We start from the raw sequence: 57,671 nt of genomic DNA, 5'->3' as shown, positions 1-57,671 counted from the left end.
CGCAGTAAGCAGGAGATCCGCGAGCTTTTAAACGCGGTGGCGGGTAGTTTAACGGCGTTGCTGGCCCTGATCACCGCAATTGCGATGCTGTGCGCGCCTTGGCTGATCTGGGTATTTGCCCCAGGTTTTGGTAGCGACCCTGACAAGCACGCGCTGACGGCCGATATGCTGCGGCTGACGTTCCCGTATTTGCTGCTTATTTCGCTCACGGCATTTTCAGGCAGCGTACTCAATACCTGGAACCGCTTTGCGGTGCCTGCGTTTACCCCGGTTTTGCTCAATCTTTCACTGATTGGGGCGGCGCTATTTTTAATGCCGCTAATGGAAGAACCCGCCATGGCCCTGGCCTGGGGTGTGCTGATTGCCGGGGCTGCCCAGTTGGTTTTCCAGGTGCCGTTTTTAATGCGCTTAGGACTCATGCCCACGCCCTGGCCAAATTTTGCCCACGACGGCGTTAAGCGTATTTTAAAGCTGATGGCCCCCGCGCTGTTCGGGGTATCGGTATCGCAAATCAACTTATTGCTGGATACCGTATTGGCTTCGCTGCTTGCCGCGGGTAGCGTCTCCTGGCTTTATTACTCTGATCGCCTGGTCGAGCTGCCGTTGGGTGTGTTTGGCGTGGCGATTGGCACGGTCATTTTGCCTGCGCTTTCCAAGCGCCATGCCTCGCAGTCCAAGGAGCATTTTGCCGCCATGCTCGACTGGGCGATTCGTGTGGTGCTGCTGTTAGGCCTGCCCGCTGCGCTGGCGCTGGCCGTCTTGGCGGAACCTCTGTTGATTACGCTGTTTCACTATGGCGCAATGACCGATAACGATATTCAAATGGCGGCGATGAGCCTGCGCGCCTATGCCTTTGGCCTGGTAGCCTTTATGTTGATCAAGGTATTGGCGCCTGGTTTTTTTGCCCGCCAGGACACCAAAACGCCGGTGAAGGTGGGTATCATCGCCATGGTCGCTAATATGGTGTTCAACCTTATTTTGATCTGGCCGCTGGCCCATGCCGGCCTGGCGTTAGCCACCGCGCTTTCGGCATTTTTGAATGCTGGTCTGCTGGGGTACTTGTTGCACAAACAGGGTGTGTTGGTGTTTCAGCCGGGCTGGGGGCGTTATGCGGTGCAGCTGCTGGGGGGCAGCGCATTAATGGCGGTCGCCCTCTATGTAGTGTCGCCTGGGTGGCAGGAATGGCTTGGGTTTAGCCTGTGGCAGCGGGTTGCCTGGGTGAGTGGCCTGGTCGGATTGGGCGGTTCGCTTTACTTTGTCTGGCTGGCGGCGTTTGGTTTGCGGCCGCGGCATTTTAAGATGCAAAGCTAAATCGATACGTTGAAACGTAGAGAGTTAGACATATATTAGCGTAGGTTCGCTATAATCAGAGGTTTTTATGCCTCGCCTAAGCCTGATAAGGCCTGGGAGCGGCAAATTATTAACGGCTGAGGTGCCATGCGCGTCATTCGAGGACTGCACAATCTGGCGGCGGCACAACGTGGCTGCGTCGCTACCATTGGTAATTTTGACGGCGTGCATCGTGGCCATCAGGCGATTTTGCAGCAGTGCCGTGAACATGCCGCACGCCTGAACGTGCCGTTAACGGTGGTCGTGTTTGAGCCCCAGCCGCGTGAGTATTTTGCCGGCGACCAGGCCCCGCCACGCTTGACGCGCCTGCGTGAAAAGGTGCGTCTATTAGGCCAGTACGGCGCTGAGCAGGTATTGTGCCTGCCTTTCAATAACGCGCTTAGAAGTCTGACCGGGCGTGAATTTATTGATCAGGTGTTGATCAAAGGGCTGAATGTTAAGCATCTGGTGGTCGGCGATGACTTTCGTTTTGGCTGCGACCGGCAGGGCGATTTCGCGCTGTTGGCGGCGGTAGGCGAAGAGCGCGGCTTTGGAGTGGAGCATACCCGAACCTTTACGGTCGAGAATGAGCGTGTTTCAAGCTCCCGGGTGCGTACCTTGCTTGCCAGCGGTAACTTCGCCGTGGCGGCAAGCCTGCTGGGCCGGGCTTACTCGCTTGAAGGGCGTGTGGTGCGTGACCAACAGCTGGGCCGCACTATCGGCGTACCCACGGCGAATCTGCCCTTGTTGCCTCAGCCATTAACTCTGCGCGGCGTGTATGCCGTTGGGGTGACGCTTGAAAACGGCCAGCGCCATTATGGGGTCGCCAACGTAGGTTTTCGACCCACGGTGGGTTCCAAACGGCCCACTCTGGAAGTGCACCTATTTGATTTTGATGGTGATCTTTACGACAAGCGCATGACAGTATTTCCCTGTGCGCGGCTTCGTGGGGAAGTGAAATTCGACAACTTTGATGCGCTAAAAGCGCAAATTGAGCACGATCAGGGTCAAGCGCATCGCTACTTTGCGACGGCAGTCACTGACCGTACTACCGCGCTGCCGCTGGCCTCGGCCCCGCTTGGGCGTGAGGCCATGATTTCAAATACAGTGGTTTCCAAGACAACGGTTTCCAAGACAACGGTTTCCAAGACAACGGCTTCCAAGACAAATTCTTCTGATCCTTCTTCGGCGGATGACGCTGCCGATACTAACAACGGCTGACCGAACCATGGACTATAAGCACACGCTAAACTTGCCTGAAACCGACTTTCCCATGCGTGGCATGCTGCCCAAGCAGGAGCCGGGGCGTGTTTCACGCTGGCAGGATATGAATCTGTACCAGCGCCTGCGCGAAGCGCGTGCAGGTGCACCGCTGTTTGTACTGCACGATGGCCCTCCCTACGCCAACGGCAGTATCCATATTGGTCACGCCGTTAATAAAATTTTAAAAGATATTATCGTTAAGTCGAAAAACCTGGCGGGCTTTGACGCCCCTTACGTGCCGGGCTGGGACTGCCATGGTCTGCCGATCGAGCACAAGGTAGAAACCACGCACGGCAAACACCTGGCGCCTGAAAAAGCCCGTGAGCTGTGCCGTGAATACGCCGGTGCTCAGGTTGAAACGCAGCTAGCTGACTTCGTGCGCCTGGGGATCATTGGCGACTGGAATCATCCTTACCGCACCATGGACTACGCCAATGAAGCGGGGGAGATTCGCGCATTAGCCGACATGGTTGAAGCGGGCTACGTCTTCAAAGGCCTGAAGCCGGTCAACTGGTGCTTTGACTGCGGCTCGGCCCTGGCGGAGGCGGAAGTCGAGTATCAGGACAAGAAGTCAGATGCGATCGATGTTGCCTTCCCGGTGGAAGATGCCGACAAGCTTGCCGCTGCGTTTAGCCTGAGCGAGCTGCCCAAGCCGGCGGCAGTCGTGATCTGGACCACCACGCCTTGGACGATTCCTGCCAACCAGGCGCTCAACGTTCACCCCGAATTTACCTACGCGCTGGTGGATACCGGCGAGCGCCTGCTGCTGCTTGCCGAAGAGCTGGTGGAGAGCTGTCTTGAGCGCTTTGGTTTACAAGGCGAGGTCATTGCCACCACTCAAGGCGAGAAGCTTGATCTGATCAACTTCCGCCATCCGTTCTACGATCGCCTGTCACCTGTTTACCTGGCTGATTATGTCGAATCGGAAGTGGGCAGTACCGGTATCGTTCACTCTGCGCCTTCGTACGGCCTGGATGACTTCAATACCTGCCGCGCCCACGACATGAGCTTTGACGACATGCTCAACCCGGTACAGGGCAACGGCGTGTACGTTGATGATCTGCCGTTCTTTGGCGGCCAGATGATCTGGAAAGCCAACCCCAACATCGTCGCCAAGCTTGAAGAAGTGGGTGCGCTGATGGCCCACAAGCCCATCGTGCACAGCTACATGCACTGCTGGCGCCACAAAACGCCGGTCATCTACCGCGCGACGGCCCAGTGGTTCGTGGGCATGGATATTCAGGGGAAAGACGGTAAAACCCTGCGTGAGCGTGCGCTGGAAGGTATCGAAGCAACTCAGTTCACCCCCGCCTGGGGCCAGGCGCGTCTGCACAGCATGATCGCCAACCGCCCGGACTGGTGTATCTCGCGTCAGCGTAACTGGGGTGTGCCGATTCCGTTCTTCCTGCATAAGCAAACTGGCGAGCTGCATCCGCGCACCATCGAGCTGATGGAAGAAGTCGCCAAGCGTGTGCAGGAGCAGGGCATCGATGCCTGGTTCAGCCTGGACGCCGCCGAGCTGCTGGGTGCTGAAGCCGCCGAGTACGACAAGATCACCGATACGCTGGATGTCTGGTTTGACTCAGGCACCACGCACCGCCATGTGCTGCGCGGCTCTCACCCCCATGGCCATGAAAGCGGTCCGCGGGCTGATCTGTATCTGGAAGGTTCTGACCAGCACCGCGGCTGGTTCCACTCGTCGCTGCTGACCGGCTCGGCAATCGACGGCCATGCACCGTATCGTCAGCTGCTGACCCACGGTTTTACCGTTGATTCGCAAGGCCGTAAGCAGTCCAAGTCGCTGGGCAACGTCGTCGCGCCGCAGTCGGTGATGGACAAGCTGGGCGCGGATATTCTGCGTCTGTGGGTGGCCTCGACCGATTACTCCAATGAAATGGCCGTGTCGGATGAGATCCTCAAGCGTACGGCGGACGTGTATCGGCGTATTCGCAACACATCGCGCTTTCTGCTGGGTAACCTGACCGGTTTTGACCCGGCGCGCGATATGGTGGCCTTTGACGATATGATCGCTCTGGATCGCTGGGTCGTCGATCGTGCATTGCAGCTGCAGGAGCGCATTCAGAAAGCGTATGAAGAGTACCGCTTCCTGGACGTGTACCAGCAGGTGCACACTTTCTGTTCGCGCGATTTGGGCGGTTTTTACCTAGATATCATCAAGGATCGTCAGTACACCACTCAGCCCGATTCGCTGGCACGACGCAGCTGTCAGAGTGCGCTTTATCACGTCATCGAGGCGTTATCTCGCTGGGTTGCACCGATCCTCTCCTTCACCGCCGAAGAGATCTACGAGCATATCCCAGGCAAGCGTGGCGATAGCGTACTGCTGGAAACCTACTATACCGGCCTGACTCCCCTTGATGCCGACGCCGAGATGGGCCGCGAGTACTGGGAAGCTGTGCTTGAGGTCAAACAGGCGGTGAATAAGCGCTTGGAAGAAGCGCGCAGCGAGGGCGCCATCAAAGGCTCGCTGGATAGCGAAGTTACCCTGTATGTCAGCGATGAACTCAATGTATTGCTGTCACGCCTGGGCGATGAGCTGCGCTTTGTGCTGATTACTTCGGAAGCGACCCTCAAGCCGCTTGCGGATGCCGATGCATCCGCCTATAGCGAGCTTGACGGGCTCAAGGTAGCAGTTGTGGCCAGCACGTTTGATAAGTGCGAACGTAGCTGGGAGCGTCGCCCAGACGTGGGTACGCATCCTGAACACCCTACGCTCTGTGAGCGCTCGATCCTTAACCTGCCGGATGGCCCGGGTGAGGTGCGTCGCTATGCCTAAGCCTGAACCTGTCGCCTCCACAAGCACTCGGCCGCCCATGCGGCAGCCGTTGCGCTGGTTGTGGCTGGCCGTCGCTGTGATTGTGCTGGATCTGGCCACCAAGGCGATTGCCAGCAGTCAGCTGGGGTATCTGCAGCCGGTGGAAGTGCTGCCGTTTTTCAATCTGACGTTAATACATAACACCGGGGCGGCGTTCAGCTTTCTAGGCACTCACCCGGGCTGGCAGCGTTGGTTTTTCGCCATTATTGCCATAGGGGCAAGCGTGGGCCTGACCATCTGGCTTTCACGGGTCAGGGCGGATGAAAAGCTGCTGGCCATTTCACTGCCGCTGATCATTGGTGGGGCGCTGGGTAATCTGTATGACCGTCTGGTGCATGGCTACGTGGTCGACTTTCTATCGTTTCATGTGGCCGGCTGGTACTACCCAGCGTTCAACGTGGCGGATATTGGTATTGTCTTAGGCGCCATCGGATTAATCTGGGAATCAGTTATGGGTGAGCGACGTCGTAAGAAAGCTCATCAGACTGTGACCTGATCGAAGAGTGGTTTAATCAACCCGCGGTCTCACCCACGAGGTCTACGGCCGCGGTGTCACCCAATAGCGAGCAGAGTAATGAGCGATTACCTAATTGATGATGGGATGGAAGTGACGCTGCACTTCACCTTGAAGCTTGAAGACGGCACGGTGGTGGATTCAACGAAAGAGAAGGCACCGGCTGTCTGCCAGTTTGGCGATGGCAATCTGCCGCCAGGCTTTGAGCATCCCATTAAAGGCATGGCGGCGGGCCAAAGCGGGACGTTTCAAATAACTCCCGAGCATGCGTTTGGTCAGCACAATCCACAGAATATTCAGACGCTGAAGCGGGCCGATTTCGGTGATGAAGAGCCTGAACTGGGGATGGTCATGTCGTTTGCCGATAAAGCGGGAACGGAATTGCCTGGTGTGGTCAAAACCATTGAAGGTGATCGCGTAGAGGTGGACTTTAACCATCCGCTGGCAGGGCGTACATTAACGTTTGAAGTCGAGATTCTCGACGTTAAGCCCGTCACTACGCACTAGTTTATTATTCACTAGCGATGCGTTTACGCATCAAGGCGCTATTATGCAATCGACGCAAGCACAGCCCATACAGATCAAATTGGCCAATCCGCGTGGTTTTTGTGCCGGCGTGGATCGCGCGATCGATATCGTCAATCGAGCCCTCGACGTGTTCGGGCCGCCCATTTATGTCCGTCATGAAGTGGTGCATAACCGCTTTGTGGTGGAAACGCTGCGCGAGCGTGGGGCTGTCTTCGTGGAAGAACTCGACGAAGTGCCGGATGACGTGATCGTGATTTTTTCGGCCCACGGTGTTTCTCAGGCCGTTCAAACCGATGCCGACCGGCGTGGGCTGAAAGTATTTGATGCTACCTGTCCGTTAGTTACAAAGGTGCATTTGGAAGTGCTGCGCTACGCCAAGCGTGGCCATGAGTGCGTGCTGATCGGGCATGCGGGCCATCCGGAAGTAGAAGGCACCATGGGACGTTACGATACGGCTCACGGCGGGCATATCTATTTGGTGGAAGATGAACAGGACGTTGCCAATCTGGTCGTCAACGACCCTTCCAAGCTGGCCTTCGTGACGCAAACGACGCTTTCGATGGACGATACGGCCAAGGTCATCGACGCTTTGCGCGACAAGTTTCCCGAGATCAGCGGTCCGCGTAAGGACGATATTTGCTACGCCACGCAAAACCGCCAGGACGCAGTGCGCGAGCTTGCCGCCGACAGTGACTTGGTACTCGTTGTAGGAAGTCCCAATAGCTCAAACTCCAACCGCCTGCGTGAGCTTTCCGAGCGCATGGGGACTCCAGCATATCTGATCGATAATGCCGATCAGATTGATGCCGCCTGGCTTGAAAGCGTTGGTCGTATCGGCGTTACAGCTGGCGCAAGCGCTCCGGAAGTGCTGGTCAAAGGGGTTATCGCCAAGCTGCAATCCCTAGGCGCTGCCATGCCTGAAGAGCTGCTTGGCCGGGAAGAGAATATTACGTTCTCCATGCCTAAAGAGCTTCGTGAGCAGGTAATCGTCAGCAGCTAATGCACTGCGCATCGGTTTCCGACATACTGAAAGTGTATGCGGTGGCCTGAGCAGGAGCATTATTTGACGTTTTATCTCTATGCTTTACGCGCTGGTGGCAAGCCAAAGTGCCAGCGCGGTTTTACGCTTATTGAGCTTGTGGTGGTAATGGGCATTATCAGCCTCATTGCGGCCATGGCCTATCCTATCTATACCCGTCACCTCCAAGCCTCCCTGCGTACCGATGCGCATGCGGGGTTGATGCAGGCAGCCGCTGAGCTGGAACGCTGCAACTCCCGCACATATACCTATCATGAATGTGACATTCCCTCTCAATCTCCCGGCAAGCACTATACTCTGGCACTTTCAGCGGAGGCGGAGGATGGCTATCTGCTAAGCGCTTCTACGCTTCAAGACGATGGTTGCGAAACGGCTATTACGCTCAATAGCCGAGGAGAACGCTTCCCCAAGGATTGCTGGTAAATGCAGCGTCAACGCGGGTTCACGCTGGTTGAGGCACTGATTGCCTTGGCGCTTTTAGCGTTTGGGCTTATGGGAGTTGCGGCAATGCAATTAACCTCGCTGCAAAGTGCCTCGACCGGCTATCAATATTCGGCCGCGAGCCTGGCAGCTGTCGATATTCAGGAGAGCGCCTGGGGACGGCTTGCAACAATACAGAATTGCCGCCGCATTGATCTTGCTAGCCTGAGAAGCGCTTGGCGGGCCCAGTGGTTTGAAGGCCTGAATGCGCCACTTGAAGGTTCCACAGGTGACGTTGAGCGCACCGTGGTTGATGGAAGCTGTCACTTTACCGTCTCCATTGTGGTTAACGCCTGGCCTTCACAAGAGGCGCAAGAGCCCCTTGATTACGTATTTACACTACCGTTAAGTGAGGGGGCGTAGTGGTCTATAAACGCCAAGCGGGCTTTACGCTAGTTGAGGTCATGGTCGCCATGGTCATCGGGGCGATTATTATTCTAGGCGCTGGGCAGCTTTTATTAACCACGGTGACCACCTTTACTCGTGTGGAGACGATCAGTCGTCAACAGGAAGCCGTTATCTTTGCTGCCGAGGCACTAACGCGAGACGTTCGTCACGGAGCAGGAAGCCGCTATGAGATTAGCCAATCGTTAGTTAACGATAACACCTGTGCGCTACGCCGAAATGGCCAGCCATTGATTGAGGGACTTTATAAAGGCAGCCGTGATTGCCATGCCGTTAATCTTTTTGAACAAGATGTTCAGGGCGTAGCGGGGTTGTACCGTATAACCTTGCGGTTTGCAGATTCAGAACAAGCACCCTTTATATGGCACGTAATGCAGCGAAGCCAGGTAATTAACCCAGCCGGCATTAGCCTATGAAGCACCAACAAGGGGCTGCATTAGTCGTCGTAATGGCGATGCTTTCCGCGGCACTGTTACTCGGTGTCGCCAGCATGCAGTCAGCACTCATTGATGAGCGTTTGGCAGGTAATTTTCGTGCCTCAGTGCAGGCACAAATGGTCGATGAAGGCCTGCTGACTTCCTTGGCGGATAGTCAGCATGTAGACAAACGGGACGCTTTCTTAAACAGTATAACAACAGGCGCCCAAGCGCTGGGAACCGGCGAGATATATCGACTCCAGCCAGAAGAACAAGATGTGTTATTAGATAGGGGCGTGTTTAAGACATTTCTCAGCCATTTAGCGGTGGGTGGTGATACCGCCAAACATGACCTGCTGGCCGAAGATATCGCAATCGATATTAAAAAACTCAGCAATGATCGAGTGAGTATTACCGCCAGGCGCCGCGAGCAAGCGCCTTATGACTCAAGCGTCACGCAGCTTAGGTTTCATAAGACTGACGCTGAACCTCAATGGCAGTTGGCGGGCTTACGCTAATGCTATTCGCCACGCGTAAATCAGCGCGTTATGATAGGGCTATTTGCCCAAGAGCTTAAACACCATGAGTCAAACTGCCAAAACCCGTGTCCTAACCGGTATTACAACCTCCGGTACACCGCACTTAGGCAACTACGTTGGTGCGATTAAACCGGCTATCGAAGCAAGCCAGGACCCCAACGTGCAGTCGTTTTATTTTCTGGCGGATTATCACGCCCTGATTAAATGCCAGGACCCGAAACGCGTACAAGAGTCACGCCTGGAAATTGCCGCGACCTGGCTGGCGCTTGGGCTGGATACTGACAACGCAATCTTTTACCGCCAGTCTGACTTGATTGAAGTTCAAGAGCTCTCCTGGATGCTTTCCTGTGTCTGCGCCAAGGGGCTGATGAACCGTGCCCATGCCTATAAGGCCGCCGTGGCTGAGAACGAGGAGGCGGGCGACCAGGATGCTGATAAAGGCGTCACCATGGGCCTGTTTGGCTACCCGGTATTGATGGCTGCCGATATTTTGATGTTCAACGCCAACAAGGTGCCGGTAGGGCGCGACCAGATTCAGCACATCGAAATGGCGCGTGATATGGCTGGGCGGTTCAACCACCTTTATAAAGGGCAGTACTTTACGCTACCCGAAGCTGTGGTAAGTGAGACAGGCGAGGTGTTGAAGGGGCTGGATGGACGCAAGATGTCCAAAAGCTATAACAATACGATCCCGCTGTTTTCGCCTGAAAAAAAGCTTCAAAAGCTAGTGCGTAAAATCAAGACCAACTCGCTTGAGCCCGGCGAACCTAAAGATCCGGAAACCTGCACGCTGTTCCAGGTTTATTCAGCGTTTGCCAATGAAAGCGAAACGGCCGCCCTGCGCGAACAGTATGCCGCGGGTATTGGCTGGGGGGATGCCAAAAATCAGGTGTTTGAATATCTCAATGCACACCTGGCTGAGCCACGCGAGCGCTATACGGCGCTGATGGAAGACCCCGCTTATATCGAAAGTGTCTTGCAAAAAGGTGCTTTGCGCGCGCGCGAAGAAGCGGCCATGACTATGGATAAGCTGCGCAGCGCCGTAGGCCTTGGGCGCTTTGTCTAGATAGCCTTGTAATGACCAAAAAAAACCCCTTCCAACTGGAAGGGGTTTTTTAATGCGAGCGTCATACAAAGGCTTAGCCTTCGATCGGTGCGCGCCAATCGTCAGAGCCAGAGGTGCCCGCGACGGTGTGTTCCCAGTCAATTTTACGATAAGCCAGAGAAACATCCATCAGCTGGGTGAATTCTGACTTGTTGATATCCTGGGCGTGCGGCATGCGCAGGTTGATATCAACAATCGTGGCATCCGTCAGTGTCGTGGTAAAGAAGTGCTCTTGTTTACCCTCCACAGAGGTGCGGTACCACTTCAATGCAACGTTCGGCAGCATTTCACCTGAAGCGAGTGCGTTGTACATCAGCGGAACGGATTTATTCAGTGCCACCGTAAACACAAATGGCTTGTGCGCACGCTGACCAGACGGCTGACCGGACTGTGGGTCAGTCGGTACGGTTACAATATGCTTGAATTCTTGAACCAGCATTTCATCTTCATGACCTTCGACGTAAATATTGCCGACAGAATCAGGAGTGAAGGCACCTGAGGTGATGTTACCCTGAGTTTGGCCTTCGATGCTGATATAACATGGTGTTGGCATGGTCTGCTCCTTGACGTTAATAGTGATGAATGTCGATAAGACGTCAAGTAAAGGGCATTTAGCATGCCATTGAGGTTTATTTATAATAATTTCAAAAGCTTATATTATACTTTGGGTTTTTATTAATTATAATTAGGCAATGGCTTGCCAAATGTTGAGCAAGTTATTGCTAGCTTGGCAAATAATTGCTAGCCCATACCAAAAAGCCATTATTTTTCTTTTTAATGTAACGGTTTGTGTTTGAAAATTTTAGATAAGTAACTTAAATATGCTGTTAATGGCGGTTTAGAGCTCACATAAAGTTAACTTATGCTCTCTTAAGGCAGTTAAATCATTTAATTTTGTGGTTAGCTTTGTGCGTGATTTCGGTCTTTTTCCTTAAGACATTCGCTATAGTTTTTGTAAGACATTTCTTACAAATTAAAATTTTCTTTTTTGTTTTTGCTAAAAATGTGTCGAACATCCCTTAAAGTCTCCTAAATGCTGGCTAAGTTAGTGTTTTTGTTCTGCGCTGACAAGGCGATTTGCTTTCTAACCAGTTTGTTTCAACTAGCCACATCCCTTCCTCTCCATTAGTTTTCTTCCTTTCGATCTTGATAACCATTTCTAATTGAATTGCTCTATTTATTAAAGGTGACACTATGGCAAAACAAGGGACGGTCGCGCCAAAAGAGCGCATTAATATTAAGTACGTGCCCGCTACAGGTGATCAGCAGGCCGAAACAGAGCTTCCTCTTAAACTGTTAGTTGTGGGCGATTTCAAAGGCGGCGAAGAGGATGCGCCTATTGAAGAGCGTCAAGCAGTCTCGATAGACAAGAATAATTTCCAATCGGTAATGCGCGAGGCGAATTTAGGGTTACAGGCTTCTGTGCCTAACCGCCTGGAAGAAAGCAATGAGCCAAATGATATGGCCGTTAATCTGGAATTTAAATCGCTTTCTGACTTCTCTCCAGATGCCATTGCAAAGCAGGTGCCGGAACTGCGCAAGTTAGTGGAGCTGCGTGAGGCGCTGGTGGCGCTAAAAGGGCCGTTAGGTAACGTTCCGGCGTTTCGTGATCGTCTACAGAAGCTTTTAGAGAATGATGAAGCACGCCAGCAACTGCTGAATGAGTTGGAGCTGATTGAAGCTGATAATAAAAGTGACTGATGTCACTGATTATTAAAGCGCTTTTTCATTCCTGGATAACGAACGTGGGACAACGCAATGAGTAAAACGGCCAAGCAAACAGCGGCAGCAGTTGAAACAGAAGCGGAAGTATCACTACTTGATCAAGTGATGGCGCAAACACGGATGGCGCCCGCCGATGAAGGTTACGATGTGGCAAAGCAGGGAGTCGCTGCCTTTATCACTGAATTACTCAATAGTGATACAGCGGCGCCTAATGTTAATAAAGGTCTGGTCGACAGCATGATTGTCGAGTTGGATCGTAAAATCAGTCATCAAGTTGATGAAATACTCCATGAAGATAGTTTTCAAAAGATGGAGTCTGCTTGGCGTGGTTTGAAATTGTTAGTTGATCGCACGGATTTCCGCGAAAACATTAAACTTGATCTTCTTCATGCTACCAAAGAAGAGCTGCTTGATGATTTTGAGTTTGCGCCTGAAATAACCCAAAGCGGCCTTTATCATCATGTTTATAACTCGGGTTATGGCCAGTTTGGTGGTGAACCGGTAGCGGGCATTATTGGGCACTATGACTTTGCCCCTTCAACACCCGACATGAAGTTGCTTCAGTATACGGCAGCCGTTGGGGCAATGGCGCATGCTCCTTTCTTGTCTTCAGTGGATCCTAGCTTTTTTGGTATTGATAGCTTTGAGGAGCTGCCCAATATCAAAGACTTTAAAGCGATTTTCGAGGGGCCTAAATATGCTCGCTGGCGCAGCCTGCGTGAATCAGAGGACTCACGTTATCTTGGTTTAACCGCGCCACGCTTCTTGCTGCGGATGCCCTACGATCCCGTTGAAAATCCAATCAAGACATTCAACTATCGTGAAGATGTAAGCGCGGATCACAGCCATTACCTATGGGGTAATACAGCGTACTTACTTGCTGAGCGTTTAACGGATAGCTTCGCCAAGTACCGGTGGTGTCCTAACATCATTGGGCCGCAAAGCGGCGGGTCGGTTGAGAACTTGCCGGTACATACTTACGAAGCGTTAGGGCAGTTACAGGCCAAGATCCCCACGGAAGTGCTGATTACGGATCGTCGTGAATTTGAAATGGCCGAAGAAGGCTTTATCTCGCTGACCATGCGTAAGGGCAGCGACAACGCTGCTTTCTTCTCAGCCAATTCCGTACAGAAGCCAAAAGTATTCCCCAACACCCCGGAAGGCAAAGAGGCCGAAACGAACTTCAAGCTCGGCACGCAGTTGCCTTACATGTTCATCATTAATCGGCTGGCGCACTACATCAAAGTGCTCCAACGCGAGCAGATCGGTTCCTGGAAAGAGCGCCAGGATCTTGAGCGCGAGCTCAACACCTGGATTCGCCAGTACGTGGCTGACCAAGAAAACCCGCCGTCAGATGTGCGTAGCCGTCGTCCCCTGCGCGCTGCTTCCATTCAGGTTTCAGACGTAGAGGGTGATCCAGGTTGGTACCAGGTCTCAATGGCCGTACGCCCGCACTTCAAATATATGGGGGCTAACTTTGAGCTATCGCTGGTCGGCCGTCTCGACAAGGAATAAGGGGCGAGCAGCACTATGGCAACTGACAGCAGCGGTTTATTAGGCGGACGGCTGTTTGAGCGTTTAGCTATGCATGAGGGCATGGCTGCGCGCGATGAGGGATGGCAACTGGCTGAAGCCGTTGAGTCAATCAAGCGGCATCTTGTTGAGCTTTTAAATAGCCATCCCGGTAACTGTGCATGCGCACCTGAGCTGGGGCTTCTGGATTTCAACGATGCCACGATTGGCGTACTGGATTTGGAGCTTAATATCCAGCACGCCATCCGGCAGTGTATTGAACGCTTCGAGCCACGCGTCCAGCGTGTGGAGGTCGAGTCACTCTCCAATGCGGGCGACCCTTTGCAGCTGCGCTTTCAAGTGCATGTGACCATTGCCCTTGGTCGAGATAACGCTCAAACCACCATTGATTTATTGCTCAATAACAAGCGCTATCAATGCACTAATTGATAGGCTCGTGAGGCACGCATGCTTAACCGCTACTACCGGGACGAACTCAATTTCTTAAAGCGCCAAGGGCGGGAGTTTGCGCAGGCAAATCCCGGTCTTAGCCGCTTTTTGTCCGAACGCAGTACAGACCCAGATGTTGAGCGTCTGTTAGAAGGTTTTGCGTTTTTGACCGGGCGCATGCGGGAAAAAGTGGAAGATGAGTTTCCAGAGCTTACCCACTCGTTAATTAGCATGCTATGGCCCAATTATTTGCGCCCGGTGCCAAGTATGACCGTCATACAGTTCACGCCGACCTGGTATGCATTAAGTCAGCACCACCAAATCTCCAGAGGTGCTGAGCTTTCAAGTGAGCCAATCGAGGGAACGTCCTGTATTTTTCGTACCTGCCATGATGTTGACCTCTACCCACTGGCCCATGTCGGTGTCGATGCGCGCCATATGCGCGAGTCTTCCATTGTAGAGCTGCGTATGGAAGTGCGTAGCGACCAGCCGCTAAGCCAGATTGGTCTGGAAACGCTACGTATTCACCTGGGCGGTGATGGATATACGGCTCGAACGCTCTATTTATGGATGAGCCACTATCTCACTCACATTGAGCTTGAGGTGGATGGTCAAAAACATAAGCTGCCGGCGGGGTCGATTCAATCGGTTGGCTTTGCACGCGACCAGGCGTTGCTGCCTTATCCACGAAATGTGCATCAAGGGTATCGCATCCTGCAGGAATACCTGTGTTTTCCTGAAGCATTTCATTTCTTTGATGTGCAGAATCTAAAACGTTATCTACCGGATGAAACGGCCGAGAGCGTTACGTTGCGGTTTGTTTTTTCACGCACGCTGCCTGCTGATGCACGCGTTCAAAATGAGCATCTTGCGCTCTATTGTACGCCTGCCATCAATTTATTTGAGCATGATGCTGAGCCGGTTGACCTTAGTGGAGAGCGCAGCGAATACCGTATCCGTCCAAGCAGTCGTCAGCCTTCCCATTACGAAATCTTCAGTGTTGATGATGTGCAAGGCTGGCGTGAGGGAAGCCAGTCTGGCGGGCAGGGAAAGCCCAGGCAGTTTGTTTCTTTTGAAAGTTTTGAGCATCAACTTGAGCGCGACCGGGGGCGAGACGCTTCTTATTACCGTGTGCGCGTTCGTGAAAGCTTGCGAAGTGATGGCTTTGACCACGATATCGCTTTTATTCGTGATGATGAGCGCCAACTGGTGGGTCAGCGTGAAACAGTTTCACTACGTTTGACGTGCAGCAATCGTGAGCTGCCTGAGCGGCTGACGGTAGGCGATATTAGCACCGAAACGCAGGATAGCCCGGCGCATGCCACATTTCGCAATATTACGCGGCCAACACCGGTGTTACGCCCCGCGCTAGACGACCAATTGTTATGGATGCTGATTTCGAATCTATCTCTTAATTATCTTTCGCTGCTTGAACGCGATGCACTTTGCTCCGTTCTGCGTGCTTACGATTTTAGAGCCAAGGTGGACCGCCAAGCCGAGCGCGTTGCGCAAAAAAGGCTGGCTGGCATCCTGGCAATTGAAACTCAGCATATTGATCGCTTGCGAAAAGGGCTGCCGGTGCGTGGGTTGCGGTCAGTGGTAACGCTGGACCAGGAGGCCTTTGGTGACGAGGGGAGCCTTTATCTTTTTGGTAGCGTGCTGGCACGTTTTTTCTCGTTATACGCCAGTATCAACTCATTTCATGAGTTGCATGTGATCAACCGTCATAACCAAGAGCGCTATACATGGACGTATCAACCGGGGCAGCAGCCCCTGATGTAGCGCTGGCGCCTCTTTTCCAGGGGGCGCGACGCTACGAGTTTTATCAACTCCTAGAACTCCTGCATCGCCACCATGGCGATGACCTAGAGCGGCGGCATGGTGACAACATGCCGATGTTCCAGCGCGTGCGCTACAAGGCCACTGCATCGCTCGGCTTCCCGAGCAGCGATGTACTGGCACTAAAAGCTAATGGGGCTGACCAGTACGAGATGGAAGTCAGTTTTATGGGGCTGCAAGGCGCTCAGTCTCCATTGCCAAGCTATTACCTGGAAGCGCTGGCCCACAACGCGGCGCATAAAGAAGGCGCGGCCGGTGATTTTCTGGATTTTTTCAATCACCGCCTGTTGAGCCTCTTGCATCACAGTTGGCGAAAGTATCGCCATTACGTGCGTTATCAGGATGATGCCAAAGATGGATTTTCAGCCATCGTATTTGCGCTGGTGGGGCTGGCAGATAGTGATTTGCGGGGCGATACGCCCATCAACTGGAGCAAGATGCTCGCGTATGCGGGGCTGTTGGCTGGCCGTTCCCGCTCTCCTGATGTGGTGTGCAATATTGTCGGGCACTGCTTTGACCTTGATGAGGTGGAAATTGAAGAGTGGGTTTCGCGCTGGGTAGAGATACCGCTAGATCAGCGTAGCCAAAGCGGCACGCTCAACATGACGCTAGGACAGGACGTTGTGGCAGGCGAGCGCGTTCGAGACGTCAACGGTAAGTTTGCGTTATGCCTGAAAGGGTTAAGTCTTGAGCGATTTCGCGATTTTCTGCCTGACGGGCAAGATTTTCCTGCGCTTAAAACGCTGGTCAACTTCGTTTTGCGCTCGCCGTTGGCATGTGACTTGGAACTTGAACTACTCGAAAGTGAAGTGAAACCCATGCGACTAGGCCAGGAAAGTTCTTGTCAGCTTGGCTGGACTACGTTTGTTGATCCCGATAACTCGAAGGCTCACCAGCGTCGTCGAGTACGTATTCAGATGACGGAATGATGATATGAGTACTAATCAGCAGTCAGCACTAATGATGGTTATTACCAATAGCGAGTTGCTAGAAGGACGCTCGACAAGCAGCCACGTTTTTCCACCGGAAGGGGGAACGTTAGGAAGCGCCAGCGACGACGACTGGTTATTACAGGATCACGCCCGCCGGGTTCATCCCTGCCATGCAGAAGTCTTGAAGCGTGATGGTCAGTTTTGCCTGATTGATCGCAGCGGACACACCTTTATTAATCAGGCCACGTTACCGATTGGGCGTAACCGTAAGGTGGCGCTGCGTAACGGTGATCAGATACTGGTAGGCGAGTACAAGGTCAAGGTGCACCTGGATGGTGTCAATGCCTTTCATGCCCGGGGAAAGTCGCTTTCTGATGTCGTCGATGAAGATAATGAGACCGTTGATGGAGAGGGCCGGCCCTTATCGGGAACGGAGGGCGACGTATCACCGCAGGAAAGCGTAAAGGATGACCCCTTACAAGCGCTGGGAGGCGACGAATCGTCACTTGCCAGCCGTGATCCTGTCACCGCGCTTTCTCGACATTCGGGAGGTGCTGCCGAGCTTGAGCCCTTGGAAGATATGCCAGCATCCCGCCCCGCTCAGAAAAATCATTATGCATCTGCCTCTCGCGGAGGCCAGCACTCACGCGATAGCGCAACGCAGATACCAGATATTAAAGCCCATATAGGTACAACGCAGTTAAGGAGCCGTGTGATGGACGAGCAACAGCTAGACGATTTGGAACGTTCCGTTGGCGAGCAGTTGGAAGATCGCTGGACATCACCCACGGCAGGCTCTTTCGACCATCTCAGTGTAGATCCCTTGCTACGCGGAATGAGCTTAACGCTGAATTTTCGTAATACCGAGGAGCAGCATGCCTTTCTAGAAGAGGCCGGGCGCACGCTGCGAGCGACTATCGAAGGGCTGTGCAAGCTTCAGGAAACGCAAAACGATAGCAAGTACCCGCTGCGTGACCGTCGGCTGCAGCCTATCGAAGATAATCCGCTGCGCCTTGGCCAGAGCTACGACGATACGGCTGGCACCCTGTTTGCTGCCGAAAGAAGCCCTGTCCACCTTTCAGCTCCTGAGGCGGTTGCAGAAAGCTTGCGGCATCAAGGCCAGCATCAAGCGGCCGTCGAGGAAGCCATTGGTAGCGCACTGGGCGCCATACTGGATGCTTTTTCCCCTGACGCCTTGACCCGCCGTTTTCACGCCTACCGCGGTGCCTCAAGTCGTATTGATGATGAAGGCAGTTGGGCATGGGAAATGTATCAGCACTATTACCGCGAGCTTAACTCAGGGCGCCAGCAAGGCTTCCAAAAACTGTTCTGGGAAGTATTCGAGCAAGCCTATGACCAGTCTGTGCGGCGCCAGCAGCGGGAGGCGCCATGAACGCAGCCAACGCGCTTCGCATAGCGGCTTTGCTGTTCATATTAATAATGCTTGGCGGATGCGCCTCCACACGCGAAGCGGCGGGTAAAACCTGGGAGATATTTAAGGATCCCTCAACACCTGTTGGCTACCCAGAGGAGCGGCCTACATTGGTCGACCTTAGCATGGTGGCTGAGCCCAACGTCAATCCTAATATTGAAGGAGAGGGAACGCCGCTGCGCTTTCAAGTACTTCAATTAAAAGATGATTCCATGCTGATGGCCGCAGATTTAGGTCAGCTTAGCGACGATCTGGAAAAGGCCTTGGGTACCAATTATCTGACCCACGACGATTTTACCTTGCTCCCCGGGCAGTGGAAGTTCTATGAGCCTTTCGAGGTTGACGAAGAGACACGCTATATCGGGTTGATAGCCTTTTATGCATCGCCTAATGAAGCTGAATGGAAAAAGGTCGTAAAAATAACCAGCAGTGGAGAGCACTATCATTTGCTGGTGCATTTACGCGATAGCGAAGTGGAACTAAGGAAGGAGGAGTGATGGCCAGCCGTAACCGCGTGGTATGGAGCGAGGGGCTGTTTATCAAGCCTCAGCACTTCCAGCAGCAGCAGCGCAGCATGGAAGGATTGATTGATGCTCGGTTAAAAGGCGTCAGTAATTACCTCTATGGGTTTTTATCGCTTGAGCTTAATCGGGAGTTCTTGAGTTTTGGTAGAGTCGCCATTGGTCGTGCCAGTGGCGTGACGCCGGACGGTGTGGCTTTCCGCTTTCCTGAGGACGACCTTGAACCTACGCCTTTGCAAATACATGACGCGGGCCTTGCCAATCAGGTGGTTTACCTGGGTATACCCTTGTCGACCGACGGCGTGGGTGAGGTCCGCTGGCCGGACGATGAGCTGCCTGCTCGTTACCGGCTCGCTGCTCAAAGTGTGCGCGACCTGCATTCGCAAGAAGGTGTTATAGCTGATCTGGAGGTCGCGAAGGTCGCGCCTCGCCTGATGCTGGAAAACGACGATAGAAGTGGCTACGCCTGCTTGGCTGTTGCCCGCATTATCGAGCGTCGTCCAGATGGCAGCCTGGTACTCGATGAGCATTTTCTGCCCACGCTGATGAGTGTTCAGGCGGCTCCTGGGCTGCTGCGTTTTGTGGGCGAAATGGCCGGCCTGATGCGTGAGCGGGCGCGAAATATTGCACAGCTCCTATCAACGCCGCAGCAGGCGGGCGTTGCCGATGTCTCTGACTTCATGCTGCTGCAGCTATTAAATAGGGCTCAGCCGCGCTTCCAGCATCTGGCTCGCTTGGGGCACCTGCATCCTGAACGCCTCTACGACACCATGCATGAGGTTGCCTGTGAGTTGGTGACCTTTACTGACGAGTCCCGCTTACCGCCTGAGTGTCCTGCTTACGATCATGACCTTCCAGATCGGGCGTTTCGTCCCTTGATGACCATGCTTCGCCAGGCGCTTTCGACCGTACTCGAGCCGCGTGCGATTGCTATTCAGCTGCAGACACGTCGTTTTGGCCTGCTGGTGGCATCGCTTAACGACACCACGCTGATTGAAAGCGCTGAGTTCATTCTAGCGGTACGTGCCGATATGCCCAATGAGCGCCTGCGTAAGCTCTTTTTACAACAGACCAAGATTGCCAGTGTCGAGCGGATTCGCGATCTGATCAGCCTGCAGTTGCCGGGCGTGCCGCTTGAAGCGCTGCCGGTGGCGCCACGCGAGCTGCCTTATCACGCCGGTTACACCTACTTCAAATTGGATCGCCAAAGTGAAGCGTGGTCGATGCTGGTCGGGGCCAGTGGTTTTGCCTTCCACGTGGCGGGCGAATTCCCTGGGCTGGAGATGCAATTTTGGGCCATTAGGAGCTAACACATGCAGCACTTAACAACAGATTCGGCAGGGAATGGTGGTGCCGTGGGTGTTGCTGATCGTAAAGATCCTGTGCGGCACGAGGATCTCATCCAGGACAGCAGCCTGGATGTATTGATACACAAGCACGCCGATCACTTGAATGCCGATGAGGACTACTGGTTTCGCCTGCGTGGCCACAATATCAATCCAATGATTGATGCCGCGAGCAGCCTGCTGGGCATGGTGGTACGGGTAAGACAGTTGGACAGTGCCGGTGATATAGACCGCCTGTATCGACAAGTGGTCGATGAGGTCACTTCCATTGAAATCGAGCTGACAGAGCAGGGATATGACCGACCCACCCTGCTGGCCTATCGCTACGTGCTCTGCTCGTTTGTTGATGAAGCTGTGATGGGAATGTCCTGGGGGCGGCAAAGCAAGTGGGCCGAGCATTCGTTGCTGACACGTTTTCATAACGAGACATGGGGCGGTGAAAAGGTGTTCTCGATTCTTGCTCGCTTGCAGCAGGAGCCCGAGCGTTACCTCGACATGCTGGCATTTATCTATCTTTGCCTATGCCTGGGGTTCGAGGGGCGCTATCGGGTCATGTCCGATGGCCGCGAGGAATACGAAAGGATTGTCCGCGCGCTGGGTGATCAGCTTGCGGGCTTGAGTCCTCAGCCAGATGAAATCCTCACCACACCGCTGAGCAATGTCGTCCATACGCACCACCAGCGTGCCAGTCAGGGGATGCCCAGCTGGGCCATATTTGCTGTTTTTTTCGTGAGCATGACACTGATTTATTTAGGCTTTTCATGGGCGCTTGATCAGCAGGCCGAGCACGTAACATCCCTACTTAATCAACTTCATCGTTAGGAGGCATTATGCTCAGGGTAGAGCTTTCGGCATTGATTGGTCGTCTTAGTGTTATCGCCCGTCAAGGACTTGAACAGGCGGCCGTGCTGTGTGCCCAGCAACAATCCCCTGAAGTGACGGCCGCCCATCTATTGCAGGCGCTAAGCGACCAGCCGCTTTGCGATGTGCGTAGTTTATGCAATCACTTCGATATTGACGTTGCCAATCTGCGTGCCCAACTTGGCGAAGAGACCCGGCCTCCCCGCGACTTCGACGTGGTAACACCAAGTTTTTCACCGCTTCTGGTTGAGTTGCTGCAGGACGCTTGGCTGCTGGCTTCCACCGAATACCAGCACGCTGAGCTGCGTAGCGGGGTGATCTTTATCGCACTCCTGCACAATGTGGAACGTTATTTGAGCAGTGCTACCAGCCGATTGCTGGCCGATATCAATCGCGAGGATCTACGCCGGCGGTTTGAAACGCTAACGGCAGATTCAGCGGAAGCAGTACATGAACAGAGTGAAAAATCAGGGGCTGCCCACAACGTATCACGCGAAAGCGACAGCGCGCTGGCGCGCTTTGCTACCTCACTGACCGAGCAGGCGCGTAGCGGCGAACTGGACCCGGTACTGGGGCGTGATCCAGAAATTGACCAAATGCTCGACATCCTGGGCCGCCGGCGCAAGAACAACCCTATCGTGATTGGTGATGCCGGTGTGGGAAAAAGCGCGGTGGTTGAAGGACTAGCCTCCAGAATCGTGGCGGGTCAAGTGCCAGCAGCGCTCAAGGGGGTCGAACTTTTAACGCTTGATCTGGGTGCGTTACAGGCTGGCGCCGCGGTGAAGGGCGAGTTTGAAAAACGCCTTAAAGCGGTGATCGATGAAGTCAAGAACGCGCCTCGGCCCACGCTGCTGTTTATTGATGAAGCGCACACACTGATTGGCGCGGGCAACCAGGAGGGCGGAGGTGACGCCGCTAATTTGCTGAAACCAGCGCTGGCACGCGGTGAACTGCGCACTATTGCCGCGACTACTTGGCGCGAGTACAAGAAGTACTTCGAGAAAGATCCGGCGCTTTCACGACGCTTTCAGCCTGTGGCGCTTTCTGAGCCCAGCGTAGAGCAAGCGCTGGTAATCCTGCGCGGGCTGCGAGATGTCTATGAGCGCGCCCACGGCGTGCTGATCGGGGATAGTGGGCTGCGCGCCGCGGCGTCTCTTTCTGCCCGCTACCTGGCGGGGCGCCAACTTCCCGATAAAGCCATCGATGTGCTGGATACGGCATGTACGCGGTTGGCGCAAGCGCTGGATACGCCGCCACGCAAGCTAAGCCACCTGAAAAGTGAACACACCGCCGCTCTGCGCGAGCGCGACCAGTTAGCCCGTGAAAGGCTGCTGGGACGAGAGCCAGACGCCTCGGTAGGTCAAACGCTCAACGAGCGCTTGGTCACGCTGGAAGAAGAACTCGCGACGCTTGAAGCCGCCTGGCAGGAGCAGCGTGAATGCGTTGACGCCATTGTCACGCTGCACCGTCAGCTCTTGGATAACTCAGACGAACGTGCCCAGGGTGACGATCATCCCGCTGAATTTTGCACGCCTGAGCAGCTACACACCGAGCTTGCCGAGCGGGAGCAGCAGTTGACGCGCCTGCAGCAGACGCATGCGCTGGTAAACCCAAGCGTTGAAGAGGCACAGATTGCCCAGGTAATTGGTGATTGGACGGGCGTGCCTGTGGAACGCATGACCAGTGACGAGCTGACCCGACTCACGGAGCTGCCGAGCCACTTGGGGGGACTGATCAAAGGCCAGGACATCGCGATCGAGCGGGTGCATCGCCACCTGCTGACAGCACGTGCGGATCTGCGCCGCCCGGGGCGCCCGTTAGGTGCTTTCCTGCTGGTCGGTCCCAGCGGCGTGGGCAAGACAGAGACCGTGGTACAGATCGCCGAGCAGCTTTACGGCGGACGTCAGTTCCTGACCACGATCAACATGTCCGAGTATCAGGAGAAGCACACGGTTTCCCGGTTGATTGGCTCTCCTCCCGGCTATGTCGGATTTGGTGAGGGCGGTCTGCTAACCGAAGCCATGCGCCAGCGTCCTTATTCGGTGGTGCTGCTGGATGAGGTGGAAAAAGCACATCCTGATGTCTTGAACCTCTTCTATCAGGCGTTTGATAAAGGCGAGCTGGCCGATGGGGAAGGGCGCATTATCGATTGCAAGAATGTGCTGTTTTTCCTCACTTCCAACCTGGGGTACGAAGCGATCGTAACGCACGCTGATAACGCGGCGGCACTGGATGACGCGCTTTATCCCGTTCTTGCCGATTTCTTCAAACCCGCGTTGTTGGCACGCATGGAAGTAGTGCCTTACTTGCCCCTGGCAGACGATACCTTGCGTGACATTGTGGGCGCCAAGCTGGCTACGTTGGTGAAACGTATTGAGGTGCAACATCGTCAGGCGCAGGTGGTGATGGATGACGCTTTGACGGACGCCATATGCCGCCGAGCAACGCGCAGCGAAAACGGCGCGCGTATGCTGGAGTCGGTCATTGACGGTGAGTTGCTGCCGCCGCTTTCACGCGCGCTGCTGGAGCGTATGGCACGTCGAGAATCGGTAACGCGTGTGGAGCTGGGTGTAGACAGCGAGCACGGCACTTTTACCGCCAGTGTGGCATAACGCGATGACGGCCATTGCAGCTGCTCCTACGGCACCTAGTGAACGTCCATGGCATCGTGAGTTAGCGGCGATGCCACTGGCACTGCGCTTGGTAGAAAGCTCAACTTCGGTTGTGCTGCGTGAGCGCGTTTCAGAGTTATTGCGTCGTCAGGTAGGCATGGCGTGGTCAGCATGTCTATATCTTGAGGGCAGCGGCCGCTGGCTCGGTCTGGATGACAGTGAAGCCCAGTTCGACTGCAGCGATTTTCGTCACCCTTACGCGCATGTAGTGCGCAGTGGCAAGCCGTTACTGCTTAGCGTAAGGGATGCGCGGACGCGCTTGGATCATCCTGACTTTCAGGCACAGATCGCGTGTCTGAATCCCCAGCTTCACCTGCTGGTGAGGCCGCTTCGCGGACAGGATAGCCGCAAGACCTGGCTGGGCGCGTTAGTGATGGCAGGGGACGCCAGCACGCTCGAAGCGCTCGTTGATGATCCGGGAATGGGCGCGCTTGAAACATTTGTATGTCAGCTATGGCAACGCCTGTCTCAAGAGCAGGGTGAGCGACAGCGCTCACAAGTGCTTAAAGCATCGCTCGAAAAACTCAATGATGGGGCGCGCCGCCAAGCGCTTGCAGACCAGCTTGCCAAGGGTCTATTGGGGCAATCCGCGGCTATGCAAGCGCTGCGCGGGAAAGTGGTTCGTGCAGCGGAGACCAATCTGGCAGTGCTGTTAGAAGGGGAAACCGGTACCGGGAAAGACTGTGTGGCGCGGGCGCTGCATCAGCTGTCAGCGCGCTCCAAAGGCCCTTTCATGGCGATTAACTGTGCCGCGATTCCTGAGGCGCTATTGGAATCTGAACTGTTTGGCCATGAGAAAGGCGCGTTTTCTGGCGCGGATCATGCGCGCGAAGGGCTTATCAGCCAGGCTGATGGTGGCACTCTGTTTCTGGACGAAATAGGCGATATGCCGCTAGCCCTGCAAGCCAAACTGTTGCGTGTGCTGGAAAGCGGTTGCTATCGCCCGCTGGGCGCGAGTAATGAGCGTTACGCTGACCTGCGGCTAGTGGCAGCCACCCACCAGCCGCTACGTGAGCATATTAGCGAAAAGCGATTCAGGGCGGATCTTTACTACCGCCTGGGGCAGTTCCCGTTAGCGCTGCCGCCACTTTCACAAAGACAGGGCGATATCGCCTTGCTCGCCGAGTGCTTCATTGCGGACTTTTGTGCAAGAGAGGGACGCCACGAGATGGGGATTACCCCAAGCGCGTTGCGCGTACTCAACGCCCGAGACTATCCAGGCAATGTGCGTGAACTCAAGAACCTGGTGGATTATGCCTGCGCAATGACGCCTGACGGTGCGGATATCGATGTTGGCATGTTGCCAACGATCCAAGCCGAAGCGCCGGATTCATCGTCACCCATGCCTCTTGCACCTCAGGAAAAACTCTCCTTTCTGGAGAATGTAGATGATTTGAAAGAGGCATTGCGTGATGTGGAAGCGGCCATCATCTCCCAACGACTGGCACATTTTGATGGTAACCGAACCCAGGTCGCCAAAAGTTTAGGGCTACCCAAACGGACGCTCGCGCATAAATGTCGGCTGCTGGAACTGGATACAAAATGAACATGATATTGCGAAAACATGGCCTGGCCATGCTGATAGCACTGTGCGCAGGCTCTGTCACCACTATGCAAGCCACGGCGAATGATCAGGCACTGCTTGATGCCGCGCATACCTGTGCACAGGAAAACTCACGTTTGGACCGGTTGAGTTGCTATGACCAGATTTTTCTTGCCCCGGAGAAACCCGACAACGACGGAAGCGCTTTACCTGCCTTGTGGGATGCGATTGCACGGCAAGAGTCGCAGCGAACAGAAGAAAATACCGGCCTGCTGTTCAGTGAACAGGGTGAAGATGTGTTGATGAGTGCGCCAGCGCTTGGCACCACTCCACCTCGGCCGACCTTGGTGATTGCGTGTGAAAAATGGATCACACGCTTTCAGCTACATCTTCCTGAGCCTATTGAAGGTACTCGCGTAGAGGTGCAGCTTTCATCCAGCAATCGCTCTATCAATCAGCAGTGGCGGATCAGAAACGATGGCCATGTGATTAGTGGTGGGCGGGGGTTGCCCGCCATCGAAACATTGAGGCAGTTTTTGAATGCAAGCGATCTACGTTTGCAAAGCGATGTCGTCGCACTGGATGGGCTGCGTTTTGATGTCACCGGGCTGAACGACATGATAGATCCCTTGCGCGAAAACTGCGGCTGGTGAGGTGATGATGCGTATTACCGATGCAGAGCAGCTTGCGCCTTTACTGGCGCCTTTAGAGAAAAATGCCGAAGGTCATGCGGTAGGGGAGCCGGTTGAAGAAAGCAGCAGTTTTTTAAAGCTCGAAGCGGAAATGATGAAAATTGGTTCGCTCCAGCATGGCGAGGTTGATTGGGTAGCGGCCGAAACGCTGGCTATCGACATGCTAAGCCAGCAAGGCAAGGACGCGAAGGTATTAAGCCATCTATTGCACTGTTTTCAGCAAGAGGGCAATGCCCGACGGTTTACGCTATCGCTGCAACTGCTGAGCCAGTGCTTGACCGCATGGTGGGACGTTGCCTACCCGTTTACAGGCCCGCGCGGCGCCAAGATGCGCCCTCGCCTGTTCCAGCAAATTGCCCAACGTACGGCCAAGCTGGCGAGCAGTGTGCGTATTGGCGACGAAGAAACATATCAGCACTGCATCAACGCGCTGACGGTGTTGCGCGCAACCGTAACGGAGAAAGCATTACCAGATCAGGCGCTTGATGAGTTGCAGCGGCAAATTGAAAGCCTGCAGCCGGCTAAAGGCACGTCCGCCACGAATACTTCGCCCAGTGCTGGCGATACGCCCTCGATATCTGCAGAAGAGCAGGCATCGAATGAGACATCAGCCCCCACAGCAAAACTGCCTGAAGTTCGCATGGAGTCGGGTAATGAGCGCGCTAACCGGCAGGCGATTCTTAAAATGGCGGATTTTTTGGCCGAGCAATCACCTGGTGAACCACTGGTTTACCGGCTCCGCCGCTACGCCGTCTGGGGTGTCATCCAGGCGCTGCCCATGTCGCGTAACGGTGGGCGTACTGAGCTGGCGCCCGTATCGGGGGATCGTGTCGCGGAGTATCGCGATAGCTTGTCGCGGGGTGGAGATCTGGCGCTATGGCAAAGGATCGAGAACAGTCTGGCGGTTAGCCCTTACTGGCTTGAAGGACATCGCCTGAGTGCTGAACTTGCTCAACACCTGGGGCATTCGCGCTGTGCCGATGCCATCTGTGAAGAGACGCGCCGTTTTGTCTCCCGCTTACCCGGTATTGAAAAACTGACGTTTAACGATGGCACGCCGTTTGTGGAGGAAGAAACGCAGCGCTGGTTACACCAGCCAGCGACGCCCGCAGCAGCCCCCGCGGGCCAGGGCGATGTCTGGCAGGAGAGCTACCAGGCGGCGCTAGAAGCACTGGATAGCGAAGGGTTGGCCACCGCGCTCAAGCAGCTTGACCAAGGGCTTGCCAGCGCCAGCTCACCGCGTGAAGCGGTGTATTGGCGGCTTGCCAGCGCGGATCTTTTACTAAAGGCCGGTTTGAAGAGCTTGGCACACCAGCACTATCAAACGTTATACGACACGGTGACCACGCTGGCGCTTGAACAGTGGGAGCCAGGCCTGGTGTCTCGGCTGCAATCATCGCTAACCGTATAACGTAAACCAATATGACCACTAGGGACGAGGACTAAAGGCGCATGTGGACAACGATAAAATCCAGGTTGAGCCGCTGGGTGCCCGGTTTTTCGCGGGCACAAAGTGCTCATAATCAAGCGAAGGCACGCGGTAACCGGGTAAAGGGATTAACTAAAGCATCCTCGGTGATATGGCTGTTACTGGCAGCGTTACTGCTCGTTGCCATTTGGTGGTTTGGTCCCGGGTGGTCATTTCGTGATCACTATCCGTTAGCCTCTTTGACCAATCGATGGTTGGCAACGGTTGTGCTTGTGGCGGTCGTTGCCGTGATATGGGGGATTCGTCTTGCACGTCGTTTGAAGGAGGTGGATACCCAACAGCAGAGCGAAGCAGCACGCAGCGAAGACCCCATTCTTGCCGAAGTCGAGCGCCAGGAAGCATCCTTGAATCAGGTGCTCAGCGAGATCATCGATAGCCTGGGGGCGGGCTCAAGAGGGCGTTATCGACTGCCCTGGTATTTGGTGATGGGGGTCGAGAATGCAGGCAAGACCAGCCTGATCAACCGTTCAGGGCAAAACTTCACGCTCACTCACGTGATGAAGGCTTCCGGGCGTCAAGCAAAGAAGCAGCTTTTTGGATTTGACTGGTGGATCGGCGACAAGGCTGTCTTGATTGACCCCGATGGCGAGCTGCTGACCCAGGGCGCTCTGGAAGAAGGCGAGCCTCAGGCCCTGCAGAGCCGACTATGGGATCATTTTGTTGACTGGTTGGATCGTAACCGGACGCAGCGCCCCTTGGATGGTGTCGTGCTGGTACTGGATCTGGCACGGTTGAGCCATGCGCAGGTCACAATCCGCAAGGCGTATGCTGCCTTGCTGCGTAGTCGTCTGCGTGAGCTTATGGAACGCCATGGTTCGAGGCTGCCGGTTTATGTCACGTTCAGCAAAATGGACCTGCTGCATGGCTTTGATGACTTTTTCCGTCGCTACTCGCGTGCCGAGCGTAAGGCGCCGCTAGGATTTACTTTCTCCCCTGAGTCGATAGATTCGGCCGGGCAGTGGGAAAAAGAGTTCTTGGGTGCTTATGACAGCATGCTGGAGCGCTTGAACAGTCTCATGCCCAATATGCTTGCCGAGTGTCGTGATCGTGAGGAACGTGAGTCCATATTCCGCTTTGTGCGTCAGTTGGCTGGCCTGCGCGATGTGCTTTTTGGTTTTCTGAACGATATTCTTTCCAGCGATCAGTTCTCAACCGCCGCGATTGTACGTGGTACGTACTTCACATCGGTATACCAACAGGGCGTACCCGAAGATCCCTTTGTTGATGCCGCCGCACGCCGCTATGGCATGTCAGACAGCGTACAGCCGGCCCACCGTGCGGCGCGCAATGCGCTTTACTTTACCGAAGAGTTGTTTGAAAAGGTCATTTATCCGGAGGCAGGGCTTGCCGGGGATAACGCCAAGGTGATGCGTCAACGCCAGAAAGTACGTCAGGCGTGCGTGTTTACCTGCATCGCTGGCAGCGTCTTGCTTATAGGTGGGTGGAGCTACTTCTACCAGAAAAACTCTGCTGCATTGGCAAGCGTTGAGCAGCGCATGGAATCCTTTATTGCCGCGCAGCCAGACACCTTCCAGAACGATGACCCGACGGGCTATGAAATGCTAGAGCCATTGAATCGTCTGCGCGATGCGCTGCAGACCTTTGGCGATTTTCGGACACATTCGCCCTTTCTGGCGGACATGGGGCTTTATCAGGGCCATTTTGTCGGTGGGGAAATCGAGAATGCCTATCTGGCCATGCTGGAATATCAATTCCTGCCCGCCATCATGCTGGGCATCGTTGACGATATGAACCGTGAAGCGGAGGGCAGCAACGGCAAGCTGGCGCTATTGAGGATTGTGCGCATGATGTCCGATGCCAGTGGTCGTCAACCTGAGCGCGTACACGACTTCATGGAGCGCCGTTGGCAACTGCTGTTCCCTCAGCAAGGTACTGTTCAGGATGACTTGCTGGCGCACCTGGACTACGCGCTACGCTATGGCGATTTAGAAGGACGAATTGCGCAGGGTGACCGCCAGGCTGAAATTGCGATGACACCATTGCGCGGTAGCTTGAACGCTGCACAGGAAGAACTGTCGCGCCAGCCGATGGACGAGCGTGTGTATGCCACGATGAAGACCAACAGTCAGCGTCAAAACGATGCACTGGATTTGCGTCATGGTGTAGGCAGCATGTTCAACACGGTCTTCATGGCGCGAAACGACGAGCCTGCCTATTTGCAGCTGCCTCATTTCGTTACCCAGAACGGCTTTGAAAATGGGTTCCTCAAGCAGCTGGACCAGGCCACCGAGCTTGCGCTTATTGATTTATGGGTATTAGGCCAGCGTGACAATATCAACTTCAGCAGCGCTGATCAGCGCCAGTTGCAGGATGACTTGCGCGAGCACTATACCAGCGACTACCACGTAAGCTGGCGTGATGCCTTGAGTAATACCTTCCTTGTTCCGCTGCCCGATATTCGTCAAGCGATTGTGGTTGCCGATGCGTTGGCAGGCTCTCAGCGGCCGCTTGATCGTCTGTTGGCCGAGGTGGAGGGCAATACAAGCCTCTATCCGGAGCTTCCCGCGGATGACGAAGCAGCGCGTGAAGCGCTGGAAAACTCGCAACGCTACCAGATGGCGCATGCTATCGAGCAGCCCTTCAGGGCTATCAATCAGCTTGCCCAGGAGAACGGCAGCAGCGCGGTAGAACTTTCCGAAATCAAACAGGCCATTGCAGAACTGCGTGACTACCTGCTGGATATTGAAGAGGCGGGGGACTCAGGTCAGGCAGCTTTCCTCCAAGCACGCGATAGGCTTTCCCTGCGCGGTAGCGACCCCATCCATAATCTGCAACGCATCGCTGAAAACTCACCTGAGCCGGTAGCCAGCATGCTGCAAAGCCTAGCTGATCAGAGCTGGCAGCTCATCATGGCGCGCGCGATCAGTCATCTGGAAACCTTATGGCTGGATGCGGTGGTAGCACCTTATCAGACCCAGTTGGCAGGCCGTTATCCATTGGTGCCCAACGCATCCAGTGATGTGGCACTGAATGATTTCGAGGATTTTTTCGCACCCTCGGGCATTCTGGATACGTTCTATCAAGACAACCTCAAACCCTTTATCGAAGGCGCGCCCGAGTATCTGGTGGATGCTCAGGGAAATTCCTTGCTGCGTGAAAGCGTGCTGGTGGCAGTTGAGCGCGCTGAAAAAATTCAGCGCGCCTATTTTGATCGAGATGGCGCACTGGACGTTGAGTTTGCGCTAGAGCCGATCAGCTTGAGTCCGGACAAGCGGCGTAGCGTTATCAGCGTTGATGGGCAACTGATCGAGTACACGCACAGTGCGGCAAGTCGTGTTTCGATGATCTGGCCCAATGCGCTGCGCGGCGGCACCGATAGTCGTATCACCCTGGTGCCCAGCCAGGTCAACCGCTCGCCCCGCAGCATATCGCGCGACGGCGCCTGGGCATGGTTCCGCTTGCTGGATGAAGCTGAGCTAAGCCGTGAGGACGAACGCAATCTTGAGGTTCGCTTTACAGTGGATGGGGGCAGCATGCGCTACCGCCTAGGTACGAACGGTGGCCAAAACCCCTTCAGCCGTTCGCTGGTAGCGGGCTTCCAACTGCCATCGGCCCTCTATGCGGAGCAGGAAACGTATGCTAACGATACTTAAACGCGTTTTTTCGCTTCCATCACGTGCCGAGCGTCCCCAGCGCTCGGTGCTGCAGTCCGCGGTTCAGCACTTGGTGGAAGCACAGAGTGAAGATATAGACTGCTTTATTGAAGCCGTATACCAAGCCGATGCGCGCGGTCATTCACCTTGGGTCATTCGTGACAAGGCGTACCTGGATACGCTCAGGCGTGCATTGGAATTTACTGTTCATCGTCAGGTCTGGCTTCAGCGTGAGCAGCAGCAGGTTGCCCATTGGCAAGGCAGGCTACTGGCGCTACGCCATGGTGAAGGGCCACCGCTGGGCATGTTGCTGGCGTGCCGCCCCGATGACGAAGCCGCCTGGCAACTACGCTTTTTCTTTATCGATAGTGATTGGAAAGGTAGCCGCCACGGCACGCGGCTACTTCAGGCGGCCAAGCGCACACTGTATGGCGTACCCATACAGGTACGTTTACCGCTGGAGTGCGCCTCAGCCGTTTCAAGCCTCGAAGCGGCAGGCTTTCAGCGCATGCACGTAGATGCCGATAACGTTGCAAGCTTTGAGGCGCCCGCCCAGTGGGATGAATAAAATGATCTAAGGATGTTAACTACACACCCTGGCTTGAAAAAGGGGCACTCAATATTGGCAAGGAATTTGTATCGGTAGAGGACATTGGTACTGAGCACCACGGTTATGCTCCCTCATCTGTCATCGCAGGCAGTGCCTCCGCCACAATTTTCGTGGACGGTAAACTCGTTGGGTTAACAGGGCATTCGGTTAACCGTGGAGATGTCGTCATCGGCAGTGGTAGCGGCGGGGGCACTTAAGGTAGTGAATAGGACCGATTGTTTTTTGCCCTTAGATTACCCGGCTCTACTGATGCAGTAGGTACGTTTCTACCGTACCTGCCGATACACCGAATGCCTAATGCCTAGCGAAATGCATCTTGCCTGAACTTAGCGGCCTATCAGTGCGGCGATATATTTATCAAAATGGACAACCTTGAAAAGCGCTTTGAAGTAACGGTGCTTCTTTCACTTGGCATTTATCCTACATACCCCTTTAAAGCACGCCAAGCGCAGAACAGAATATAAATATCTAGAGCGTCTAATGATCTATAGTGCTTCTCACACAAGCTAGGCGTGTCATCAAGCGTGCCTAGGGCTTGGCGATAGCAACGCATCAACAAAGGAAAGAGTGAATGCACACCACTGATCGACAACGGACGTTTACGGAATACGCGCTGATTGTATTAATGCTGGGGGTCGTGGCGTTAGTACTTTGGAAGCTTGTTGGCTTGCTTATCTTGATTTTTGGTGCGGTGGTGGGCGCCTGTGTGCTGCAAACCTGTATGGCGCCGCTGCTGCGGTTGGGGGCGCCCCGCTGGCTTGCGCTGTTAACCGTTATTATCGGCTTGATAGTGGTCTTGGGGCTGATCAGTTGGGCGTTTGGGGCGCAGGTTTCTTCCGAGCTGGAAGCCTTGACCTCATTGCTGCCCGATGCTTGGGCGCAGTTGCAGGAGCGTATTGAGGGAACATCGCTGGCGCCGCTGTTGGATAACGCCGCTGATCGAGCAGGCAGCATGTTTGGGAACGGCATTTCTCAAATTGGCATGGTCGTCGTCTCGATGGGGGGGAGCGTGGTCAACTTCTTCGCGCTTATCGTGGGGATGGTTTATTTTGCGGCGCAGCCGGATGTTTACCGCCGTGGCTTATTGTTGCTTGCGCCGATTAAAAGCCGCCCACGTTTGGGAGAGGCGCTTGACGATAGCGGTAAGGCGCTGCGTTTCTGGCTGGGCGGGCAGTTAGTGGCCATGGTGGTCACCGGGCTGTTGGTGGGTATCAGCATGTGGTTGTTGGATGTTCCGGCGCCGCTGGGGCTGGGGCTTATTGCCGGGCTACTGGATTTTGTGCCGCTGGTGGGGCCGCTTGTCGCGGCGATTCCCGCGCTCTTGCTTGCCTATACGGTCAGCCCTCAAACGGCACTGTTTGTATTGATTGCCTACACGATTATTCAGCAAATTGAAGGCAACATTTTACAGCCGCTGGTTCAGCAGCGCGCTGTTAACCTCCCCCCTGCAATACTGCTGTTTTCACTGTTTGCCGCCAGTACGCTATTTGGCATCGCGGGTCTGTTATTGGCGGCCCCGCTGACCGTTGTGGTGTTTGTAATGGTCAACCGACTCTACGTCACGCGAGAAGAAGAGGCGTCGTAGGCAGGCATATCAACGTGTGCTGCACATTAACAAAGCGGGTGAAGGGAGGCGTAGGTGTATACACAAGCATTGATCGATGAATTCAAGTCGGGAATTTACCAATCGCTCGATGTTTGGAAGATGTCTCATGACACCCGAGTTGAACTGCTGACCACATCGGAAAATGCCACGTTCGTTGCCGAGGACCCGCACACCGGTGACAAAAGGGTAATTCGCGTTAACCGCCCTGGGTATCACGAGCGGCGGGAGATCGAGTCCGAAATTACCTGGATTAATGCCCTGCGTGACTCCAGTAATATTCACACGCCGCGGCCAATTAGCTCCACTAGTAAAAACTCTGTCGTAAGCATCCATACGGATAATCGCGAGTTTCACGCGGTAGCGTTTGAGTATGTGAGCGGCCATGAACCCCATGTTGGGCAAGAACTGCCTAACTGGTTTGCAACGCTGGGCGCCGTCACGGCCTCGTTACATAAGCACAGTAAAGCATGGCAGCCACCCAAAGATTTTACGCGTAAACGCTGGCATCTCGACACCATGATTGCGCCTGATGGGTTGTGGGGTGATTGGCGAGAAGCGCCCGGTATTACGCGTGACGATAAACGCGACATCCATCAGGCCATTGAGCATATTTATGCGCTTATAGCAGAATATGGTGATCGGGGAGACCGTTATGGGCTGGTTCATGGGGATTTGCGGCTAGCGAATTTATTAGTCAGTGACGACCGGCTCACGGTGATCGACTTCGACGACAGTGGCTTTTGCTGGTACGCCTATGACTTTGCCGCCGCGATCAGTTTTCACGAGCTCAATCCCATGGTGCCCGAATTGCGCGATGCGTGGGTCCGAGGCTATCGAAGCATGGCTACGTTCGAGGAGGAAGACGTCGCCGCGTTGGATACGTTTATTATGCTTCGCCGCATTATGCTGAGTGCCTGGCTGGCAACGCATGCAGAAAGCCCCACCGCCCACGAATTAGGCAAGGGATATATTCAGGGGACCGCTCATTTAGCCCGCCAGTATTTGCGCGCTAGATCTTGCGATGTATTAGCTTCTATCTGAGCGCGGCGTTAAGCTTATCGCCATTATCCACATTGACCATAGCGCCTGATTGATTGCAGGCGCTTTTGGCGTTGAAAAGATGAAGGTGACTGTATGTCAACGATAACACCCGCGGCGACCACCAGCTATCGGGTGCCGCTGATTGCCACAGCGGCAATCGTACTCGGCGCATTAGTGATAGGCGTGGTATTTGGCGCTAATACCGGGCTACTGATGATTGTGGGCGGTTTATTGGGCATGGTGCTGTACCACGCAGCCTTTGGGTTTACTGCCGCCTGGCGAGTATTTATTACCGACCGGCGTGGGCGTGGCCTGCGTGCACAAATGGTCATGCTGGCGATTGCCGTTGTGCTGTTCTTTCCCGCGCTGGGCGCCGGTACCTTATTTGGCACTGAAGTACGTGGATTTGTATCGCCTATTGGTATTTCCGTACTGTTTGGCGCGTTTCTGTTTGGTTTAGGCATGCAGCTAGGGGGTGGGTGCGCCTCGGGGACGCTATTTACGGCGGGTGGCGGCAATGCGCGCATGCTGATTACCCTGGTGTTCTTTATCGTGGGCTCGGTCATTGGTACGGCGCATTTTGCGTGGTGGCAGAGCTTACCTGCCTTTCAGCCGGTCTCGCTGATTGATATTGCCGGTACGGGCGGTGGAATAGCGATTAGTCTGGTGCTGTTTGCCGCCATCGCTGCCTTTACGCTGGTGATGGAAAAGCGCCGCCACGGTCAGCTGGAAAGAGCACCGGTGGTTGAAAAGCCGGGTGTTGAACGCTGGCTAACCGGGCCCTGGCCACTGTTAGCCGGGGCGGTTGCCTTGGCGCTTTTGAATTTTGCTACCTTGGCACTGGCTGGCCGCCCGTGGGGCATTACCTCGGCCTTTGCATTGTGGGGCGCCAAAGGGTTTGAACTGGTGGGCGGTGATGTTAGCCAATGGGGGTATTGGCAGTCCCAAGGTAACGCTGCAGCACTTGAAGCCAGCGTATGGAGCGATATCACCACGGTGATGAACGTTGGTATTATGCTGGGGGCGTTGGCCGCCGCGCATTTGGCCGGTCGTTTTGCGCCTAACTTTAAAATTCCGCTGCGTTCGTTATTGGCGGCAGTCATCGGTGGGCTAATGCTGGGCTATGGTGCGCGCCTGGCGTTTGGCTGCAATATTGGCGCTTACTTTGGCGGTATCGCCTCCGGTAGCCTGCACGGCTGGGTATGGCTGGTTGCGGCGTTTGCGGGCAATATGTTCGGCGTTAAGCTGCGCCCGTTCTTTTTCGGCGGTGTGGAAGGTCGTAAGCCGGTTGCCAAAACGAGTTAATCGCTTGTGCAATTACTGTCTTAAATTCTGTCTTAAATTCTGTCTTAAATTCTGTTTGAAATACCGTTTTAAGAACCGTTTTAAAAACTGTTTTAAAACCATTTAAAAGCTGCTTTAAGCCCTGCGCCCTGGCCCAAAGCCGGGGCGTTTTTTATCGTAATCGATGTGTCACTTCCACCTTTGTCGTACTAGCATGTTACATTATTGGCAAACGCCGCCAACGCCCAGCGTTGCTGCATTGCAATAGAATTCGACCCGAATGAGAGCGCCTATGTCCACGACGAGTAAACGCCCCTTATATATTCCTTACGCCGGTCCTTCTTTACTTGAAATGCCACTATTGAACAAAGGCAGCGCGTTTACTCAAGAAGAGCGATTGGCGTTTAACCTGATTGGCCTACTGCCGCAAAATGTCGAAACCATTGACGATCAGTTAGAACGCGCTTATCGCCAGTACCAGCAGTGCAATAGCGATCTTGAACGCCATATTTATCTGCGCGCCATTCAGGACGACAACGAAACGCTCTACTTCCGCTTGGTATCTGAGCATCTTGAAGAGATGCTGCCGATTATCTATACGCCTACCGTTGGTCAGGCGTGCCAGGAATTCTCCAATATTTATCGCAATCACCGGGGCCTGTTTATCGGCTACCAGGATCGCGAGCATATGGATGACATGCTACGCAGCGCCACTAAAGATAACGTTAAAGTGATCGTGGTAACCGACGGCGAGCGTATCCTGGGTCTGGGCGATCAGGGCATCGGCGGCATGGGCATCCCGATTGGTAAGCTGGCGCTGTATACCGCCTGTGGTGGCATTAGCCCCGCGCATACCCTGCCGATCATGATCGACGTGGGCACCAATAATCAGGCACTGCTGGATGACCCCATGTACATGGGCTGGCGCCATAAGCGGGTAGGCCAGGAAGAGTACGATGCCTTTATGGCGGAGTTCATTTCAGCGCTAAAACGTCGCTGGCCCAATGCGCTGCTGCAGTTTGAAGATTTTGCTCAGGCGAATGCGGTGCCGCTGCTTGAGCGCTATCGCAACGAGCTGTGCTGTTTTAACGATGATGTTCAGGGCACGGCATCTGTTGTCGTAGGAACGCTCATGGCGGCCTGTCAGGCGCGTGAAGAAACCATTGCTCAGCAGCGTGTGGTATTCGTTGGCGGTGGTTCTGCCGGTTGCGGGATTGCCGAGCAGGTTGTGGTCGCAATGGAAGCTGAAGGCCTGACGGAAAGCGAAGCGCGGGCGCGAGTGTTCGTTGTCGACCGCGAAGGCTTGATGACTTCAGATCAGGAGTGGCAGCGTGATTTCCAGCGCCGCCTGGCGCATGACCCGTCGCTGGTCGCCGAGTGGAATGGCCAGGGCCTGGAAGAAACCATTGCCCAGATGAAGCCGACGGTATTGATTGGTGTGTGTGGCCAGCGCGGTATCTTTACCGAGCAGGTAGTGAAAACCATGCACGCCGGCTGCGAGCACCCGGTCATCATGCCGCTCTCCAACCCGACTTCTCAGGCAGAAGCGGTGCCCGAAGATGTGATTCGCTGGACCGATGGTCAGGCGTTGGTCGCTACCGGCAGCCCCTTTGCACCGGTGGTGTATAACGGCCGTACGTATCCGATTGCTCAGTGCAACAATGCGTATATCTTCCCGGGTATTGGGTTAGGCGTAATTGCCGCCAACGCGAACCGGATTACCGACGAGATGCTGATGAGCGCTTCGCGGGCGCTGGCGCGTGAAGCGCCGATCGTTAAAGAGGGCAGAGGCGCATTGTTGCCGCCGCTTTCGCGTATTCGGGAAATCAGCCAGTCGATTGCCTTCGAAGTTGCCGCCACCGCCCAACATAATGGCGTTGCGTTGACGACCAGCGGCACCAAGCTACGTGAAGCTATCGAGAAAGCGAGCTGGTCGCCTGAGTATCGTACCTATCGTCGCCGTGCCGTTTAAGGAATAGGCAAAAAAAAGCCCCCACCGAGGTGGGGGCATGCAAGCATTGGTAGGTATTACTTAGGCTGCGCCGATCATTTTGCGCAGCACGTAGTGAAGGATACCACCGTGGCGGTAGTAAGCCAGCTCGTTGACCGTATCAATTCTGCACTTGGCATCAACGGTACGTTCGTTATCACCGTTTTTGATCACGACCTGGACCGTTTTGCCGGGGCTTAAATCACTTAATCCCGCAATCGATACTTCCTCATCACCGGTTAATCCCAGCGTTTCACGCGTCTCACCTTCCGGGAATTGCAGCGGTACCACGCCCATGCCGATCAGGTTGGAGCGGTGGATACGCTCGAACGACTCGGCAATGACGGCGCGCACGCCCAACAAGCGTGTTCCTTTGGCGGCCCAGTCGCGCGAAGAGCCGGTGCCGTACTCTTTACCGGCAATCACGACAAGCGGCGTGCCTGCTTCCTGGTATTTCATGGCGGCATCGTAAATCGACATCTGCTCGCCGCTGGGCACATAGCGGGTTTCACCCCCGACCACGCCATCCAGCATCTCGTTTTTGATACGCACGTTGGCGAAGGTGCCGCGCATCATGACTTCATGATTACCCCGGCGTGAGCCGTAGGAGTTGAAGTCGACCGGTTTCACTCCATGCTCCTGCAAGTAGCGGCCTGCGGGGCTATCCGGTTTGATAGCGCCGGCGGGTGAAATATGGTCGGTGGTTACCGAGTCGCCCAACATGGCGAGAACGCGGGCATTGCTCACATCTTCGATGGGGTCGGGTTCGCGGCCCATACCTTCGAAGAAAGGCGGGTGCTGAATGTAGGTAGATTCAGGCCACTGATAAACCTGGCTTTCGGATACGTTAATCGCCTGCCATGTTTCATCGCCTTCAAATACCTCGCCGTATTCTTTACGGAACATCTCGGTATTTACTTTTTCAACGGCTTCGGCAATTTCGGCTTGAGACGGCCAGATATCTTTTAGATAAACCGGGTTGCCGTCATTGTCTTCGCCCAAGGGGTCTTTGGTTAAATCGCGCTGAACGTTGCCTGCCAGCGCATAGGCAACTACCAAGGGGGGCGAGGCGAGCCAGTTGGTTTTGACCAGCGGGTGAACACGGCCTTCGAAGTTACGGTTGCCCGAAAGTACCGAGGCCACGGTTAAATCACCCTTGTTGACGGCTTTCTCAATCGCCTCAGGCAGCGGGCCTGAGTTACCGATACACGTTGTGCAACCATAACCGACCAGGTTAAAGCCTAAAGCGTCTAGATCTTCGTTCAAGTTGGCCGCCGCCAGATAATCGGTGACCACCTTGGAGCCTGGGGCCAGCGAGGTTTTCACCCAAGGCTTGGTAGCCAGGCCTTTTTCTCGCGCTTTGCGAGCCAGAAGGCCAGCAGCCATCATGACGCTAGGGTTAGACGTATTGGTGCACGAGGTGATGGCGGCAATGACCACAGCGCCTGGATCAAGGCTAAAGGCCTGATCGCCAATCGTGACGTCCTGGCTATTGGCATGCTTGAAATTACCTTCAAGGCTGCGCTCAATGCCTACGGCCGCTTGCCCACCTTCTGAGTCGAACTTGCCTTTTTCCGTGGTGGGCTGAGCCTTGGCATCTTCCTGCATGATTTTATCAAAAGCCGCGGCCATATCTTTTAGGGCAACGCGGTCCTGCGGGCGTTTGGGCCCCGCAAGGCTTGCTTCCACTTCCGTCATGTCAAGCTGTAGGGTATCGGTGAACACCGGCTCGTCGCCAGGCTCACGCCACAGCCCCTGGGTTTTGCTATAGGTTTCTACCAGCGCGACCTGCTCATCTTCGCGGCCGGTTAAGCGCATATAGTTCAGCGTTTCATCATCGACCGGGAAGAAACCACAGGTGGCGCCGTATTCGGGTGCCATGTTGGCAATCGTCGCGCGGTCGGCAAGGGGCAGGTCTTTGAGGCCGTCGCCGTAGAATTCGACAAACTTACCCACAACGCCTTTTTTGCGCAGCATTTCGGTAACGGTCAGTACCAGATCCGTCGCGGTAATGCCTTCACGCAGCTTGCCGGTCAGTTTGAAGCCGATCACTTCGGGAATCAGCATGGAGACCGGCTGGCCAAGCATGGCTGCTTCGGCTTCGATACCGCCTACACCCCAGCCGAGTACGCCAAGGCCGTTGATCATGGTGGTATGAGAGTCGGTGCCTACCAGGGTATCCGGGTAGGCAAAGGTGGTGCCATCTTCTTCTTTGGTCCACACGCTGCGGCCCAAATACTCAAGGTTGACCTGGTGGCAGATACCGGTGCCGGGCGGCACCACGCTGAAGTTATTGAAGGCCTGCTGGCCCCAGCGCAGAAACTCGTAGCGTTCACGGTTGCGCTGCATCTCAATGTCGACGTTCTCTTCAAACGCCGTGGCATTACCAAACTTGTCGACCATGACCGAGTGGTCGATTACCAGATCAACCGGAGAAAGAGGATTGATGCGAGCGGGGTCTTCGCCGAGCTTTTCTACCGCTGCGCGCATGGAGGCTAAATCGACCACGCCGGGTACGCCGGTAAAATCCTGCATTAATACGCGAGCCGGGCGGTAGCCGATTTCACGGCTGGATTTGCCCTCTTTCTGCCAGTCGACCAGCGCCTGCATATCTTCCTGGTCAACGCTTTCGTCATCGGCAAAACGCAGCTGGTTTTCGAGTAGAATCTTTAGCGTCTTGGGAAGCCGGTCAATATTGCCAAGCGCGTCGGCGGCTTTGGGAAGGCTATAGTAGCGGTACTGCTGGCTACCCACATCCAGCGTTTGCAGTGTATCGGGTGTATTACTCATGCCTTTCTCCTCTTATTGCGTTGCGCGGCATTTCGCTTAGCGCGACGGTCACTGTCTTCCTTTTTAGTATGGCTTACATAGTAGTAGGACATGGGTGTTTATAAAGGCTGATTCAAGGTGTCTTCGCCTAATAGCCAACGCTTAACCTTGCAATCGCTTGTACTTGGCGCCATTTCAGGCAAACTCTCTGCGACTTTATCAGCTAGATTTTACAAGGTGGTGTCATGGAAACGCGTCATGAACGTTTGATTATTCTTGGTTCCGGCCCGGCGGGATACACAGCGGCCGTGTATGCAGCACGGGCTAACTTAAAGCCGCTGCTGATTACCGGAATGCAGGCGGGTGGCCAGTTAACCACCACGACAGACGTTGATAACTGGCCAGGCGATGACCAAGGCGTACAGGGCCCTGAGCTAATGGAGCGGATGAAAGCGCACGCCGAGCGTTTTAATACCGAAGTGCTGTTCGATCATATCAATGACGTCAGCCTGGATGAGAAGCCGTTTACCCTCAAGGGCGACAGCGGCATCTACACCTGTGACGCGTTGATTGTGGCAACCGGTGCCAGCGCGCGTTATATCGGCCTGCCGTCTGAACAGCAGTTTATGGGCCAGGGCGTTTCGGCGTGTGCAACTTGCGACGGATTTTTCTATCGTAACCAGGAAGTCATCGTGGTTGGCGGCGGCAATACGGCGGTGGAAGAAGCGCTGTATCTCTCCAATATCGCCTCGAAAGTCACTCTGGTACACCGTCGCGATTCGCTGCGTGCCGAAAAGATCCTGCAGGATAAGCTGTTCGAAAAAGTCGAGGCGGGCACCATTGCGCTTGAGTGGTTCCAGGAAATTGATGAGGTGCTGGGCGATAACACAGGCGTTACCGGTGTACGCTTGAAATCAACGCTGGACGGCACGGTAAAAGAAATTCAGGCCCCAGGGCTCTTTATTGCCATTGGCCATCATCCCAATACCGGCATTTTTGAAGGCCAGCTGGTAATGAACGGTGGCTATATCAAGGTAAATTCAGGGCTTGAAGGCAATGCCACTGCAACCAGCGTGCCCGGCGTGTTTGCCTGTGGCGACGTGATGGATCATATCTATCGCCAAGCGATTACCTCTGCGGGTAGCGGCTGTATGGCGGCGCTGGATGCCGAGCGTTATCTGGATGGCATTGCCTAGGCTGTCTTAGCAGTCGATAGGCGTTTCGACCACCCTGGCTCGGCCTAATACGCTGAGTACCAGATCTGCCCCTTGCGTGCGCCCGGCTGCGTGCCGAGGGCAGATCGAAAACGTACTGTTAAATCCCGTGGCATGTCCGAGCGACGTGTATTTAATCCGCGCATGGCCGTTTTTGCTCACATCCACACCGCTGGTGGGCGGAAACAGTCGCACGATCTCGTCCTGACTGATATCTCGCGTCTTATCGCCATTGACGATCATCAGCTCGCCGCTCCAGTCGCTTAGGCAGATGCGGTGATTGGTACTGGCCGGGCACAGCGTTATATCGCCCTGCTGAGTAATTGCCGTACTGCGGGCCAGTGAAAGCGCGCTTTGCAGCCGGTTTACTTCACTCGTGACCGCCGTGCGCTCGCCTAATGACTGAAAACGTGGCACACCCCAAACTGCCACCGCACCTACCAATACCAGCACAACCAGCAGCTCGATAAGGGTAAATCCGCTCGCTCTGAGTGAATATTCGGTATGGCGATGCGTCATGTACTCTCCCTGTCGCTTGACCTGCCCAATCTCCTCGCTATGCTCATCGTCCTATCCGGCCTGTGTGTCGGCCATTAAGCAAGCCAAAGTAGGCAACGTGAGTGAGCGATTTTCTAATTATTGGCGGCGGTGTTATCGGCATGCTGACCGCGCTGCAGTTAGCCGATGCCGGGCAGCACGTCACGATTATTGAGCGTGGCACCTGTGGCAAGGAAGCCTCCTGGGCGGGTGGCGGGATTGTATCACCGCTTTATCCGTGGCGTTATGCGCCGCCCATCTCGCAGCTTTCACGCTGGTCAGAAGGAGCGTACCCGACCCTGGCACTGCGTTTACTTGAAGAGACCGGCATCGACCCCGAGTACCGCCAAAAAGGTTTGCTCTATTTAAATGTCGATGACGAGGAGCGCGCGCTAGGTTGGGCGCGCCAGCTGGGGAAACCGCTGGTGCAGGTAGATGCCGATTTTGTGCATCAAAAAGAGCCTGACGTTGCCATTACCCATGAAAATGCGCTGTGGATGCCCACCTTGGGCAGCGTACGAAACCCAAGGCTTGGTCAGGCGTTACGCGCCAAATTACTCACCATGCCGAGGGTGACGCTAAAGGAACACTGCGAGATGCACGATTTTCTACGTCGTGATGGAGTAGTGGTCGGCGTTAACACCTCGCAAGGAGCCTTTGAAGCCGGGCGGCTGGTGGTGTGCGGTGGCGCGTGGAGCGCGAAGCTACTGTCAACCCTTGACGTGCACCTGCCGGTACGCCCAGTGAAAGGCCAGATGATTGCCTACCAGGCGCCCCCAGGACTTGTGCAGCGGGTGGTGCTGAAAGACGGCCGCTATGTGATTCCACGTAGTGATGGTCTGCTGCTGGTCGGCTCTACGCTGGAAGAGGCGGGGTTTGATAAAACCACCGATGCAGAGGCGCTGGCTTCATTAAAGCAAAGCGCCGAGCGTATCGTGCCGGCGCTGGCAAGCTGCCCGGTTGCCTACCACTGGGCGGGCCTGCGCCCCGGCTCACCTGACGGCATTCCGTTTATCGGTGCACTCCCAGAGCAGCCCAATGTGTTTGTTAACGCCGGGCACTACCGTAATGGGCTAGTGTTGGCGCCAGCCTCTACCCATTTGCTGGCCGATCAACTGCTTGGCCGGGAGCCATTAATTGACCCAGCGCCTTTCCTGCCGACCCGGGCGCACTTGGGAGGCTAAGCGCCGCCGTTTTTATCCTGCTGCTCCTGAAAGTAGCGGTCGCGATGGGCGCTTGAGCAGAACCACTGCTCATGGTCGCGCAGCGCCTCGGTTTCCGGCACATGGACATCACACCAGCGGCAGCGCACCATCTGGCCGCCCTCGTGACGTTTTAAAGCGCCATGCTGCTCATCACGGGCAAGTTTATGCTGGCGATACATGCCGTAAAGCTTCAGACCGACATAGAACAGTACGGCGAAAATAATTAAGCGAATGATCAACAGGTTCATCCTTATAGGCCCTCCTAAGCGGAGATGAAGTGATCAATGCCGGTGCGGGCTTTGCCAGCAGGCGGTCCTTGCGGGACAATGCATTGACGTGACAATGTTCCAAAGATTCTCAAGAGATTTTAACGCCCATGCAAGACTTAACGCTGGTAATGGCCCAACTCGATCCGCTTGTCGGGGATATTCCCGGCAATGCGGCGCGTGCTATTGAAGCTGTGCGCGAAGCGCGCATTGAGCATGGGGCGGATATCGTTATCTTCCCTGAGCTTTTTTTATCTGGCTACCCGCCGGAAGATTTACTGCTACGCCCCTCTATGGAGACCCGGCTGCGCGAAGCGCGGGCCAAAATGGCTGAAAAAGTCGCTCGCGACGTATTGGTCATCATAGGCTATCCCGGCGTGCGCGAAGGCAAGCGCTATAACCTCGCGGGCGTGCTGTATAACGGCCAGTGGGACGCCGAATATGCCAAGCAGGCGCTGCCCAACTATCAGGTATTCGATGAGCAGCGCTATTTCACCCCAGGCACTGAGCCGCTGGTGTATGAGCATAAAGGCGCCAAGCTCGGGCTGCTGATTTGTGAAGACCTGTGGGAAAGCGAGCCGGTACGCTCCGCAACGGCCGCTGGGGCGGAAGTACTTATCAGCCTGAACGCTTCCCCTTACCACCAGGACAAGCCGGGTGAGCGCCTACGCCTGCTGGAGCTGCGTGCCCAGGACGTCAAACGGCCAATTATTTATGTCAACACGATCGGCGGCCAGGATGAGCTGGTATTTGACGGCGGCTCCAAGTGCGTGGATGCCAATGGCGAGCTAAGGGTTCTCGCCCCGTATTGGCAGGCAGGCCTGATGCCGGTGCAACTGCTGCAGACCAGCGCGTCTACCTGGGAGCCCCAGGCCGGTGAAATCGAACCGGATGTAGAGCCGGAAGAGAGCCTTTACTGCGCGCTGGTAACGGGGCTTCGCGATTACGTCAATAAAAGTGGCTTTGAAGGCGTGGTGTTGGGGCTTTCCGGCGGTATCGACTCAGCGCTGTCCCTGGCAATTGCTGTAGATGCGTTGGGGCCGCAGCGGGTGCAGGCGGTGATGATGCCGTATCATTACACCGCGGATATTTCGAAGCAGGACGCCGCCCAGCAGGCGGAAATGCTTGGCGTGCATTACGAAGTGATGCCCATCGAGCCTATGGTTGATGCCTTTATGGCGACGCTTTCGGAAAGCTTCGCCGGCACCGAGCGCGATACCACGGAAGAGAACCTTCAGTCGCGTTGCCGGGGAGTATTGCTGATGGCGCTTTCCAACAAGAAGGGCCTGATGGTGCTGACCACCGGCAACAAGAGTGAAATGGCGGTGGGATACGCCACGCTCTACGGCGATATGGTGGGGGGCTACAATGCGCTCAAGGATGTCTATAAAACCTGGGTCTACCGTTTGGCTAGCTGGCGTAACACCCAGTCTCCTGCGATCCCTGAGCGCGTTATTGAGCGCCCACCCAGCGCAGAGCTGGCGCCTGACCAGCAGGATAGCGATTCATTGCCGGATTACGATGTGCTCGACGCTATTCTGTTGAGCTACATCGAAGGTGATATGAGCGCTGAAGCGATTATTGCAGCCGGTTTTGACGCTGAAGACGTTTATCAAGTGGTCAAGCTGGTAGACCGCTGCGAGTACAAGCGGAGACAAGCCCCGGTTGGCGTGCGGGTAACATCGCGCGGTTTCGGACGCGACCGCCGCTACCCGATCGTTAACGGCTGGCAGCCGGGCGACTAAGCATAGCGCCAGATCCAACGCAAAAGGCTCCTGCGTCATTCTTTATAGCAGGAGCCTTTTTATATTATGGCGGGTAGTGATAGGGGGTTAGAAGCTTTCCCATTCAGGTTCTGGTTGGCGCTGGGCAGAGCTCAGGGCTGGCTGGCGTACTACAGGTGGCGCAGCTGGCGCTAGGTGTTGAGTAGCCGGTTGAGTCGTTTTGGGTGCAGCTTTAGGAAGTTTAAACGCTTCCATCATTTGCAGCAGCTGGCGGGCGTTCTGGCGCAGGTTGGAGGCGGACTTGGCGCTTTGATCCACCAACGCTGCGTTCTGCTGGGTCACTTGATCCATCTCGGTAACGGCCTGGCCGACTTCCTGTACGCCGGCGCTCTGTTCGGCGCTTGCGTTACTGATCTCCTGCATGATGGTGGTCACGCGATCAATCGCCGCCACGATCTCTTCTGTAGATTTGCTTGCTTCTTCGGCGCGCTGGTTGCCGTGCTTGACGCGGTCTAGATTGCTGGCGATCAGTTGATTGATTTCGCGAGCGGCCTCCGCGCTGCGCTGGGCAAGGTTGCGTACCTCTTCGGCTACCACGGCGAAGCCTCGGCCATGCTCGCCTGCTCGGGCCGCCTCAACGGAGGCATTGAGCGCCAGAATGTTGGTCTGGAAGGCGATAGAATCAATGGTCGAGGTAATGCCGGCGATTTCCTGAGAGCTCTGGTTCAGCTCGTTCATGGTATCCACTACCTGATGTACCGCATCACCGCCTTTGGTAGCGAGCTGTGAAGCGCTTTGCGCTTCCTGGCTTGCCTGTTCGGAATTTTCCGCGTTGAGTTTTACCGTGCTGTTGAGCTGCTCCATGGCGGAAGCCGTTTCGGCCAGGGCGCTAGCCTGCTGTTCGGTGCGTGATGATAGGTCGTTGTTGCCTTCCGCGATCTGTTCGCTATTGGATGCCACTGCTTCCGCCGAAGCGCGCACCTGGGTAACAATGGTTTGTAGTTGCTGGGCCATGGCCACCTGGGAAGCCATGATGCTGCGCGTGTCGCCTTTTCTGAGCTGCCCTTTGGTGGTTAGCTCTCCCCGTCCGATAGCTTCGGCAAAGGCTTTAACTTCATGCGGCTCGGCGCCCAGCTCGCGCAGCAGTTGGCGGGAGAGAAACATTGCAATTAAGCCACCCACCAGCAGCGCAAACAGCGTCAAACCCAGCATCAGCATTTGAAAGCCCGACGCGGTTGCACGTGCCTCTGACGTGCTGACATCGTTGAGTCGAGTCTGCATGTCGATAAACTGATTGATACGATTTAACCATTCGCTATAGGCAGGCCCTGCCTGGTCAAGCATTAGCGTTCGTTCGGCCTCATCAGCGCCTGCATCGTGGGCGTCAATGACCTGCTGGGTCAGGCTGCGGGTAATCACGGCCTGGCGTTCAATCGTATCAAGCAGACTCACCTGCTCGGGCGTGGTCGAGTATTGGTGGATGACCTGCTGCATGCCGGCTGTGGCGGTTTGGTAATCATTTTGCAGACTTTGTATCTCGGCGCGTAGGGCACTTTGGCGGCCATTGTCCGTCGTCATGACAATATCGCGTAGAGCAATGGCGCGATCATGCACGCTGCCGCGCATATCCACGGCAAATCGCTGCTTGGTGCCATTGATATCATTGATGGCGGTAAGCCCATGATTGATCTGATTGACCTGATAGATACCGATAGTCGTCAGTGCTATCAGCAGTGCCAGTATGGTGGAAAAGGCCAGTATTAGACGCGTACTTATCTTGGCGCCTGCAAAACGGGCGTTTGACGTGAGCATGATCAGTTCCTTGAATGCTGGGAGGACGCTTTTTATTCGGGGTGTGAGGATACTAGTACGCTATTTGTTTTTTGTACAACTATTGATTAACTATTGGTTCGGAACTGGCTATAAACAAAAAACCACGCCGAAGCGTGGTTTTATTCAGAATGACAGGGCTATTGGACAGGGATGAGCGTTGCTCAAGCCGTGCTGAAGGTGTCAGTCAAGATGTTTGGGTACAAAGCGGCCGCCCTGAAGCTGCTCGTGGTCAGGCGCATTTTCGCGCAGTACGGCAAGTACTTCGCCAGCCCGGTCGTTCATGCCCAGGCCTTGGTAGCCTTCAACCATGGTGGCCAGTGCATCGCGGGTGGCGTTGGACTCAGGGTAATGCTCAACTACCCAGCGGCCACGTTCAACCGCTGCCAGATAGGCGCCACGCCGCAGGTAGTAGTCAGCCACATGCAGCTCATGGTTGGCTAGTAGCTCGCGCAAATAGACGATGCGCTGCTGAGCATCTGGCGCGTATTCGCTTTGCGGGAAGCGCTGGATCAGCTCGCGGAAATCGTTGTACGCATCGCGTGAGGCGCCCAGGTCACGCTTGGAAATATCGATCAGGCGTAAGCGTTCCAGGCTGAAGCGGCCGGCCTGCCAGGCAGAAAGCCCGCGCAGGTAGTAAGCATAATCCGCTTGGGGGTGGTCAGGATGCAGGCGAATGAAACGGCTTGCCGCCGCCCGGGCTTCTTCCCAGTCGCTATTTTCATAGTAGGCGTAGACCAGCTCTAGCTGCGCTTGCTCGGCATGAGGGCCGAAAGGATAGCGGGTATCCAGTGCTTCCAGCCGCTCGATCGCAATTGGGTAACGGTTGCTATCCAGCGCCGTGCGCGCCAGTTCGTAAAGCTCGCGCTCTTGCACCCCGGCAAATTCATCTTGCTCTTCATCAGGTGTTGTATCGTTACTGGCGCAGCCTGCCAGAAGGGCAAGGCTTAAAGCTAGGGCACCAAAGCGGTTGGCAGCAGAAAAAACGCGCATCATCATCCTCGTTGCAAACAAGCCTCAATCACCGAAAAGCGACGATGGCCATGATAGAATAGGTCACAGTAAGCCCACTATAAATCACCTCGACGCAAAACGCAGGCTTAGCAGCGTATTGTCGGGTGTTGTTAAAGGAAGTAACGTCATGCCCCGGATAGTTGAAGCCATGCAACGTGTACCTGCGACGCTCGCAGGTGCGCGTTTTGACCAAGCGGCGGCGGAGTTGTTCAGTGATTACTCTCGCGAGCGATTAAAAGCATGGATCAACGCGGGTGAGCTGACCGTGGACGGCGTACAAACCAAACCGAAAGCGAAGCTGCACGGCCATGAAGTGCTGTTGTTGAAGGCGACCATCGAAGAAGATCGGCGCTTTGAAGCCCAGGATATACCGCTAGATATTGTCTATGAAGATGATGCGGTGATGGTTATCAACAAGCCTGCCAATATGGTCGTGCATCCCGCGGCCGGTAACCCGGACGGGACCTTGCTCAACGCGCTGCTTTACCATCACTCTACGCTTGCCGAGGTGCCGCGCGCCGGGATTGTTCACCGTCTGGATAAAGACACCACTGGCTTGATGATGGTGGCTAAAACCATTCAGGCGCAAACCGTGCTGGTCGAACAGCTTCAGGCACGTAGCGTATCGCGCCAGTACGACGCGGTGGTGATTGGTAAGCCTGTGGCGGGCAGTACCATCGATGCACCTATTGGTCGGCATCCGAAAGATCGCAAACGTCAGGCGGTCACCAACTCGGGCAAGCCTGCCGTGACTCACTTTCGCGTGGTCGAGCGGTTTCGCGCCCATACCCATGTGCGCTGCCAGCTGGAAACCGGGCGTACGCACCAGATTCGCGTGCATATGGCCCACGCCCGTTACCCGTTGATTGGCGACCCGCTTTACAGTGGCCGCGCCAGACTGCCGCCAGGTGCGGCCGGGCCGCTCAAGGAAATCCTGCGGGAATTCCCTCGCCAGGCGCTGCATGCTCGCAAGCTAAGCTTTGTGCATCCGGTCAGTGGTGAAACGCTCACTTTTCATGCCGACCTGCCCGATGATCTACTAATGTTGTTGGACTACCTGCGCGAAGATAATGAGACCATGCGATGAGTGATGCCATCGATTTACGCCCCACACTGCTGATTCCTGACTGGCCTGCGCCCGCAAGCGTGCGGGCCTTTGTTACCACGCGGGAAACAGGCCCCAGCCAGAATGATTTTGCGGCGTTTAATACGGCCGCCCACGTTGGCGATAATGCTGAACATGTCGCTCTTTGCCGACGGCTGATGCAAAAAGAGATAGGCGACGAGCGCCCGTTGTTATGGCTGAATCAGACCCACGGCGCACGTGTGCAGCAGGGTTATCAGGCCGATACGCCAGAGGCGGATGCGGCCGTTGCCACCTCCGATGAGTATGCTTGCGTGGTACTCACAGCGGACTGCCTGCCGGTCATGTTCTGCAATCGTGCCGGAACCCAGGTGGCGGTGGCTCACGCCGGTTGGCGAGGCCTGGCGGGGGGCGTTTTGGAAGCCACGGTTGCGGCCATGAATACCGAGCCCGGCGATATTCTTGTTTGGCTGGGGCCAGCGATTTCCAATGCCCAGTTTGAAGTGGGGCCAGAAGTGTACGGCGCGTTTGTGGCTGTTCACCCTGAAACCGCAGAGGCGTTTGACCATAGCCCTTACCGGATGGGCCACTATATGGCCGACTTGTATCGGCTGGCGCGGTTTCGCCTGGAGGCGCTCGGGATCGAGCATATTAGCGGCGGGCACTTCTGCACGGCGTGTGAGTCGCGCTTTTACTCCTACCGGCGCGATGGCGGTACCACGGGGCGCATGGCGAGCGTGATCTGGATCAACAAATAAACTTGCTGAGTATTATCTGCTCTTGAAAACGCCAGAAATGACGCCATTTAACTTGTCAAGCTAATAGTGATTAGCACGTTAACCGACATGTTATTGGGCCACGCCGTGCGTCCGAACGCAGGGCTACCCCAGGAGGCTCGCTATGCGTTTTGATAAGTTTACTGCCAAGCTTCAGGCTGCCATTGCCGAAGCGCAATCACTGGCCGTGGGTCGCGGTCATAATCAACTAGATCCCTCTCATCTTCTCCTCGCTCTGCTGGATACCAAAGACACGGGCATTAAAGCCCTGATCGAAAAGGCCGAGGGCTCAAGCTCGCGCCTGCGCGATGGGTTAGTGCAGCAGTTGGATAACTTGCCCAAGGTGGGCCAGTTCGATGGTGAAGTGCAGCCCTCGCGGGATTTTATCAAGCTATTCAATCTAACCGACCGTGAAGCGCAAAAGCGCGGCGATCAGTTCATTGCCAGTGAACTGGTGCTGCTGGCCGGGTTAGAAATGAACGGCCCGCTTACCAAACTGATGAAAGACGCGGGGCTTAGCCGCAAGTCACTCGAGGCGGCGATTAATAGCCTGCGCGGCGGTGCCAGCGTCGATGACCCGAATGCGGAGGATCAGCGTGAGGCGCTCAATAAATACACCCTTGATCTTACCCAGCGCGCCCTGGACGGTAAACTCGACCCGGTGATTGGCCGTGACGAAGAGATTCGCCGTACTATCCAGGTGCTTCAGCGGCGCACCAAAAATAACCCTGTCTTGATTGGCGAGCCTGGGGTGGGTAAAACCGCCATTGTTGAGGGTTTGGCACAGCGTATCGTCAACGGTGAAGTGCCCGAAGGCTTAAAAGACAAACGGGTGCTGTCGTTGGATATGGGGTCACTGCTGGCGGGCGCCAAGTTCCGCGGTGAGTTCGAGGAGCGCCTGAAAGCGGTGCTCAAAGAGCTCTCTCAGGAAGAAGGGCGGGTCATTCTGTTTATCGATGAGCTGCACACCATGGTGGGGGCCGGTAAGGCGGAAGGCGCCATGGACGCGGGCAATATGCTCAAACCCGCGCTTGCCCGCGGCGAGCTGCACTGCGTCGGCGCCACTACGCTGGATGAGTATCGCAAATATATCGAAAAAGATGCGGCTCTTGAGCGTCGTTTCCAGAAAGTGTTGGTCGATGAACCGACAGAAGAAGATACCGTGGCAATTCTGCGTGGCTTAAAAGAGCGCTATGAAGTGCACCACGGTGTGGATATCACTGACTCGGCGATTATTGCCGCGGCGAAGCTGTCTACTCGCTATATCACCGACCGGCAGTTGCCCGATAAGGCCATCGACCTGATTGATGAGGCCGCCTCGCGGATTCGTATGGAGCTTGATTCCAAGCCCGAAGCGATGGACCGCCTGGATCGGCGTTTAATCCAGCTCAAGATGGAGCGCGAGGCGCTTAAGAAGGAAACCGACGAAGCCACCAAGAAGCGCTTGGAAGCGCTCAACAATCAGATTCATGAGTTCGAGCGTGAATACGCTGACCTTGATGAAATCTGGAAGGCCGAAAAAGCCAGCATCCAGGGCTCAGCGCAGTTCAAAGCTGATTTGGAACAGGCGCGTCTTGATCTGGAGCAGGCCCGTCGGCAGGGCGATTTAGGGCGTATGTCGGAAATTCAGTACGGCAAAATTCCCGAGCTGGAAAAGAAAATTGCCGAAAGCGGTGAAGGCGAAGCGGATACCGCAAGCCACCAACTGCTGCGCTCCAACGTCACTGAAGAGGAGATCGCCGAGGTTGTTTCGCGCTGGACCGGGATTCCGGTTTCCAAGATGCTCGAAGGCGAGCGCGATAAATTACTGCGGATGGAAGACGCCCTGCATGAACGGGTGATCGGCCAAAATGAAGCGGTTGAAGCGGTGGCCAACGCCGTGCGCCGCTCTCGGGCGGGCTTGTCCGATCCCAACCGGCCTAACGGTTCGTTCCTGTTCTTGGGGCCCACCGGGGTTGGTAAAACCGAGCTATGTAAGTCATTGGCCAATTTCCTGTTCGACACCGAGGAGGCCATGGTGCGTATCGATATGTCGGAATTCATGGAGAAGCACTCCGTGGCCCGTCTGATCGGTGCGCCTCCTGGCTATGTAGGTTACGAAGAGGGCGGCTACTTGACCGAGGCGGTGCGCCGTAAGCCTTACTCCGTGCTTTTGCTGGATGAGGTGGAAAAAGCCCATCCGGATGTTTTCAATATCTTGCTTCAGGTATTGGAAGATGGCCGGTTAACCGATGGTCAGGGGCGCACGGTGGATTTCCGCAATACCGTGATCGTGATGACCTCCAACATGGGCTCGGACATCATTCAGCGCATGGGTGGTGACGTCAGTGCTGATAAAGACAATGACTATGAAAACATGAAAAACATGGTCATGGAGGTGGTGGGTAATCACTTCCGCCCCGAGCTGATCAACCGCATTGACGAAGTGGTGGTCTTCCATGCTTTGGGCCAAGAGCAAATCCAGGCAATTGCGGGTATTCAGCTGGAGCGCTTGCGAGCCCGTTTGGCTGAGCACGATTTAGGCCTTGAGATAAGCGATGACGCCATGGCACAGCTGGCCGTGGTGGGGTTTGACCCCGTGTATGGCGCGCGGCCACTTAAACGCGCTATTCAAAGCCGGCTTGAAAACCCGCTGGCGCAAGATCTGCTGGCCGGCAAATTCTCACCGGGAGATACCATCCGGGTGAGCGCTGTTGAAGGCAAGCTTGCGTTCAATATCTAAACAGCCCTGGTTATAACCATATGCCCCGTTAGGCTTTGCCGACGGGGCTTTTTTATCTCAAATCGCTTCTTTGCACATTCATCGGGCATTGATGGTTGACATGCTAGAAGGCTAATGGAATCTTATCAGTTCCTGATTTGCGGGCGCGGACCTGACGGGTAACCCCTTTTTCCCGCGCGAAGGGTAGGCTAACGCCTTTACCCGCCGAAGGACTTCCGGGTTTGAGCCAACCGCTCGGCCTGGCCAACGCCCCGACGCGGCAATCCGCCGTGATAAGGGAGTGGCTGATTTATATCGTCATAAATCGGTGCTCTCAGAGAGTGCAGGCCCTAACCGGGCCGTATGCCAGGGTTTGGCATCAGGTGCCGGCATGGGCCGGCAGCGGCATACCGCCGCACTCGACACCGCAGGATGTCCTGCGGATCGCACTCGAGACCTCTAGGGGAGAAATACAGTGGAACTGCTTTCCGGCGCAGATATGATCGCCCGCTTCTTGAAAGATGAGGGCGTTGAGTACATTTATGGTTATCCCGGCGGTGCGGCGCTGCATATTTATGATGCGCTGTTCCGCCAAGACAGCGTGAAGCACATTCTTGTGCGTCACGAGCAGGCTGCCACTCACGCAGCCGACGGTTACGCCCGTGCTTCGGGTAAACCCGGCGTAGTGCTGGTTACCTCCGGACCCGGCGCTACGAATGCCGTTACCGGTATTGCCACCGCGTACATGGATTCGATTCCCATGGTGGTGCTGTGTGGTCAGGTAGCGAGCCATCTGATCGGTGAAGATGCCTTCCAGGAAACCGATATCGTGGGCGTCACTCGGCCGATCGTGAAGCATAGCTTCTCGATTCGCCACCCGTCTGAAATCCCGGAAGTGCTTAAAAAGGCGTTTTACCTTGCCTCGACGGGGCGCCCTGGTCCGGTGGTGGTGGATATTCCCAAGGATATGACTGCGCCCACCGAGCGCTATGAGTACGTCTACCCGAAAAAGGTCAAGCTGCGCTCGTATAACCCGGTGACACGTGGCCATACCGGGCAGATCAAAAAGGCCGTTGAGCTAATGCTCAAAGCCAAGCGCCCGGTATTTTATACCGGTGGTGGTGTGGTGACCGGCAAGGCCAGCGAAGGTTTAACGGATCTGGTTAAACGGCTGGGCTTCCCGATTACCACCACGCTGATGGGCATTGGCGCGTATCCGCAAAGCGATCGTCAAAGCCTTGGCTGGCTAGGCATGCATGGCTCTTATGAGTCCAACATGGCCATGCACCACGCTGATTTGATTGTCGCCATCGGCGCCCGCTTTGATGACCGGGTCACCAATAACACGTCTAAGTTTTGCCCCACGGCGAAAATTATTCATGTCGACGTTGATCCCAGCTCGATCTCCAAAACCGTGCGTGCCGATGTGCCGATCGTCGGGCCTGCCGACAGCGTTATCAATGAGATGATCAGCCTGGTTCAGGGCCATCCTATTGCGCACCCCGAAGCGCTTGCTGAGTGGTGGGAGAAGATCGATGGCTGGCGCACTGAACGCCATGGCAAGCTTTATGAGCCGTCCAAACCGGGTGAGATGTTAAAATCTCAAGAAGTGGTTGAAGCCTTATGCCGGGTGACGCGTGGAGAGGCTTACGTGACGACCGATGTGGGCCAGCACCAGATGTTCGCGGCTCAGTATTACAAGTTTGAGAAGCCTAACCGGCTGATCACCTCAGGCGGTCTTGGCACCATGGGCTTTGGTTTCCCGGCAGCGATGGGGATCAAGCAAAACTTCCCGGATGACGACGTAGTCTGCGTAACCGGTGAAGGCAGTTTCCAGATGATGATGCAGGAACTCTCCACCTGTAAGCAGTACGGCGTGGGCGTTAAAATCCTCAATCTGAACAATGCCTCGCTAGGCATGGTGCGCCAGTGGCAGGACTTGAACTACAAGTCACGCCATGCGCACTCTTATATGGAGTCGCTGCCTGACTTCCATATGTTGATTGAGGCTTACGGGTTTACCGCGATTACCGTCACTACCCAGGATGAGCTTGAACCGGCGCTTGAGCGTGCGTTTGCCAACAAGCACGAACTGGTATTTCTTGACGTGAAGGTGGACCCTTTTGAGCACGTCTATCCGATGCAGGTGCCGTTAGGCTCCATGCGCGACATGCTGCTGTCTAAAACGGAGCGTACCTGATGCGACATATCATCTCGATTCTGTTGGAAAACGAACCGGGTGCGCTGTCACGTGTGGTCGGCCTGTTTTCTCAGCGCAATTTCAACATTGAAACGCTTAACGTAGCGCCGACCGAAGATCCATCGCTTTCGCGTTTGACGGTGACCACGGTAGGGGATGACCGAGTGATCGAACAGATCACCAAGCATCTTAATAAGCTGATCGATGTAGTGAAGCTTGTCGATCTGACCGAAGGCAACCACATCGAGCGTGAGCTGATGCTGGTGAAGGTCAAGGCACTGGGCGCTGCCCGCGATGAAGTAAAACGCACCGTGGATATCTTCCGCGCGCAGATCGTCGACGTGACGCCGAGTCTTTATACCGTTCAGATTACCGGGGACGCCGCCAAGCTGGATGCTTTTCTGCAGGCCATGGCGCCTGTGGGCATTCTTGAAGTCGCGCGTACCGGGGTTTCCGGTATTGCACGCGGCGACAAGGTGCTTTCGCTTTAAAGCATCGAGTAGCGTTACTTCTGGTTAGACAAAGCACCGTCTTATTGAAGACGGTGCTTTTTTAGTTATCAACGCTCACTAATCGCGGCCCACAGCGCGTCGATAATCGGGTTTTTCAAACGCCGGTTGAGAACGCACAGACCGACATCGTAGTGAGGGAGTTCGGGCTTCACGCTCAATACTCTGACCCTGTTGGCGAGCGGGCTGTTATCCAGCACGATTTTGGGTACTACGCCCACGCCAAAGCTTAACCCCACCATGCTGACGATAGCCTCATGCCCCGCCACCTGGGCGTAGATGCGTGGGCTTACGCCCATCGCCTTGAACCAGGTGTTGGCATGTTCCCGCGATAGCCCTGCTTCAGAAAGAATCATGGGCACCTGCTGCCACTGTTCGGCGGTCGAGCTTGCGGGAGCGGCAGGTAGCCATTTGCAGGGCGCCGTAGGGGCGATGAACACCAGCGGCGAGCGAGTGAGCGATTTGAACGCCAGGGCGTTGGGAGGAATGCGTGGGCGCGGCGTGATGGCCATATCATCATCGCCCTCCATCACTCTTTGCATGGCGTCGGCTGGGTCGCCGGTATGCAGTTTCAGTTCGATACCGGGGTGGCGAGTACGCACATCGCTTAATAGCTCATACAAGAAGCTATAGCTTGCCGTTACCGAACAGTAGATGCTGATTTCGCCGCTAAGCTGCGCGGTATTGGCCAGGCGGCGCTTGGTCATCTCCCACTGTTCCAGCGTCTCGCGGGCATAGTGCTGAAAGCCCAGGCCATGTGCAGTCAGCGTGACGTGACGGTTGTCGCGCTCGAACAACAGCGTGGAAAGTTCACTTTCCAGTTGCTGAATCGAACGACTTAGGGTCGAAGGGCTGACGTGGCAAAGCTCGCTGGCGCGACCAAAATGCAGCGTGTCGGAAAGCACTACAAAATGTCTAAGTAGCCGGAAATCCATACAAGCGCCGTCGTTTCAAGTGATGAAATAGTGTATTGCAAATATGGCGTTTTACGCAAAGTGGCGACTGGCGTAAAGTGGCTTTACGCTTTACCTAGCGCTGCACAAGACGGCGCAGGTGGCCATCGGCGCTGACACGCTTTGACAACAATTCAACTCGATAATGATAAAACCATCTTTGTAGCTTGACGGGGTGCGCTTCGGCGCGCCCCGTTTTGTTTGTGCGCTGTAAGCGGTATTCAATTTACGCTTCCTGATGCAATTGACTGGCTGACCAAGACTCACCGTGTAGAATGAAAGTGTTCACTATTTGTGACTCTATATTTAACGGATGACATCTATGACTCAGGACGCTCGCGATCAAGAGCAAGCTTCGACTTCCTTGCCGGAAACCCACGACGATCATCATACGGTCGGTAATGAGGATCTTGCTGCCGCTTTCTTACGTGATACAGAAGTCGTCGAAGAGGCCCTGGAAGATGGGAAGAAGATTCGGCGTAAAGGGATTTACCTGCTACCTAATCTGTTTACCACCTCGGCGCTATTCTCAGGTTTCTTTGCCGTTGTGGCCGGGATTAACGGTGAATTTACGTCTGCCGCCGTCGCCATTTTTATCGCCATGGTGCTGGATGGGTTGGATGGGCGCGTTGCGCGCATGACCAATACCCAAAGTGCCTTTGGCGCCGAGTACGATAGCCTTGCCGATATGATCTCATTTGGTATGGCGCCGGCATTAGTGGCCTTCACCTGGATTTTGCAGGATATTGGTAAAACTGGCTGGGTAGTCGCGTTTTTGTATGTGGCCTGTGCGGCACTTCGCTTGGCGCGCTTTAACGTGCAAATTGGCAGTGTTGATAAGAAGTGGTTTATTGGGCTGCCCAGCCCCTCAGCCGCCGCATTGGTAGCCGCGAGCGTTTGGACCTTCCACAGCTTTGATGCTGACGCATTTGGTTTCAAGCTTTTGATGTTGGTAGTAGTGGCCGCCGCCGGCATTCTGATGGTCAGCAATATCCGCTACTACAGCTTCAAGGATCTCGACTTCAAAAAGCCTGTGCCCTTCGTGGTACTGCTGGCCGTTGTGCTTGGGTTCGTCATGATCTCGGTTGAGCCTTCTGTCATGTTGCTTCTACTGTTTGGTGCCTATGTGCTCTCAGGGCCGATTTATGCGGTTATGCGCAAGGCCAAACCGAAAAGCTGAAAGTTTTTTACGTCTTTTGAAAAAAGCCCTTGCCAATCCGGCAGCGAATCCGTAAAGTACGCATCCGCTGCCGGGGACGCCAAGCGTTACCAGCGG

46 protein-coding genes (1 of these 46 running past the window's edge) are annotated in these 57,671 nt (G+C 55.1%); 39 read left to right on the top strand and 7 right to left on the bottom strand.

Annotated elements, in window-relative coordinates; genetic code table 11:
* The 11 genes from murJ to INT33_RS11465 form a co-directional block, all read left to right on the top strand.
* Window positions 1–1,311, top strand: the 3' portion of a protein-coding gene (murJ, locus tag INT33_RS11515) for a murein biosynthesis integral membrane protein MurJ (RefSeq protein WP_192539523.1). The gene continues 279 nt to the left of window position 1, outside the view; 1,311 of the gene's 1,590 nt are visible here — the last part of the coding sequence; the start codon falls outside the window, past its left edge; its stop codon occupies window positions 1,309–1,311.
* Between the two features lie 126 nt (window positions 1,312–1,437).
* Complete coding sequence (gene ribF / locus INT33_RS11510; protein ID WP_193091944.1) at window positions 1,438–2,550, top strand: bifunctional riboflavin kinase/FAD synthetase; 1,113 nt, start codon at window positions 1,438–1,440, stop codon at window positions 2,548–2,550.
* 7 nt (window positions 2,551–2,557) lie between these two features.
* The gene (gene ileS, locus INT33_RS11505; RefSeq protein WP_193091943.1) at window positions 2,558–5,389 is read left to right on the top strand and encodes an isoleucine--tRNA ligase; all 2,832 of its coding nucleotides are present in this window, start codon (window positions 2,558–2,560) and stop codon (window positions 5,387–5,389) included.
* Window positions 5,382–5,924: a signal peptidase II gene (gene lspA / locus INT33_RS11500; RefSeq protein WP_193091942.1), complete on the top strand. Its 543-nt coding sequence runs from the start codon at window positions 5,382–5,384 to the stop codon at window positions 5,922–5,924. The genes ileS and lspA overlap by 8 nt, the downstream gene beginning before the upstream one ends.
* Before the next feature lie 78 nt (window positions 5,925–6,002).
* Complete coding sequence (gene fkpB, locus INT33_RS11495; protein WP_018918965.1) at window positions 6,003–6,449, top strand: FKBP-type peptidyl-prolyl cis-trans isomerase; 447 nt, start codon at window positions 6,003–6,005, stop codon at window positions 6,447–6,449.
* Between the two features lie 43 nt (window positions 6,450–6,492).
* Window positions 6,493–7,470: a 4-hydroxy-3-methylbut-2-enyl diphosphate reductase gene (ispH, locus tag INT33_RS11490; protein ID WP_192539519.1), complete on the top strand. Its 978-nt coding sequence runs from the start codon at window positions 6,493–6,495 to the stop codon at window positions 7,468–7,470.
* A gap of 63 nt (window positions 7,471–7,533) precedes the next feature.
* Complete coding sequence (locus tag INT33_RS11485; protein WP_193091941.1) at window positions 7,534–7,932, top strand: type IV pilin protein; 399 nt, start codon at window positions 7,534–7,536, stop codon at window positions 7,930–7,932.
* Window positions 7,933–8,352 (top strand): type IV pilus modification PilV family protein, encoded by a 420-nt coding sequence (locus INT33_RS11480; RefSeq protein ID WP_193091940.1) that lies wholly within the window; start codon window positions 7,933–7,935, stop codon window positions 8,350–8,352. It begins immediately after the preceding gene.
* Window positions 8,352–8,810: a PilW family protein gene (locus INT33_RS11475; RefSeq protein ID WP_193091939.1), complete on the top strand. Its 459-nt coding sequence runs from the start codon at window positions 8,352–8,354 to the stop codon at window positions 8,808–8,810. The genes INT33_RS11480 and INT33_RS11475 overlap by 1 nt, the downstream gene beginning before the upstream one ends.
* The gene (locus INT33_RS11470) at window positions 8,807–9,328 is read left to right on the top strand and encodes a pilus assembly PilX family protein (RefSeq protein ID WP_193091938.1); all 522 of its coding nucleotides are present in this window, start codon (window positions 8,807–8,809) and stop codon (window positions 9,326–9,328) included. Before INT33_RS11475 ends, INT33_RS11470 begins: the two co-directional genes overlap by 4 nt.
* A 64-nt stretch (window positions 9,329–9,392) precedes the next feature.
* Window positions 9,393–10,415, top strand: coding sequence for a tryptophan--tRNA ligase (locus INT33_RS11465; RefSeq protein WP_193091937.1), 1,023 nt, complete (start codon window positions 9,393–9,395; stop codon window positions 10,413–10,415).
* A gap of 73 nt (window positions 10,416–10,488) precedes the next feature.
* Here INT33_RS11465 and INT33_RS11460 read toward each other — a convergent pair whose 3' ends face one another.
* A complete protein-coding gene (locus tag INT33_RS11460; RefSeq protein WP_192539513.1) occupies window positions 10,489–11,007 on the bottom strand; it encodes an Hcp family type VI secretion system effector in 519 nt (172 codons plus the stop codon).
* Window positions 11,008–11,648: 641 nt separating this feature from the next.
* Here INT33_RS11460 and tssB point away from each other — a divergent pair.
* From tssB to INT33_RS11365, 19 genes are all read left to right on the top strand, one after another.
* Window positions 11,649–12,155, top strand: coding sequence for a type VI secretion system contractile sheath small subunit (tssB, locus tag INT33_RS11455; protein ID WP_192539512.1), 507 nt, complete (start codon window positions 11,649–11,651; stop codon window positions 12,153–12,155).
* Window positions 12,156–12,212: 57 nt separating this feature from the next.
* Window positions 12,213–13,694: a type VI secretion system contractile sheath large subunit gene (gene tssC / locus INT33_RS11450; RefSeq protein WP_193091936.1), complete on the top strand. Its 1,482-nt coding sequence runs from the start codon at window positions 12,213–12,215 to the stop codon at window positions 13,692–13,694.
* Between the two features lie 15 nt (window positions 13,695–13,709).
* Entirely contained in the window at window positions 13,710–14,141 is a 432-nt protein-coding gene (gene tssE / locus INT33_RS11445) for a type VI secretion system baseplate subunit TssE (RefSeq protein WP_192539186.1), read from the top strand.
* An 18-nt stretch (window positions 14,142–14,159) separates the two neighbouring features.
* Window positions 14,160–15,923, top strand: a complete 1,764-nt coding sequence (gene tssF / locus INT33_RS11440) for a type VI secretion system baseplate subunit TssF (RefSeq protein ID WP_193091935.1) — start codon at window positions 14,160–14,162, stop codon at window positions 15,921–15,923.
* Window positions 15,887–16,909, top strand: coding sequence for a type VI secretion system baseplate subunit TssG (gene tssG, locus INT33_RS11435; RefSeq protein ID WP_193091934.1), 1,023 nt, complete (start codon window positions 15,887–15,889; stop codon window positions 16,907–16,909). The genes tssF and tssG overlap by 37 nt, the downstream gene beginning before the upstream one ends.
* Before the next feature lie 4 nt (window positions 16,910–16,913).
* Window positions 16,914–18,305 (top strand): type VI secretion system-associated FHA domain protein TagH, encoded by a 1,392-nt coding sequence (gene tagH, locus INT33_RS11430; RefSeq protein WP_193091933.1) that lies wholly within the window; start codon window positions 16,914–16,916, stop codon window positions 18,303–18,305.
* Window positions 18,302–18,841 carry a type VI secretion system lipoprotein TssJ gene (tssJ, locus tag INT33_RS11425; RefSeq protein ID WP_192539190.1) on the top strand — a complete coding sequence of 180 codons (540 nt, stop codon included), beginning with the start codon at window positions 18,302–18,304 and terminating at the stop codon, window positions 18,839–18,841. Before tagH ends, tssJ begins: the two co-directional genes overlap by 4 nt.
* The gene (tssK, locus tag INT33_RS11420; protein ID WP_193091932.1) at window positions 18,841–20,175 is read left to right on the top strand and encodes a type VI secretion system baseplate subunit TssK; all 1,335 of its coding nucleotides are present in this window, start codon (window positions 18,841–18,843) and stop codon (window positions 20,173–20,175) included. Before tssJ ends, tssK begins: the two co-directional genes overlap by 1 nt.
* Before the next feature lie 3 nt (window positions 20,176–20,178).
* Window positions 20,179–21,033, top strand: coding sequence for a type IVB secretion system protein IcmH/DotU (gene icmH, locus INT33_RS11415; protein WP_193091931.1), 855 nt, complete (start codon window positions 20,179–20,181; stop codon window positions 21,031–21,033).
* Between the two features lie 8 nt (window positions 21,034–21,041).
* Entirely contained in the window at window positions 21,042–23,684 is a 2,643-nt protein-coding gene (tssH, locus tag INT33_RS11410) for a type VI secretion system ATPase TssH (RefSeq protein WP_193091930.1), read from the top strand.
* Window positions 23,685–23,688: 4 nt separating this feature from the next.
* Complete coding sequence (locus INT33_RS11405) at window positions 23,689–25,290, top strand: sigma-54 interaction domain-containing protein (RefSeq protein WP_193091929.1); 1,602 nt, start codon at window positions 23,689–23,691, stop codon at window positions 25,288–25,290.
* A complete protein-coding gene (gene vasI / locus INT33_RS11400) occupies window positions 25,287–25,940 on the top strand; it encodes a type VI secretion system-associated protein VasI (RefSeq protein WP_193091928.1) in 654 nt (217 codons plus the stop codon). The genes INT33_RS11405 and vasI overlap by 4 nt, the downstream gene beginning before the upstream one ends.
* 7 nt (window positions 25,941–25,947) lie before the next feature.
* Window positions 25,948–27,390, top strand: a complete 1,443-nt coding sequence (gene tssA / locus INT33_RS11395; RefSeq protein ID WP_193091957.1) for a type VI secretion system protein TssA — start codon at window positions 25,948–25,950, stop codon at window positions 27,388–27,390.
* A gap of 41 nt (window positions 27,391–27,431) precedes the next feature.
* The gene (gene tssM, locus INT33_RS11390; RefSeq protein ID WP_193091927.1) at window positions 27,432–31,082 is read left to right on the top strand and encodes a type VI secretion system membrane subunit TssM; all 3,651 of its coding nucleotides are present in this window, start codon (window positions 27,432–27,434) and stop codon (window positions 31,080–31,082) included.
* A complete protein-coding gene (locus INT33_RS11385; protein ID WP_192539197.1) occupies window positions 31,066–31,650 on the top strand; it encodes a GNAT family N-acetyltransferase in 585 nt (194 codons plus the stop codon). Before tssM ends, INT33_RS11385 begins: the two co-directional genes overlap by 17 nt.
* 613 nt (window positions 31,651–32,263) lie before the next feature.
* Window positions 32,264–33,277: an AI-2E family transporter gene (locus tag INT33_RS11380; RefSeq protein ID WP_192539199.1), complete on the top strand. Its 1,014-nt coding sequence runs from the start codon at window positions 32,264–32,266 to the stop codon at window positions 33,275–33,277.
* 54 nt (window positions 33,278–33,331) lie between these two features.
* Window positions 33,332–34,339 (top strand): phosphotransferase enzyme family protein, encoded by a 1,008-nt coding sequence (locus INT33_RS11375; RefSeq protein WP_192539200.1) that lies wholly within the window; start codon window positions 33,332–33,334, stop codon window positions 34,337–34,339.
* A 93-nt stretch (window positions 34,340–34,432) separates the two neighbouring features.
* Complete coding sequence (locus tag INT33_RS11370) at window positions 34,433–35,644, top strand: YeeE/YedE family protein (protein ID WP_193091926.1); 1,212 nt, start codon at window positions 34,433–34,435, stop codon at window positions 35,642–35,644.
* 271 nt (window positions 35,645–35,915) lie between these two features.
* On the top strand, window positions 35,916–37,595 hold the full coding sequence (locus tag INT33_RS11365; protein ID WP_193091925.1) for an NAD-dependent malic enzyme: 1,680 nt from the start codon (window positions 35,916–35,918) through the stop codon (window positions 37,593–37,595).
* Window positions 37,596–37,655: 60 nt separating this feature from the next.
* On the opposite strand, the gene acnA is transcribed toward INT33_RS11365, so the two are convergent.
* Window positions 37,656–40,403, bottom strand: a complete 2,748-nt coding sequence (acnA, locus tag INT33_RS11360; protein WP_192539203.1) for an aconitate hydratase AcnA — start codon at window positions 40,401–40,403, stop codon at window positions 37,656–37,658.
* 224 nt (window positions 40,404–40,627) lie between these two features.
* Here acnA and trxB point away from each other — a divergent pair, with 224 nt between their 5' ends.
* Complete coding sequence (trxB, locus tag INT33_RS11355; protein ID WP_193091924.1) at window positions 40,628–41,578, top strand: thioredoxin-disulfide reductase; 951 nt, start codon at window positions 40,628–40,630, stop codon at window positions 41,576–41,578.
* 6 nt (window positions 41,579–41,584) lie between these two features.
* Here the strand turns inward: trxB and INT33_RS11350 are convergent, their stop codons facing one another.
* Complete coding sequence (locus INT33_RS11350; protein WP_193091923.1) at window positions 41,585–42,115, bottom strand: GspH/FimT family pseudopilin; 531 nt, start codon at window positions 42,113–42,115, stop codon at window positions 41,585–41,587.
* A 101-nt stretch (window positions 42,116–42,216) separates the two neighbouring features.
* On the opposite strand from INT33_RS11350, the gene thiO reads away from it, so the two are divergent.
* Window positions 42,217–43,317: a glycine oxidase ThiO gene (gene thiO / locus INT33_RS11345; protein WP_193091922.1), complete on the top strand. Its 1,101-nt coding sequence runs from the start codon at window positions 42,217–42,219 to the stop codon at window positions 43,315–43,317.
* Here the strand turns inward: thiO and INT33_RS11340 are convergent.
* Window positions 43,314–43,586, bottom strand: a complete 273-nt coding sequence (locus INT33_RS11340; protein WP_192539208.1) for a PP0621 family protein — start codon at window positions 43,584–43,586, stop codon at window positions 43,314–43,316. The two genes, thiO and INT33_RS11340, sit on opposite strands and share 4 nt — an antisense overlap.
* 128 nt (window positions 43,587–43,714) lie before the next feature.
* On the opposite strand from INT33_RS11340, the gene INT33_RS11335 reads away from it, so the two are divergent.
* Window positions 43,715–45,349 (top strand): NAD+ synthase, encoded by a 1,635-nt coding sequence (locus INT33_RS11335; RefSeq protein ID WP_193091921.1) that lies wholly within the window; start codon window positions 43,715–43,717, stop codon window positions 45,347–45,349.
* A gap of 87 nt (window positions 45,350–45,436) precedes the next feature.
* On the opposite strand, the gene INT33_RS11330 is transcribed toward INT33_RS11335, so the two are convergent.
* Both INT33_RS11330 and INT33_RS11325 read right to left on the bottom strand, forming a co-directional pair.
* Complete coding sequence (locus INT33_RS11330) at window positions 45,437–47,140, bottom strand: methyl-accepting chemotaxis protein (protein WP_193091920.1); 1,704 nt, start codon at window positions 47,138–47,140, stop codon at window positions 45,437–45,439.
* A gap of 201 nt (window positions 47,141–47,341) precedes the next feature.
* Window positions 47,342–48,151, bottom strand: coding sequence for an outer membrane protein assembly factor BamD (locus INT33_RS11325; RefSeq protein WP_018918930.1), 810 nt, complete (start codon window positions 48,149–48,151; stop codon window positions 47,342–47,344).
* Window positions 48,152–48,299: 148 nt separating this feature from the next.
* Here INT33_RS11325 and rluD point away from each other — a divergent pair, with 148 nt between their 5' ends.
* From rluD to ilvN, 5 genes are all read left to right on the top strand, one after another.
* Entirely contained in the window at window positions 48,300–49,259 is a 960-nt protein-coding gene (rluD, locus tag INT33_RS11320) for a 23S rRNA pseudouridine(1911/1915/1917) synthase RluD (RefSeq protein WP_193091919.1), read from the top strand.
* Window positions 49,256–50,014, top strand: coding sequence for a peptidoglycan editing factor PgeF (gene pgeF / locus INT33_RS11315; RefSeq protein WP_192539814.1), 759 nt, complete (start codon window positions 49,256–49,258; stop codon window positions 50,012–50,014). The genes rluD and pgeF overlap by 4 nt, the downstream gene beginning before the upstream one ends.
* Before the next feature lie 142 nt (window positions 50,015–50,156).
* A complete protein-coding gene (gene clpB / locus INT33_RS11310) occupies window positions 50,157–52,754 on the top strand; it encodes an ATP-dependent chaperone ClpB (RefSeq protein ID WP_193091918.1) in 2,598 nt (865 codons plus the stop codon).
* 454 nt (window positions 52,755–53,208) lie between these two features.
* Window positions 53,209–54,933, top strand: coding sequence for an acetolactate synthase 3 large subunit (locus INT33_RS11305; protein ID WP_192539869.1), 1,725 nt, complete (start codon window positions 53,209–53,211; stop codon window positions 54,931–54,933).
* The gene (ilvN, locus tag INT33_RS11300) at window positions 54,933–55,424 is read left to right on the top strand and encodes an acetolactate synthase small subunit (RefSeq protein WP_018918924.1); all 492 of its coding nucleotides are present in this window, start codon (window positions 54,933–54,935) and stop codon (window positions 55,422–55,424) included. The genes INT33_RS11305 and ilvN overlap by 1 nt, the downstream gene beginning before the upstream one ends.
* Before the next feature lie 68 nt (window positions 55,425–55,492).
* Here ilvN and ilvY read toward each other — a convergent pair whose 3' ends face one another.
* Window positions 55,493–56,377, bottom strand: a complete 885-nt coding sequence (ilvY, locus tag INT33_RS11295; protein ID WP_193091917.1) for an HTH-type transcriptional activator IlvY — start codon at window positions 56,375–56,377, stop codon at window positions 55,493–55,495.
* Window positions 56,378–56,717: 340 nt separating this feature from the next.
* Here ilvY and pssA point away from each other — a divergent pair, with 340 nt between their 5' ends.
* Window positions 56,718–57,575 carry a CDP-diacylglycerol--serine O-phosphatidyltransferase gene (gene pssA / locus INT33_RS11290; protein WP_193091916.1) on the top strand — a complete coding sequence of 286 codons (858 nt, stop codon included), beginning with the start codon at window positions 56,718–56,720 and terminating at the stop codon, window positions 57,573–57,575.
* Window positions 57,576–57,671 lie beyond the last annotated feature (96 nt).

The sequence above is a fragment of the Halomonas colorata genome (genome assembly GCF_014897985.1).
GTDB classification, from domain to species: Bacteria; Pseudomonadota; Gammaproteobacteria; order Pseudomonadales; family Halomonadaceae; genus Vreelandella; species Vreelandella colorata.
The sequence above is the reverse complement of the archived record's forward strand: the minus strand, read 5'-3'. Positions and strand labels throughout refer to the sequence as shown.

Bases quoted from the DNA above. Each gene is read 5' to 3' on its own strand.
- INT33_RS11330 (WP_193091920.1), bottom strand. From the start codon at position 47,140: ATGCTCACGTCAAACGCCCGTTTTGCAGGCGCCAAGATAAGTACGCGT.
- tssJ (WP_192539190.1), top strand. From the start codon at position 18,302: ATGAACGCAGCCAACGCGCTTCGCATAGCGGCTTTGCTGTTCATATTA.
- tssK (WP_193091932.1), top strand. From the start codon at position 18,841: ATGGCCAGCCGTAACCGCGTGGTATGGAGCGAGGGGCTGTTTATCAAG.
- tssH (WP_193091930.1), top strand. From the start codon at position 21,042: ATGCTCAGGGTAGAGCTTTCGGCATTGATTGGTCGTCTTAGTGTTATC.
- trxB (WP_193091924.1), top strand. From the start codon at position 40,628: ATGGAAACGCGTCATGAACGTTTGATTATTCTTGGTTCCGGCCCGGCG.
- ilvY (WP_193091917.1), bottom strand. From the start codon at position 56,377: ATGGATTTCCGGCTACTTAGACATTTTGTAGTGCTTTCCGACACGCTG.
- rluD (WP_193091919.1), top strand. From the start codon at position 48,300: ATGCCCCGGATAGTTGAAGCCATGCAACGTGTACCTGCGACGCTCGCA.
- INT33_RS11380 (WP_192539199.1), top strand. From the start codon at position 32,264: ATGCACACCACTGATCGACAACGGACGTTTACGGAATACGCGCTGATT.
- INT33_RS11480 (WP_193091940.1), top strand. From the start codon at position 7,933: ATGCAGCGTCAACGCGGGTTCACGCTGGTTGAGGCACTGATTGCCTTG.
- acnA (WP_192539203.1), bottom strand. From the start codon at position 40,403: ATGAGTAATACACCCGATACACTGCAAACGCTGGATGTGGGTAGCCAG.
- ribF (WP_193091944.1), top strand. From the start codon at position 1,438: ATGCGCGTCATTCGAGGACTGCACAATCTGGCGGCGGCACAACGTGGC.
- INT33_RS11385 (WP_192539197.1), top strand. From the start codon at position 31,066: ATGCTAACGATACTTAAACGCGTTTTTTCGCTTCCATCACGTGCCGAG.
- icmH (WP_193091931.1), top strand. From the start codon at position 20,179: ATGCAGCACTTAACAACAGATTCGGCAGGGAATGGTGGTGCCGTGGGT.
- INT33_RS11335 (WP_193091921.1), top strand. From the start codon at position 43,715: ATGCAAGACTTAACGCTGGTAATGGCCCAACTCGATCCGCTTGTCGGG.
- INT33_RS11370 (WP_193091926.1), top strand. From the start codon at position 34,433: ATGTCAACGATAACACCCGCGGCGACCACCAGCTATCGGGTGCCGCTG.
- INT33_RS11460 (WP_192539513.1), bottom strand. From the start codon at position 11,007: ATGCCAACACCATGTTATATCAGCATCGAAGGCCAAACTCAGGGTAAC.
- pssA (WP_193091916.1), top strand. From the start codon at position 56,718: ATGACTCAGGACGCTCGCGATCAAGAGCAAGCTTCGACTTCCTTGCCG.
- tssB (WP_192539512.1), top strand. From the start codon at position 11,649: ATGGCAAAACAAGGGACGGTCGCGCCAAAAGAGCGCATTAATATTAAG.
- tssM (WP_193091927.1), top strand. From the start codon at position 27,432: ATGTGGACAACGATAAAATCCAGGTTGAGCCGCTGGGTGCCCGGTTTT.
- INT33_RS11350 (WP_193091923.1), bottom strand. From the start codon at position 42,115: ATGACGCATCGCCATACCGAATATTCACTCAGAGCGAGCGGATTTACC.
- clpB (WP_193091918.1), top strand. From the start codon at position 50,157: ATGCGTTTTGATAAGTTTACTGCCAAGCTTCAGGCTGCCATTGCCGAA.
- vasI (WP_193091928.1), top strand. From the start codon at position 25,287: ATGAACATGATATTGCGAAAACATGGCCTGGCCATGCTGATAGCACTG.
- tssA (WP_193091957.1), top strand. From the start codon at position 25,948: ATGCGTATTACCGATGCAGAGCAGCTTGCGCCTTTACTGGCGCCTTTA.
- INT33_RS11405 (WP_193091929.1), top strand. From the start codon at position 23,689: ATGACGGCCATTGCAGCTGCTCCTACGGCACCTAGTGAACGTCCATGG.
- fkpB (WP_018918965.1), top strand. From the start codon at position 6,003: ATGAGCGATTACCTAATTGATGATGGGATGGAAGTGACGCTGCACTTC.
- INT33_RS11340 (WP_192539208.1), bottom strand. From the start codon at position 43,586: ATGAACCTGTTGATCATTCGCTTAATTATTTTCGCCGTACTGTTCTAT.
- ileS (WP_193091943.1), top strand. From the start codon at position 2,558: ATGGACTATAAGCACACGCTAAACTTGCCTGAAACCGACTTTCCCATG.
- lspA (WP_193091942.1), top strand. From the start codon at position 5,382: ATGCCTAAGCCTGAACCTGTCGCCTCCACAAGCACTCGGCCGCCCATG.
- tssE (WP_192539186.1), top strand. From the start codon at position 13,710: ATGGCAACTGACAGCAGCGGTTTATTAGGCGGACGGCTGTTTGAGCGT.
- ilvN (WP_018918924.1), top strand. From the start codon at position 54,933: ATGCGACATATCATCTCGATTCTGTTGGAAAACGAACCGGGTGCGCTG.
- INT33_RS11325 (WP_018918930.1), bottom strand. From the start codon at position 48,151: ATGCGCGTTTTTTCTGCTGCCAACCGCTTTGGTGCCCTAGCTTTAAGC.
- INT33_RS11365 (WP_193091925.1), top strand. From the start codon at position 35,916: ATGTCCACGACGAGTAAACGCCCCTTATATATTCCTTACGCCGGTCCT.
- INT33_RS11470 (WP_193091938.1), top strand. From the start codon at position 8,807: ATGAAGCACCAACAAGGGGCTGCATTAGTCGTCGTAATGGCGATGCTT.
- tagH (WP_193091933.1), top strand. From the start codon at position 16,914: ATGAGTACTAATCAGCAGTCAGCACTAATGATGGTTATTACCAATAGC.
- tssC (WP_193091936.1), top strand. From the start codon at position 12,213: ATGAGTAAAACGGCCAAGCAAACAGCGGCAGCAGTTGAAACAGAAGCG.
- ispH (WP_192539519.1), top strand. From the start codon at position 6,493: ATGCAATCGACGCAAGCACAGCCCATACAGATCAAATTGGCCAATCCG.
- tssG (WP_193091934.1), top strand. From the start codon at position 15,887: ATGGACGTATCAACCGGGGCAGCAGCCCCTGATGTAGCGCTGGCGCCT.
- INT33_RS11465 (WP_193091937.1), top strand. From the start codon at position 9,393: ATGAGTCAAACTGCCAAAACCCGTGTCCTAACCGGTATTACAACCTCC.
- pgeF (WP_192539814.1), top strand. From the start codon at position 49,256: ATGAGTGATGCCATCGATTTACGCCCCACACTGCTGATTCCTGACTGG.
- tssF (WP_193091935.1), top strand. From the start codon at position 14,160: ATGCTTAACCGCTACTACCGGGACGAACTCAATTTCTTAAAGCGCCAA.